The sequence below is a fragment of the Bradyrhizobium sp. genome (genome assembly GCF_049519115.1).
GTDB lineage: Bacteria > Pseudomonadota > Alphaproteobacteria > Rhizobiales > Xanthobacteraceae > Bradyrhizobium.
Map to the genome: position 1 here is coordinate 113,399 of NZ_JBEKRB010000006.1, position 41,368 is coordinate 154,766.

The 41,368-nt window shown below is 59.2% G+C and carries 36 protein-coding genes and 7 pseudogenes; 30 read left to right on the top strand and 13 right to left on the bottom strand.

Going from position 1 to position 41,368, the window contains the following annotated elements; translation table 11 throughout:
- Positions 1 to 85: 85 nt before the first annotated feature.
- On the bottom strand, positions 86 to 448 hold the full coding sequence (locus ABSE61_RS07250; protein ID WP_423870408.1) for a VanZ family protein: 363 nt from the start codon (positions 446 to 448) through the stop codon (positions 86 to 88).
- Between the two features lie 244 nt (positions 449 to 692).
- Between ABSE61_RS07250 and ABSE61_RS07255 the strand changes: the two genes are divergently transcribed.
- From ABSE61_RS07255 to ABSE61_RS07300, 10 genes are all read left to right on the top strand, one after another.
- Positions 693 to 1,364, top strand: a complete 672-nt coding sequence (locus ABSE61_RS07255; protein ID WP_423870409.1) for a metallophosphoesterase — start codon at positions 693 to 695, stop codon at positions 1,362 to 1,364.
- A 155-nt stretch (positions 1,365 to 1,519) separates the two neighbouring features.
- Complete coding sequence (locus tag ABSE61_RS07260) at positions 1,520 to 2,191, top strand: response regulator transcription factor (RefSeq protein ID WP_423870410.1); 672 nt, start codon at positions 1,520 to 1,522, stop codon at positions 2,189 to 2,191.
- 90 nt (positions 2,192 to 2,281) lie between these two features.
- Complete coding sequence (locus tag ABSE61_RS07265; protein ID WP_423870411.1) at positions 2,282 to 3,658, top strand: ATP-binding protein; 1,377 nt, start codon at positions 2,282 to 2,284, stop codon at positions 3,656 to 3,658.
- Between the two features lie 164 nt (positions 3,659 to 3,822).
- Positions 3,823 to 5,217 carry a hypothetical protein gene (locus ABSE61_RS07270; protein WP_423870412.1) on the top strand — a complete coding sequence of 465 codons (1,395 nt, stop codon included), beginning with the start codon at positions 3,823 to 3,825 and terminating at the stop codon, positions 5,215 to 5,217.
- Positions 5,218 to 5,411: 194 nt separating this feature from the next.
- Positions 5,412 to 6,515 carry a c-type cytochrome biogenesis protein CcmI gene (gene ccmI, locus ABSE61_RS07275; protein WP_423870413.1) on the top strand — a complete coding sequence of 368 codons (1,104 nt, stop codon included), beginning with the start codon at positions 5,412 to 5,414 and terminating at the stop codon, positions 6,513 to 6,515.
- Positions 6,516 to 6,558: 43 nt separating this feature from the next.
- The gene (ccmE, locus tag ABSE61_RS07280) at positions 6,559 to 7,062 is read left to right on the top strand and encodes a cytochrome c maturation protein CcmE (RefSeq protein ID WP_423870414.1); all 504 of its coding nucleotides are present in this window, start codon (positions 6,559 to 6,561) and stop codon (positions 7,060 to 7,062) included.
- Positions 7,059 to 9,044, top strand: a complete 1,986-nt coding sequence (locus ABSE61_RS07285) for a heme lyase CcmF/NrfE family subunit (RefSeq protein ID WP_423870415.1) — start codon at positions 7,059 to 7,061, stop codon at positions 9,042 to 9,044. The genes ccmE and ABSE61_RS07285 overlap by 4 nt, the downstream gene beginning before the upstream one ends.
- 5 nt (positions 9,045 to 9,049) lie before the next feature.
- Positions 9,050 to 9,538 (top strand): cytochrome c-type biogenesis protein, encoded by a 489-nt coding sequence (locus ABSE61_RS07290; protein WP_423870444.1) that lies wholly within the window; start codon positions 9,050 to 9,052, stop codon positions 9,536 to 9,538.
- Positions 9,539 to 9,714: 176 nt separating this feature from the next.
- A complete protein-coding gene (locus ABSE61_RS07295) occupies positions 9,715 to 11,307 on the top strand; it encodes a Do family serine endopeptidase (protein ID WP_423870416.1) in 1,593 nt (530 codons plus the stop codon).
- 288 nt (positions 11,308 to 11,595) lie between these two features.
- On the top strand, positions 11,596 to 12,276 hold the full coding sequence (locus ABSE61_RS07300; RefSeq protein WP_325016638.1) for a response regulator transcription factor: 681 nt from the start codon (positions 11,596 to 11,598) through the stop codon (positions 12,274 to 12,276).
- 723 nt (positions 12,277 to 12,999) lie between these two features.
- Here ABSE61_RS07300 and ABSE61_RS07305 read toward each other — a convergent pair.
- The 3 genes from ABSE61_RS07305 to ABSE61_RS07315 all read right to left on the bottom strand — a co-directional run bounded on the left by ABSE61_RS07305 (position 13,000) and on the right by ABSE61_RS07315 (position 14,276).
- A complete protein-coding gene (locus ABSE61_RS07305) occupies positions 13,000 to 13,221 on the bottom strand; it encodes a helix-turn-helix domain-containing protein (RefSeq protein ID WP_423870417.1) in 222 nt (73 codons plus the stop codon).
- A gap of 450 nt (positions 13,222 to 13,671) precedes the next feature.
- Positions 13,672 to 13,974 carry an addiction module antidote protein gene (locus ABSE61_RS07310; RefSeq protein WP_423870418.1) on the bottom strand — a complete coding sequence of 101 codons (303 nt, stop codon included), beginning with the start codon at positions 13,972 to 13,974 and terminating at the stop codon, positions 13,672 to 13,674.
- Positions 13,975 to 13,985: 11 nt separating this feature from the next.
- Entirely contained in the window at positions 13,986 to 14,276 is a 291-nt protein-coding gene (locus ABSE61_RS07315; protein WP_423870419.1) for a type II toxin-antitoxin system RelE/ParE family toxin, read from the bottom strand.
- Positions 14,277 to 15,343: 1,067 nt separating this feature from the next.
- Between ABSE61_RS07315 and ABSE61_RS07320 the strand changes: the two are divergent.
- The 8 genes and pseudogenes from ABSE61_RS07320 to ABSE61_RS07355 all read left to right on the top strand — a co-directional run.
- Positions 15,344 to 15,457: pseudogene (locus tag ABSE61_RS07320) on the top strand (antibiotic biosynthesis monooxygenase); the annotation flags it as partial.
- Positions 15,458 to 16,118: 661 nt separating this feature from the next.
- A pseudogene (locus ABSE61_RS07325) lies at positions 16,119 to 16,505 on the top strand (DUF932 domain-containing protein); the annotation flags it as partial.
- A 307-nt stretch (positions 16,506 to 16,812) separates the two neighbouring features.
- Complete coding sequence (hspD, locus tag ABSE61_RS07330) at positions 16,813 to 17,268, top strand: small heat shock protein HspD (RefSeq protein WP_423870420.1); 456 nt, start codon at positions 16,813 to 16,815, stop codon at positions 17,266 to 17,268.
- A 102-nt stretch (positions 17,269 to 17,370) separates the two neighbouring features.
- The gene (locus ABSE61_RS07335; RefSeq protein WP_423870421.1) at positions 17,371 to 17,688 is read left to right on the top strand and encodes a hypothetical protein; all 318 of its coding nucleotides are present in this window, start codon (positions 17,371 to 17,373) and stop codon (positions 17,686 to 17,688) included.
- Positions 17,689 to 17,707: 19 nt separating this feature from the next.
- A complete protein-coding gene (locus ABSE61_RS07340; RefSeq protein ID WP_423870422.1) occupies positions 17,708 to 17,935 on the top strand; it encodes a hypothetical protein in 228 nt (75 codons plus the stop codon).
- A gap of 411 nt (positions 17,936 to 18,346) precedes the next feature.
- The gene (locus ABSE61_RS07345) at positions 18,347 to 18,541 is read left to right on the top strand and encodes a hypothetical protein (RefSeq protein ID WP_423870423.1); all 195 of its coding nucleotides are present in this window, start codon (positions 18,347 to 18,349) and stop codon (positions 18,539 to 18,541) included.
- A 205-nt stretch (positions 18,542 to 18,746) separates the two neighbouring features.
- Positions 18,747 to 20,366 carry an ATP-binding protein gene (locus ABSE61_RS07350; protein WP_423870424.1) on the top strand — a complete coding sequence of 540 codons (1,620 nt, stop codon included), beginning with the start codon at positions 18,747 to 18,749 and terminating at the stop codon, positions 20,364 to 20,366.
- A 174-nt stretch (positions 20,367 to 20,540) separates the two neighbouring features.
- Positions 20,541 to 21,749 carry a sensor histidine kinase gene (locus tag ABSE61_RS07355; protein ID WP_423870425.1) on the top strand — a complete coding sequence of 403 codons (1,209 nt, stop codon included), beginning with the start codon at positions 20,541 to 20,543 and terminating at the stop codon, positions 21,747 to 21,749.
- 42 nt (positions 21,750 to 21,791) lie between these two features.
- On the opposite strand, the pseudogene ABSE61_RS07360 reads toward ABSE61_RS07355, so the two are convergent.
- From ABSE61_RS07360 to ABSE61_RS07375, 4 genes and pseudogenes are all read right to left on the bottom strand, one after another.
- Positions 21,792 to 21,992 (bottom strand): annotated as a pseudogene (locus tag ABSE61_RS07360) (IS110 family transposase); the annotation flags it as partial.
- Positions 21,993 to 22,798: 806 nt separating this feature from the next.
- Complete coding sequence (locus tag ABSE61_RS07365; protein WP_423870426.1) at positions 22,799 to 24,502, bottom strand: recombinase family protein; 1,704 nt, start codon at positions 24,500 to 24,502, stop codon at positions 22,799 to 22,801.
- Positions 24,503 to 24,530: 28 nt separating this feature from the next.
- A complete protein-coding gene (locus ABSE61_RS07370) occupies positions 24,531 to 24,956 on the bottom strand; it encodes a hypothetical protein (RefSeq protein WP_423870427.1) in 426 nt (141 codons plus the stop codon).
- Between the two features lie 9 nt (positions 24,957 to 24,965).
- Positions 24,966 to 25,220: a type II toxin-antitoxin system prevent-host-death family antitoxin gene (locus ABSE61_RS07375; protein WP_315837614.1), complete on the bottom strand. Its 255-nt coding sequence runs from the start codon at positions 25,218 to 25,220 to the stop codon at positions 24,966 to 24,968.
- Between the two features lie 660 nt (positions 25,221 to 25,880).
- Here ABSE61_RS07375 and ABSE61_RS07380 point away from each other — a divergent pair.
- Positions 25,881 to 26,462: pseudogene (locus ABSE61_RS07380) on the top strand (ATP-binding protein); the annotation flags it as partial.
- A gap of 198 nt (positions 26,463 to 26,660) precedes the next feature.
- Here the strand turns inward: ABSE61_RS07380 and ABSE61_RS07385 are convergent.
- From ABSE61_RS07385 to ABSE61_RS07405, 5 genes and pseudogenes are all read right to left on the bottom strand, one after another.
- A pseudogene (locus tag ABSE61_RS07385) lies at positions 26,661 to 26,780 on the bottom strand (histidine kinase); the annotation flags it as partial.
- A 101-nt stretch (positions 26,781 to 26,881) separates the two neighbouring features.
- Positions 26,882 to 27,247, bottom strand: coding sequence for a lysylphosphatidylglycerol synthase domain-containing protein (locus ABSE61_RS07390; RefSeq protein WP_423870445.1), 366 nt, complete (start codon positions 27,245 to 27,247; stop codon positions 26,882 to 26,884).
- Positions 27,192 to 27,854, bottom strand: a complete 663-nt coding sequence (locus ABSE61_RS07395; protein ID WP_423870428.1) for a lysylphosphatidylglycerol synthase domain-containing protein — start codon at positions 27,852 to 27,854, stop codon at positions 27,192 to 27,194. Before ABSE61_RS07395 ends, ABSE61_RS07390 begins: the two co-directional genes overlap by 56 nt.
- A gap of 122 nt (positions 27,855 to 27,976) precedes the next feature.
- The gene (locus ABSE61_RS07400) at positions 27,977 to 28,195 is read right to left on the bottom strand and encodes a hypothetical protein (protein ID WP_423870429.1); all 219 of its coding nucleotides are present in this window, start codon (positions 28,193 to 28,195) and stop codon (positions 27,977 to 27,979) included.
- A gap of 127 nt (positions 28,196 to 28,322) precedes the next feature.
- A complete protein-coding gene (locus tag ABSE61_RS07405) occupies positions 28,323 to 29,162 on the bottom strand; it encodes a slipin family protein (RefSeq protein WP_423870430.1) in 840 nt (279 codons plus the stop codon).
- 354 nt (positions 29,163 to 29,516) lie between these two features.
- Between ABSE61_RS07405 and ABSE61_RS07410 the strand changes: the two genes are divergently transcribed.
- From ABSE61_RS07410 to ABSE61_RS07460, 11 genes and pseudogenes are all read left to right on the top strand, one after another.
- A complete protein-coding gene (locus ABSE61_RS07410; RefSeq protein WP_423870431.1) occupies positions 29,517 to 30,011 on the top strand; it encodes a hypothetical protein in 495 nt (164 codons plus the stop codon).
- Between the two features lie 433 nt (positions 30,012 to 30,444).
- The gene (locus tag ABSE61_RS07415) at positions 30,445 to 31,482 is read left to right on the top strand and encodes a zinc-dependent alcohol dehydrogenase family protein (protein WP_423870432.1); all 1,038 of its coding nucleotides are present in this window, start codon (positions 30,445 to 30,447) and stop codon (positions 31,480 to 31,482) included.
- Between the two features lie 60 nt (positions 31,483 to 31,542).
- Positions 31,543 to 32,925 (top strand): NAD-dependent succinate-semialdehyde dehydrogenase, encoded by a 1,383-nt coding sequence (locus ABSE61_RS07420; protein ID WP_423870433.1) that lies wholly within the window; start codon positions 31,543 to 31,545, stop codon positions 32,923 to 32,925.
- A 62-nt stretch (positions 32,926 to 32,987) separates the two neighbouring features.
- Positions 32,988 to 34,577 carry an oleate hydratase gene (locus tag ABSE61_RS07425; RefSeq protein WP_423870434.1) on the top strand — a complete coding sequence of 530 codons (1,590 nt, stop codon included), beginning with the start codon at positions 32,988 to 32,990 and terminating at the stop codon, positions 34,575 to 34,577.
- A 179-nt stretch (positions 34,578 to 34,756) separates the two neighbouring features.
- Complete coding sequence (locus tag ABSE61_RS07430; protein WP_423870435.1) at positions 34,757 to 35,818, top strand: NAD(P) transhydrogenase subunit alpha; 1,062 nt, start codon at positions 34,757 to 34,759, stop codon at positions 35,816 to 35,818.
- Between the two features lie 62 nt (positions 35,819 to 35,880).
- Positions 35,881 to 35,931 (top strand): annotated as a pseudogene (locus ABSE61_RS07435) (NAD(P) transhydrogenase subunit alpha); the annotation flags it as partial.
- 118 nt (positions 35,932 to 36,049) lie between these two features.
- On the top strand, positions 36,050 to 36,166 hold the full coding sequence (locus tag ABSE61_RS07440; protein WP_423870446.1) for a hypothetical protein: 117 nt from the start codon (positions 36,050 to 36,052) through the stop codon (positions 36,164 to 36,166).
- 89 nt (positions 36,167 to 36,255) lie between these two features.
- A pseudogene (locus ABSE61_RS07445) lies at positions 36,256 to 37,625 on the top strand (NAD(P)(+) transhydrogenase (Re/Si-specific) subunit beta).
- 51 nt (positions 37,626 to 37,676) lie between these two features.
- Complete coding sequence (locus ABSE61_RS07450) at positions 37,677 to 38,774, top strand: zinc-dependent alcohol dehydrogenase (RefSeq protein WP_423870436.1); 1,098 nt, start codon at positions 37,677 to 37,679, stop codon at positions 38,772 to 38,774.
- A gap of 73 nt (positions 38,775 to 38,847) precedes the next feature.
- Positions 38,848 to 40,287: an NAD(P)H-hydrate dehydratase gene (locus tag ABSE61_RS07455; RefSeq protein WP_423870447.1), complete on the top strand. Its 1,440-nt coding sequence runs from the start codon at positions 38,848 to 38,850 to the stop codon at positions 40,285 to 40,287.
- 91 nt (positions 40,288 to 40,378) lie between these two features.
- On the top strand, positions 40,379 to 41,362 hold the full coding sequence (locus ABSE61_RS07460; protein ID WP_423870437.1) for a zinc-dependent alcohol dehydrogenase family protein: 984 nt from the start codon (positions 40,379 to 40,381) through the stop codon (positions 41,360 to 41,362).
- The last annotated feature ends 6 nt before the right edge of the window (positions 41,363 to 41,368 follow it).

Consider the following 41,368-nt stretch of genomic DNA (forward strand, 5'->3'; position numbering starts at 1 on the left):
GAGTTTTATGCCGACGATGGCTTTGCAGGTCCCCTGTTGATCGGGGGATTCTGAGAGACCGACGGCCGTCGCCGGAATCGGCGGCTCAGACCGAATGATCGGATGGAACCGGCTTGAGGCGGAGCAGGAAAGACGCCATTTGCCCGATACAGATTCCGCTGATGCCGCCCAGCGCCTTCATCAGGGCATCCGCGGCGCGGCCATGGCGATCCAGGGTCAATAGCTGAAGCGCCTCCAGGCCGAGTGCCGCCCCTACCACGATCGCGAAAGCCAGCACGACGCGGTTGGGGTAAGCCAGTGCAAAGGCGAAACCGATCAGGGCAAAAGCGGCGAAATGCTCCAGATGCGCGCTCGTAAGCGATGGGCGGGCTTCTATCGGCGACAGCGTTACGAGCGCGATCAGTCCGAGCGCCAGCCAGGCCGCGATGACGGATATTCTGTGAATCATGCCTTTAGGTAAGCCACAAGAGGTCTGAGCTCAACCTGTTCGAAGGCGGCACGGTTCGGTTTCAAAAAATATCGGCATCATGCTTTACTGGCGAAAAGCCTGCGGCAATGTCACGCAATTTCAATCAAAGCCATATCGGAATCTTGTGTTTGGGAGGAGTTCCTCATTCTAAGGTTTGGGCGGATGTCCACGTGAAACGGACCTTGCAGATGTTGATATTGGACCGGTGGGCGCGGCGCGAACCGTGACCCAGACCTTCGTCATCCCCGATATTCACGGGCGCCTCGATTTGCTGAGCGAGGCGCTCGCCGAAATTGCCGCACGATCCAAAGGCGAGACCGGCACCATTGTCACGATCGGCGACTACGTCGACAAAGGACCTGACAGCAAGGGTGTGATCGACCGGTTGCTATCGGGCGTCAGCGGCGGTTTTGAACTTGTGAGCTTAAAGGGCAACCACGATGCCATGATGATCGGTGCATTGCGGGACCACTCGACAATGGCGGCCTGGCTGTCGAAAGGCGGCGATACGGCTCTGGCTTCTTACGGAGGTGAGCCGACCAGCTTGCCGCAGTCCCACATCGACTGGCTCGATCGGCTGCGGCTGCTTTACGTCGATGCCCATCGCCTCTACGTGCACGCGGGTGTCGATCCCGGAACTCCGCTGGATCTTCAGAGCGTGGAGACCTTGTTGTGGAAGCGCTATCCCAAGGGATATTCGGAAGGCTTCGGCAATCTCCACGTTGTCCACGGTCATGATAATCATCCCGACGGCCCGTTGCTTTACGAAGGCCGAACCAATCTCGACACGCTGGCTTGGCGAACGGGGCGGCTGACGATCGGCGTTTTCGACGACGAGCGTCCGGGCGGCCCGGTCGATCTCATCACCATCAAGGGCGCTCCGGCCGGACGTTAACGAATTAACGGTCCGCTCGGCCGGTTTGCGGCCGGAATGTCGTTGAAAGCCGTTGTGAAGAAAAAGTAATCTTGCGGGTCGCCGTCGTTCATAACCCATTCACGACGGTCACGCTCATCATTGCGCCTAAGGTGATAACAGCATTGGAGACCCGCGTGCGCTTACTTGTCGTCGAGGATGATCCGGATCTCAATCGCCAGCTGACCACGGCGCTGACCGACGCCGGATATGTGGTCGATCGCGCGTTCGACGGCGAAGAAGGGCACTTCCTCGGCGATAGCGAGCCGTACGATGCGGTCGTGCTCGATATCGGCCTGCCGAAGATGGATGGCATTTCGGTGCTGGAAGCCTGGCGCCGCAACGGGCGTTCGATGCCGGTCCTCATTCTGACCGCGCGCGATCGCTGGAGCGACAAGGTTCAAGGCTTTGACGCCGGCGCTGACGATTATGTGGCAAAGCCGTTTCATCTCGAGGAAGTCCTGGCGCGAATTCGCGCGCTGCTCCGCCGCTCGACCGGTCATGCGCAATCGGAGTTGACCTGCGGTCCGGTGTCGCTCGACACCCGCACCGGCCGCGTCAGCGTATCCGGCAATCCGATCAAGATGACGTCGCACGAATACCGGCTGCTCGCCTACCTCATGCATCACACCGGCCGTGTGGTATCGCGAACCGAACTGGTCGAGCATCTCTACGATCAGGATTTTGACCGCGACTCGAACACGATCGAGGTTTTCGTCGGCCGCATCCGCAAGAAGCTCGATGTCGACATCATCCAGACGGTGAGGGGACTTGGCTATTTGCTGACGCCGCCGGCAACGGGCGGTTGATCGGGCCTCTCGTGTTGTGCTCTGCTCGGACATGAGCCGTTTTTCAGCCATGTCGACGCCGCGCGGAAGTTCGCTTGGGATGACACCCTGATGCGCCGCAGCTCGCTTGCGACCAGGTTGTTTTTGTCCGCGACCGCCTGGGTGGTGGTCATTCTGCTGATCACCGGCGTGATCCTTTCGTCCGTCTACCGTGACGCCACCGAGAGGGCGTTCGACCGACGTCTCAACCTCTATCTGCGCACGCTGGTCGCCGAGGTGGCAACGCCCGACGAGCCGCCCGATCGTCAGTTCCAGTCGTTAGGCGAGCCGCTGTTCGAGCTGCCGCTGTCGGGATGGTACTGGCAGATCATCCGCACTGATTCCGACAAGGAGGAGGTGCGCGCATCTCGTTCGCTGTGGGACAAGAAGCTGCCGAAGCTTGAGGATCACGGTGCCGAACTGAGCGCGGCAGGCATCCGCCTCGGCTACGTCGAGGGCCCCGAGGGACAGACGCTGCGGATGGTGGAACGGCCGGTCGATCTGGGCGCGGACGGCAAGTTCCTCGTCGATGTCGCCGGCGATGCATCGGAGATTTTCGACGAGACCCGCAACTTCGACTACTATCTGGGCGGGACGTTTATGGCCCTTTCGATCGTCCTGGTGCTGACCACGATCTTCCAGGTTCGCTTTGGACTGGCCCCGCTCAAGCGCATTTCCGATTCAATTGCCGATATCAGGTCCGGCCGCGCCGAAAGGCTCGAGGGCGAATTCCCCGTCGAGATCGCGCCGCTGGCGCGTGAAACCAATGCCCTGATCGACGCCAACAGGGAAATCGTCGAGCGTGCCCGCACCCATGTCGGCAATCTGGCCCATGCAATCAAGACGCCGCTGTCGGTGATCGTCAACGAGGCGGCTAGCCATTCTTCCGATCTGTTTGCCGCCAAGGTTCTCGAACAGGCAGATGTGATGCGTGATCAGGTCGCCCATCATCTGGAGCGCGCGCGTATCGCAGCGCGCCTCACCATCGTCGGCACCATCACGGAGGTCGGTCCGGTGGTTGATGCCTTGCGCCGCACCATGGAAAAAATCCATCGCGACCGCGGCGTCGCCATCGAAGTGGCCTCCGGATCCAAGGCCAGGTTTCGCGGCGAACGGCAGGACCTCGAGGAGATGGTCGGCAATCTCGTCGACAATGCCTGCAAATGGGCGGCCTCGCGTGTCTTCATCGAGGTTCTGGTTGATGAGCCCACCGAGCCCGGCGCGACGCCGATGCTGCGAATTATCGTCGATGATGACGGGCGCGGCCTCTCGGAGATGGAGCGGGCCCAGGTATCCCGCAGGGGCCAGCGGCTCGACGAATCCAAGCCGGGATCTGGGCTCGGGCTATCGATCGTGGTCGACCTCGCCGCGCTCTATGGCGGCAGTCTGACCCTTGGCCCTGCCCCGACCGGCGGGTTGCGGGCCGAACTCCTGCTGCCGGCCGCATAAAGCCGCATAAATACAGGCTAGAAGCACAACTTTTGATGGAGTGATGTAGAAAATCATCCTCTGGGGTTGATCATCCTAAACGACTTCTTAACGCCGCGGCTTTTACAATGCCCTGTGGACGTATTTTTTGCCGTCCACGCCACACAAGCTTGTAGTCCGGGCGTATGAGCCAGACACCAACCGAACGGCTGAGAGACTATCTCGCCCAGCTGCCGCCCCGGTCGCAGGCGCTGCTGATGCGGGAGTTCGAGCGCGCCATCGATCGCGGCGAGGAGACCACGATCGCCACCTTTGTGCTTGAACAACTGCGCAAGATTGTGCGCGGCGCCGATGCCGATGACGAAGCGCGGCCGCGCACGGACAACCCGACCCGGTCGCTGTTCCGCCCGCTGGAACCGTTTCTGGTCGAAGGCAATGTCGCGGTTCGCGAAGGCCAGATTCGCCGTGCCTCCCTGTTGCCGGTCTGGCAGTGGCTGGCTCGCGAGGCCGCGCCGGACCTGGCCCGCCAATTTGAAACAGCACTCTCCCGCGGTCCGGAGAGCGGCAGCTCGCCCGAGATCGAGGCCGCCGCGCGGAAACTTCAGCTGGCCACGGCCGAGGGGTTGCTGGCCATCGTGGCATCCGACGACCGCCGCGCACTGGCCCGCATTGGTCCGCCTGACGTGATCGAAGACCTGCCATCGATTGCCGCCCTGTTGCAGGTGCGCGAAGCGGTCGACACGTTCAACAGCCGCGTTCCCAGCTACATGCGTGTCTTCAACGAGACGCAGATCGACGCGGTGATTGCCGCGCTCAATGTTCCCGCCTTGCAGACGCCGCAATTGCTGTCGTTCGCGCTGTCGCTGGTGATGCAGCGACTAGCGGCGCCGTGGCAGATCATTCGTCTGGCGATACGGATGGCTGCTTCCGACGACGAGATGCGCGTCGCCTCGACGCCCTACGGCGTCGCCGTCACCATTGCCTTGCATGATTTGTATTGTCTGGCGGCAACCCTGCGGGTCGATATCAAGCGCGGCCGCTTCGGCGAAGTCACCGAGCACTTGAAAACCCTTCACGACGGCGTACGCGGGTTGCGAACCGAACTCGACCTGCGCAACGATTCAGCCTGGGGCAGGCAACTGGCATCGATCCGCGCGGATATTTCGAGCGCGCTGCAATCGGAAATCGACAGCGTTCCCGGCCGCGTCAGACGGATCTTGCGCCAGCGCGCCGACAAGGACGTTGCGGCCGCGCCCCAGATCAACTCGGGCGATGTCGACGAAACCATCGCGCTGATCGAGTTCGTCGCGGTCTGCCGCACCTATGCCGGCGAGTTGGCGATCAACGAAGTCACGATGCGGACCTATTCCGATCTCCAGCACTATGTCGAGCAATCGACCGAAGCGTTGGTGCAATCGCTCCGCGGCAGCGAAGGCAAAGCGCGGGCCTATCGCCAGACGCAGGTGGCTGCAGCCATCCGTTTTTGTGACGTGCTGTTCGGCGCCGATTATGCGTCGCTGATGAGCAGGGCCGCCGAAAACGCTCTCACGGGCGAGCGCAAATCGTCGCGGACTGGCTGAGCCGGTCCGGGGCGGATTGCCCTTACAAAGCCTCACATTAGAAGGTTTTGAGAACGAATTTTCGTGAAGTATCTCAATGTTTTACGTTTGGCTCATCAAATTGATAATTGTCAATTGCTCACTCTTTACGCCTATGGTGTAAAGCGACCGCAAGGCGCTGTGCTGGTTCGCGCCGTTCCACCGGAACCCATTCGATGATGCTGTGGCTTGTGTTCGCGCTGATGACGGCCGCGGCGATCTTTGCCGTGCTCTGGCCGCTCAGTCGCGCCGGTCACCCGCCGCGGGACGGCAACGAAGCCGCCGTCTATCGGGACCAACTCACTGAAATCGACCGCGATGTCGCCACGGGTCTCATCAACCCGCCGGAAGCCGCGGCCGCGCGCGTCGAGATCAGCCGCAGGCTGCTGGCAGCGGTCGACAATCAGCCAGAGACCACCTCAAGATCGAACGTCAAGTTGCGTCGAGTGGCGGCCGTTATCGCTCTCATCGGATTGCCGCTCGTCACAGTCGGGCTTTATTACCCGCTAGGCTCGCCTGAACTGCCCGATTCTCCGCTGGCACAGCGCAGCCGGACTCCCGCTGCGACGCAATCGCTCGACAAGCTCGTCGCACAAGTCGAACAGCATCTCGAGGCTGAGCCTACAGATGGCCGGGGCTGGACCATTCTGGCGCCAGTGCTCGCAAGATTGGGGCGCATGGACGATGCGGTCCACGCCTTCCGGAATTCAATCACCTATAACGGCGAAAACGCGACCCGGCGGGCCGATCTCGGCGAAGCCTTGGTGGCTGCGGCGGGCGGCATCGTTACCGGCGAAGCCAAGACCGAGTTCGAGCGCGCGGTCGCGCTCAACGCCGACGAGGTGAAGGCAAATTATTTTCTGGGACTGGCGGCCGAGCAGGATGGCCATGCTGCGGAAGCGGCCGAGATTTGGCGGGCGATGCTGGCGAAGGCGCCACCGGACGCGCCGTGGCGTCCGTTGATTCAATCTGCGCTGGTCAGGGTCGGCGGAACACCGGCGCCTGCGCTGTCGAATGACGCGATGACGGCGGCGAAAGACATGAGCGAGACCGATCGCAGCGCCATGATCCGTAGCATGGTTGAGCGTCTCGCAACCCGGTTGCACCAGAACGGCGACGACGTCGAGGGATGGCTGCGGCTCGTCAGAGCCTATATGGTCATGGGTGACGCTGACAAAGCCAAAGCGGCCTCGTCCGATGCCCGGCAAGCGCTTGCCAAGGATCCCGGGCGTTTGCAGCAACTCAACGATGGCCTGAAAAATCTCGGACTCGACGGATGAGTAAGATGAGCGGAATGGCGCGGCGACGCAAAAGAGGCAATCAATGACGCGCAAGCAGCGGCGCTTGACTGTGATCGGCGGCTCACTCTTTGTGCTCGCGGTGGCCGCGGCGCTGGTGCTCAATGCAATGCGCGATTCGATCGTGTTTTTTTCGACGCCGAAAATGGTTGCGGAGAAGCATATTCAACCGGGCGAACGGTTTCGGCTCGGCGGCCTGGTGCAGCCTGGATCGCTCGTACGCGGTGACAATCTGATGGTCAGGTTCGAGGTCGGTGACGGCAGCGCAGCCTTGCCGGTTTCCTACCAGGGAATTTTGCCTGACCTTTTTCGGGAAGGGCAGGGCATCGTCGCGGAAGGCGCGCTTGATGCTTCGGGCGTGTTCAAGGCCGACACCGTGCTTGCCAAGCATGACGAGAACTACATGCCCAAGGACGTTGCCGATGCCCTGAAGAAGCAGGGGCTCTGGAAAGAAGAATACGGCGCGGCGTCCAAAGGCGGCAATACGGCCGCCCGTGCGGCGCAAGGCGAGCAGGGAGCCGTGCGGTGATTGCCGAATGTGGACATTATGCGCTGGTGCTGGCCTTTGCGCTCGCGCTGATTCAATCGACCGTGCCGATTCTTGGGGCGCGCTGGCGCGATTTTTCGCTGATGAATGTCGCGCGCTCGACGGCGGTGGCGCAGCTGATCTTTGTGGCCGCATCGTTTGCGGCGCTGATCGCGCTACATGTTTCCTCGGATTTTTCCGTCGTCAACGTCGTCGAGAATTCGCACTCGATGAAGCCGTTGATCTACAAGATCACCGGCGTGTGGGGTAACCACGAAGGCTCGATGCTGCTCTGGGTGTCGATCCTGGCGTTGTTCGGCGGCCTGGTTGCAATCTTCGGCAACAACCTGCCGATATCGCTTCGCGCGCATGCGCTGGCGGTGCAGGCCTGGATCGCCAGCGCCTTCTACCTCTTCATCCTGATGACCTCCAATCCGTTCCTTCGCATCGCCAACCCGCCGATCGAGGGTCAGGATCTCAATCCGGTGTTGCAGGATATCGGTCTCGCCGTGCATCCGCCGATGCTCTATCTCGGTTATGTCGGCTTCTCGATTTCGTTTTCCTTTGCGATCGCGGCGCTGATCGAAGGCCGGATCGACGCGGCCTGGGCGCGCTGGGTGCGGCCGTGGACGCTGGTCGCCTGGATATTCCTGACGCTCGGCATCGCGATGGGGTCTTACTGGGCCTATTACGAACTCGGCTGGGGCGGGTGGTGGTTCTGGGATCCGGTGGAGAATGCCTCGCTGATGCCATGGCTCGCCGGCACCGCGTTGTTGCATTCGCTGGTCGTGATGGAGAAGCGCAACGCGCTCAAGGTCTGGACCATCCTGCTGTCGATCCTGGCTTTCTCGCTGTCGTTGCTCGGTACTTTCCTGGTGCGCTCGGGCGTCCTTACCTCGGTCCATGCGTTCGCCAATGATCCCCGGCGCGGCGTATTCATCCTGCTGATCCTGTGCATCTTTATCGGCGGAAGCCTCACGCTCTATGCTTTCCGCGCGTCCTCCCTCAAGCAGGGCGGTCTGTTCGCACCGATCTCGCGGGAAGGCGCGCTGGTTCTCAATAACCTGCTGCTGACGACGGCGTGTGCGACGGTTTTTGTCGGAACGCTTTATCCCTTGGCGCTGGAAGTGATGACAGGGGACAAGATTTCGGTCGGCGCGCCGTTCTTCAATCTCACCTTCGGGCCGCTGTTCGTTCCGTTGTTGGTCGCTGTGCCCTTTGGACCTTTGCTGGCCTGGAAACGCGGCGACTTGCTTGGCGCCGCCCAGCGTCTGATCGTGCCCGGCATCGCGGCACTGTTTGTGATGGCGGTGGTATGGGCCTGGACGGTTGGCGGCAGCACCTTCGCGCCGCTCGCGATCGGCCTTGCGCTGTTTGTGATCGTGGGCGCCGTGATCGATACCGCCGAGCGCATCGGCTTGTTCCGGCTGCCGCTCGGCCTCGCTCTACGGCGCGCGCGCGGGCTGCCGCGCTCGGCCTGGGGCACCATGTTCGCCCACGCCGGCGTCGGGATCGCGCTGATCGGTATCGTCTGCGAGACGTCGTGGAATAGCGAAAATATCAGGTCGATGAAGCCAGGCGATGTCACCAACATCGCCGGCTACGGCCTCAAGCTCGAAAGCCTGACACCACATCAGGGGTCGAACTACCGCGAAATGGCCGCGAACTTCAGCGTCCTGGTCGACGGTCGCGTGATTGACACCATGTCGCCGTCAAAGCGCAATTTCACCACCCGCAGCGGCGCCTCCACGACCGAAGCCGCTTTGCTGTCGCGGGGCGCGAGCCAGCTTTACATCTCGCTGGGCGATATCGCGACCGACGGTTCGATCGCGGTGCGGATCTATCACAAGCCTCTCGTGCTCTTCATCTGGTTTGGTCCGGTGCTCATGGCATTCGGCGGCCTGTTGTCGCTGTCGGATCGGCGCCTGCGCGTGGGTGCGCCAAAACCTGCGAAATCCATGCGCGGATTGCAGGCGGCGGAGTGATGTCTTTGAAACGGGCTGTTCTCGCATTGGCGTTTGTTGCCGCGATGGCGACAGCAGCCCATGCCGTGCAGCCGGACGAGATCATGTCGGATCCGGTCAAGGAGGCGCGGGCGCGGGATTTGTCGCGCGAGTTGCGCTGCATGGTGTGTCAGAACCAGTCGATCGACGATTCCGAGGCGCCGCTGGCTCGAGACCTGCGGTTAATCGTTCGCGAGCGGATCGCTGCCGGCGACAGCGATGCCCAGGTGATCGATTTTCTGGTGGCGCGCTACGGCGAGTTCGTATTGCTGAAGCCGAGGCTCAACTCGCACACCTGGTTGCTCTGGTTCTTGACGCCATTGGCATTAGGGGTTGGCGGTATTGCGCTGTGGGCGCATGGCCGCCGTCGCGCTCGATCAGGCGGCGAGCAGGACGACGCGCAGTTGAGTTTGACGCCCGACGAAGAGGCGCGAATCAACCAATTGATCGCGGCCGAACGGATTGCCGAAAAATAACGCGGCAAGTGCAGGCGTAAATTTGTGCCTGCGATAATCCGCCGCATTCCATAGCGGGTTCATTACCAAAGTTTAACTCCTTCGCCAGCGCGTTGTAAGGCTGAAATCCCCATGTTCGGGGTCTGCCGGTGCACGCCCCCCGCACCATTTCTAATTCAGGCTCTGGAGAAGCTTTTATGACCGACCGCCCCATCGATCTTTCCTCACTCCCGTCCTATCGGACCCCGCGCCGCTCATTGTTGTCGGCACGCAAGTTCGCGCTCATGGCGTCGGTCGTAGCCGGCCTTGGTGTCGCGGTTTACGGCTTCGGCCCGTCGGCCGGCCCCGTCGATATCTTCACCACCAGCGCCCATGCGCAGGTCAATAACGAGGTCCGCAAGGTCGCTCAGCCGATCGGCTTTGCCGACATCGTCGAGCGCGTCAAACCGTCCGTGATTTCGGTGAAGGTCAATATCAACGAGAAGGTCGCCAAGAACGACAGCGGCGACAACAACGACGACGCCTCACCGTTCCAGCCGGGATCGCCGATGGAACGCTTCTTCCGTCGCTTCGGCGGAGGGGACCTGCCGCCGGGCTTGCGTGCCGTTCCGCGCGGCCGCGGCGCGGTGACGGGCCAGGGTTCCGGCTTCTTCATCTCGGCTGACGGCTTTGCCGTGACCAACAATCATGTGGTGGATGGTGCCGATAAGGTCGAAGTGACGACCGACGACGGCAAGACCTTCAGCGCCAAGGTGATTGGAACCGACGCCCGGACCGATCTTGCGCTGATCAAGGTCGAGGGCGGCTCGAACTTCCCGTTCGCCAAATTATCCGACGGCAAGCCGCGGATCGGCGATTGGGTGCTCGCGGTCGGCAATCCCTTCGGGCTGGGCGGCACGGTGACCGCCGGTATCGTTTCGGCCTCTGGCCGCGACATCGGTAACGGCCCCTATGACGATTTCATCCAGATCGACGCGCCCGTGAACAAGGGCAACTCGGGTGGTCCGGCCTTCAATACCGAAGGCGAAGTGATGGGCGTCAATACCGCGATCTACTCGCCGTCCGGCGGTAGCGTCGGCATTGCGTTCTCGATCCCGGCTTCGACCGTGAGAAGCGTCATTGCCCAGCTCAAGGACAAGGGCTCGGTGAGCCGGGGCTGGATCGGTGTCCAGATTCAGCCGGTCACTCCCGATATCGCCGACAGCCTCGGTCTGAAGAAAGCGGAAGGCGCGCTGGTCGCGGAACCGCAGGCGAATGGTCCGGCGGCCAAGGCCGGTATCGAATCCGGCGACGTGATCACCGCGGTGAACGGCGAAACGGTCAAGGATGCGCGCGAACTCGCCCGCACCATTGGCAGCCTGTCGCCCGGCGCCGCCGTCAAGCTCAACGTGCTGCACAAGGGCCAAGACAAGGTGGTCAGCCTTAATCTCGGTCAATTGCCCAACACGCTCGAAGCCAAGGCCGATACCGATAATGGCGAAAAGGGCGGTGCGAGCCGTGGAACCGATGTGCCCCGGCTTGGCTTGACTCTGGCGCCGGCCAATAGCGTTGCCGGTGCCGGCAAGGAAGGCGTGGTGGTCACCGACGTCGATCCGAAGAGCGCGGCTGCCGAACGCGGGTTCAAGGAAGGCGACGTTATTCTCGAAGTCGCCGGAAAGAGTGTTGCCAATGTCGGAGACGTGCGCGAGGCGATTACAGCGGCGCGTAACGACAACAAGAATAGCGTCCTGATGCGGGTCAAGAGCGGCGGGTCTTCGCGCTTTGTCGCGATCCCGCTTGCCAAAGGCTAAAGCGTCAGGTGCGTGACGAAATGGAGGGTAGCGTCGGCATTATCGCCCCCCGCCGACGTTGCTTTCCTTGGGGGCGGGTCACGAACCCGCTCCCGTGACTACCTTCCGGTGGAAAACGCCCCCCTCCGTCGGAAGGTTAAAGGGCGGTGAAGTCCCCCCAGCTTCACCGCCCGCTTTTTTTAACTTTAATGGGCTCAAAAGGGCGCGTCCGATCGCCTTGCATGAGGGCCCCGGTCGCGCCATGGTGATGGAAATTCTCACGTGACCGCGCTCGCAACCGAAACCCAGATGCGACTTTTGATTATCGAAGACGACCGCGAATCCGCCGACTATCTGGTCAAGGCGTTCCGTGAAGTCGGATATGTCGCCGATCTGGCAGGCGATGGCGAGGAGGGGCTGGCGCTCGCCGAAGGCGGCGACTACGACGTGCTCGTGGTCGATCGCATGCTCCCCAAACGCGACGGCCTGTCCCTGATCGGCGCACTGCGCGAAAAAGGCAACCGCACGCCGGTCCTGATTCTTTCGGCGCTCGGACAAGTCGACGACCGCATCAAGGGCTTGCGGGCCGGCGGCGACGACTATCTGCCCAAACCGTATTCGTTTGCCGAACTTTTGGCGCGGATCGAGGTGCTGTCGCGCCGCCGTGGCGGGCCGGCGGAAGACACCACCTACCGCGTCGGTGACCTCGAACTCGACCGCCTCTCGCACCGGGTGATGCGCGGCAAGGAAGAACTGACGCTGCAACCGCGCGAGTTCCGGCTTCTGGAATATTTGATGAAGCACGCGGGCCAAGTGGTGACGCGGACCATGCTTCTGGAAAACGTCTGGGACTATCACTTCGATCCGCAGACCAATGTCATCGACGTGCATATTTCACGGCTGCGCTCCAAGATCGATAAAGGGTTTGAGCGGCCGTTGCTTCATACCATTCGCGGCGCGGGATACATGATCCGTGACGGGATACGTTGAAAGCCTTTATATAACGGACTTTCGCGATTCGCGTCTGTTCCGTCTTACCGATTTTTTACCAGTTTCGCTTCCCCCAAAAGTTCCGTGACGGCAAGTGGTAAGCGCTGTGATTTGCCTATGGTTTGGCGCCTGACGACCGACGAGCGCGATCCCGCACGCCGCCCGTCAAATCCCCGGCTACGGTTTGCCACCGGCATCGGGCCAACTCACGGGCGGGGCGCCGCGTTTGTACTGCTTGGTCCTTGACGCTGCCCGCTAATCCGCGCAACGCGGGGGCAGGCATCCCAACAGAAGAGCAAGCCGAGTATGACCGAACTCACCACCGACAACAGCGGCCGCTGTGAGGCGATGACGATCTCCGAGATGCCGCCGTATCGATGAGCGTCGCCAGCGTTGACCGAAATGGTCACGCCGTCTGCGCAGCTAATCCCCGCGCGCTCCCCATCCGCTATTTCGAATCCGGCCGATGAGTGAGCCAGCCTTTCGACGCGTTAATTGATATTGCTCCTTACAAGCCAGGAAGCCAGGCCGTCTGCCGTGACACGCGGCGCTCGTGCAGAACACCAAGTGAGGAAGGTGAAAACAAAAATGAAAATATCCTCGACAATCGCACGGCTACAATTTCAGCCCCTGGTTCCGGAAATTTTTGCGCGTCCTACTACTGATCTTCGGTCAGCCCCCCGCGCCGCCGCGCCTCGCACCCCCGCCTGAGCGGGGCTTTCTTCAATCTGCTTGCGGAGCGTCCGGCAGCATTTTGAGCCATACTCTCAAATCTTCCGGTAGGACGATCGTACGCCTCCCGTGCTTCTTGGCCTTGAGATTACCGCTGCTGATCGCCTCGCGAATGGCGGTCAGGCCGATCCCGGTGAGGGCGCTCGCCTCCTCAGACGACACCGAGAGCCGTTCCGAGAGCGGTACCGTTCCTTTCTGCCCGAACTTGTTCATCACATAAGCCCCATCTCGTTTGCGGCCACGACGGTGTCGTTAGTCTCGCCACCGTTGTCCTCGACCTGCGATCCCGGCACAGGCGACAACCTCACACGCCTCCTTGGCGTAGCTTGGTACAGCCGCAAATACAGGGCGCATTGGAAAACGTGACTATCCCTCACACGATGCAATGGATCTTGCCGAAGCAAAATGGCTTTCAAAAATGCATGGTACAATTGGATACCAAAGCGAATGAAAGGAGAGGTTGCCGCTTCTAAATTTCTTCGTTCAACTCAGGGCAATAGCTGCGACGAATTTTATGGAGCCCGGGGTGAAGCCCCGCACCACTGTGAAGTTGATCAGCTATTGGTATCGTAAATGGTTCGCCCGGAAATTAGCAGCCGTTGAACGCCGAAAAGGCGCCGGCAAGCCAGGCACGGTGCAGCCCAAAAAGGGGGCGCTGCGTGTTCAAGCCACCTTTTTCTCTTCTTCAATTGGCTCAGCAACTAGCTTTACACCGAAAGAGCTCATGACCTTTCGAACGGTGTCGAACTCTGGTTTCGCCGTTTCTTTGAAGGTCTTATAAAGGCTCTCGCGAGACAAACCGGTAGCCTTTGCCACGTCACTCATTCCCTTTGCGCGTGCGACTGTATCGAACGCAGTGCAAATGTAAGCAGAATCGTTCGTCTCAAAAGCTTCAGTAAGATAGGCCGCGATCGCGACAGGAGTTTTGAGATAATCGGCTGCGTCAAATTTTGAAACTTTTACCATTTTCTTTCCTTTTAGAGCTGCGCTGCTATTTCTTTGGCTCGCTTAATGTCTTTGTCTTGAGTTGATTTATCGCCGCCGCACAAAATCAGCGTAGTCGTCTTGCCGGTACGTTTGTAGTAAACGCGATATCCTGGACCATAATCGATCTTCATCTCGCTAATGCCTTCGCCAACTGGTTCGACGTTCCCCGGATTGCCCATTCCAAGTCGCTCAATCCGTGAGGCGATCTTCGCAAGGGCTTTTTGATCCTTGAGGCCAGAAAGGCAGCTATCGAATTCATCGGTTTTTTGGACCTCGTACATTCTGTATCCTATAGGATACAGAATGCCAATGTCAACGGTTAGTGGATAGGCTAGTTCCGAGCAAACCAGCGGCCCGGATCAAAAAATTGTAGCCTTCCGATTAGGTATATTTCTGACACTGGAGTTTCGCCATGACCGCCATCATGGCGACACTGCACGGATTTATCAAACTGTGCTGGTCGATTCTCGTCAGGCGCATCAGTATTTGCAACGAGTTGATTGGAATCGTGGCCGCAATGCGAAAACCGTGGCGATCAAATAGCTCCGCGAGATCTAAAAAGCTAAAATGCGTCACCCATCCGGATGACTTTCTGTCTATGGGATCAGACAAGTCGGTCGGGCAATAGCTCAGGACGATATCCCGGTTGCTCGATCGCAGACGTGCGAAAACGTCTCTGCGTCCGTCATATATTCCAACACGCCGAGCACTGCGATGATGTCAGCGTTGTTAGCGGGATCGGTTGCCAATCTACACTTCTGGAAGTCATCGTCGATCGGTTGCGCGTTGTACACGGCCGGATCGCAGCGCTGATAATCACATCCGGGTGGCACGCTGGAGTGATACGTCGTGAGAGGAGAGATCCAGCACGCGCGAACCGGACGGGATAAATTGTGCGGCGAGTTCGTTTCGTCGGTCACGCGCCGACGGGCTAGTGGGTCCGGGCTGGAACGGATCGTCCTGGTCTGTAGGGACCATCATCAAATCCTTTTTGGGCGACTGCCGTTACACCGGAGCGACAAAACGCCCTCCCGAATCTGAGCCCTTGTGCGATTTTTGTGACATCCCCGGTGGGGACCGGGAGGACCGCTTTGGAATTGCCGATCATTCTCGTCGTCGAGGACGACGAACTAGTGCAGAGCCTCCTTGAAGACACCCTTAAGGAAGGCGGTTTCGAAATCGCCGTAGCACTGCCGTTGCTAACCTTCTTAATGGTGGCACGCCGACAACGTAGGGCTCGGTACGCGATAGGCTGTAGCGCCGAGACGGTTTTCCACTCCACATCTAGGGCGATTGCGCGAAGCAGCCTTCACGCTTTGATGCGACATGGCTCCGAAGTAACACCACAGAGGTGTTCCGGGCAGCGCATAGTCGGGCAGGCGACAACAAGCCTCTGTATTTAGATCACCCTCAGTTTGAGGGTTTCGAGGTTCGCCAGACGGTGGGACGCGGCAAGGCCTGAAAAGCTCGGCGCCAATGGACCACTCTCGATAATCGTTGCCTGTCCTCGGCGGCGTTGATGATCGCGAGCATGCATCACCTTCGGTGTTGGTCGCGATTGTAGGGGATGCTGGCCTTTTTCGGGTTGACGCCTAATTTGATTTTGGCAGTGGCCTATTTTTAAGGAAACTCCATAGCCATATGATGAACATCACCGCCCCCCTCTTGGTAGCTATCGGTGACTGAGAGTGTTGTGCTCCCACCAAGCGGAGCAGAGCTCGTGAACCTCTCTGAAAAATATCGATTGAAGGCGTTGGCATGCGAGAAGGCCGCCAGAGACGCGATTGAGCCAGTCCTGAAGGTAGGTTGGGCAGAAATTGCAATTGAATGGCACGCCCTAGCCAATCGGGCTTCTCAGCTATCGGACGATAACGAACTAGAGATGAAGTAAGGCCGCCTCAGTTTGATAATGATCAACATCTCGGGTCGAGCGCTGGCCTAGGCTTGCGCTGTGACATGGATGAAGATTGACGGGCCGCCCCGTTTGGCCGTTGTTGAAGACAATAGGACAATTTATCCGGTCATTTTTCCCTGCCGCCGTGTTCTTGGCGGGTGGACCAAGGCGGCCACTGGCGGCCACGTAGAGCTCGCCGGAGAAATGAGCCACCGCGTTCAGAACCTGTTTGCGATTTTCGGTGGAATGGTCCGGGTCGGCGCCCGAAGCGCTTTCACTCCTCAGGAAATGTCTGAAATTCTCTCGGGCCGCGGTGCGCGGCCGCGCCGAGCGAAGCAGGACCCGGACTGTCGAGAGCGCGGCGATCCGAGTTGAGGCCAACCGCGATGACGCGGAGCGGCTATTGCCGGGCGAGGAGGCTCCGCTCGTGCCAACCCACTGGAGCTTCGGTCAGCTCACAACGATGATTGGCGCGCCGTCCACCTATTTGCGTCAGCTCCCGGCGCCACTCGCTGCCATCAATCTTCAATAGGGGCTGACCTCGCAACGCGCCGAATTGATCAAGAGCCTTGAGGTCGAGGACGGACGCGTTGAATTGCGGGCGGTCACCGGCCCGGCGCGCCGCTGACGTTTGGACCGGCTTGACGTAGACGTGCGAAGGGCTTTCGCCAGTCAGAACCAGAGTGCCCATCAACTGGCCGAGCCCATGGTCCCGAAATTTCCTGTTAACTTTCCTTTGAGGTCAGGGCGGTAGGTCCTGAAAATTTTTAGCGGCCCCCCTTGAAACCAAAACCGGTCTTTTTTATTTTCCCGTCGCCATCGAGAGGTGGCGTCCCTGATGCCTTATGGGTCAGGGACTTGAGACGGGCACCGGTCGTGTCCGGTGCCGCTCGTACCCATTTTGCTCTTTGGAGGATCTGGCTATGCGCACTTACGACTTCTCTCCCCTTTGGCGTTCGACCATTGGTTTCGACCGCCTCTTCGACCTCGTTGAAACCGCACAGCGTGCCGGCGAGGACAACTATCCCCCCTACAACATCGAACGGCTGGCTGAGGACCGCTACCAGATTTCGCTCGCGGTTGCCGGCTTTTCGCCCGACGAAATCTCGGTGACCGCCGAGCAGAACGTGGTCACGATCGAGGGCAGCAAGGCCGATAAGGCCGAGCGCGAATATCTCTATCGGGGTATTTCGGCCCGGCCCTTCAAGCGACAATTCAACCTCTCCGATTACGTGCAGGTAAAGGGTGCCGCTTTCGAGAATGGTTTGCTGAAAATCGAGCTGGTCCGGGAAATCCCCGAGGCGATGAAGCCGCGGCGCATCGCCATCAATGGCGCGCCCGCCAGCAACGTGCATCAGCTCGAGGGCAAGGCCGCCTAGTTTAACTTCGAAGAGGAATGCATTCCCGCTCGAGTAAGGGCGGGGATGCAATCCCTGTCGAATCGACCCAAAAACAACAGCGGTATCGGAAAGGAGGAATCCATGATCGAACATGCCGACAACGTTTTTGATCTGAACGCAATTCTGCATCCCGATTCTGTCTTCGACCATCCGCGCGACGTCTTGGCGGACCAGACGATATCACCCGGCGAGAAACGAGCGATCCTTGCATCCTGGGCGTCAGATGCTGCTGCCGTGCTGTCCAACCCGGCATTGAGGGAGCTGCCGGGCTCACACCGCACGGTGACGATAGACGAGGTCCTTGAGGCGCTGTCGGTTCTAGACCATGGACCGAAAGAGCCACCGGGTGGCAAACCTGCCCGCACGAAATCGGCCGCCCGGGTTGGCTTGGCAGCATGAACCGTCAAGAGGTTGAACAATGATCGACGAAAAGCTTGCGCGTTTGCGAACGCACCGTAACAACATCGCCCGCTACCGCCGCCTGCCCAAGACCCAACTGACGGACTGCGAGCGCCAGTTCATCGAAAAGCGGCTGTCGGAGGAGCGGTGCGCGATGGAAAGTCTTGCTGGCTCCACGTTCCCCCTCACGTTCCAGATGCCGAAGCGGGCGATGCATGGGAACGCAACAGCCGAAGCGGTGGCGTGATCTGCTGGCTCGCAGCTCCGTGGTGGCGATGTCGAGCCAATATGCGACTTTCGACATGGTCGTGAGGAAAGGCCGTCGAACGACATGGCGGTGGTGCATATGCACAAGCGAAGGCAGTATCGTCATGCGCGGTTTAGAAAGCACTCGGTCTGCTGCCAGATACAGGGCCGAAAGGGCGCTCTTTCTGCTGCTGCTGTCAGCACCGTATCGAACGTCCCGGCTTACGACAGGGCTGATTACGCACCGCTCGATTGGTCGTCCATCCGCCCTGTAGGCTTACTGCCCATAACCACCGCAATCGGTGTGATCGACTGATCTTGGATTTGAGTCCGCTACCGGACAGGCCGACGAGTGAGGGCATTTCAAGTCAGCAACAGCAGACGGTTAGTATCCGTAGGAACGAAGTTGTTCATGCAGCGTCGCCGTTTCAAACAGACTCAATCGCTTGAGGAAAGACTTTTCGCGGAATCGAAGCGCCTACGCGCTGATGCCAGATCACTTCCACCTGGTGCAGTACGGGATAGGCTGCTTCGCAAGGCTCGGCAGGCCGAAACGGGCTCCCACATGAGCAAATGGCTAACCTCGCCATTGCATCCTTCGAAGTAAGGCGTGACATATTGGGGCTGATCTTGGAATAGATTTCATGGCTGAATCGTTCGGCAGCGAAATTACCTTTGTCGAGGTGACGACAGACCATAGGTCGGCGCCCCGGCGATCGTCCAGAGGCGGAACCCTATCGAAACCTTGCTAATTTGGCTTCCGTCCAAACACGCACAAAATTGGTCTGCATGAAGCAGATGGGGGGATGAGCATGTGGGCCCATTTGAAGTTATTTTTCGACACGACCATGTTCTCACCTCACGGCATTTGCCTGTTGTGGGAACCGGAACTTTTGGTAGTCCATGTTGTCTCGGACGCGATCATCGCTCTCTCCTATTTTTCGATCCCGTTCGCACTGGCCTATTTCGTTTTTAATCGACGAGACGTGGAATTTGGCTGGATCTTCTGGGCTTTCGCTATCTTCATCATGGCCTGCGGCGTCACTCACCTTTTTTCCATCTACACGCTTTGGGTTCCAGCCTACGGCGTCGAAGGTCTCGCGAAGGCGGTTACGGCGATCGCTTCTTTGACTACAGCAGGTCTGCTCTGGCTACTCATACCCAAGCTGCTGGCCATTCCATCGCCCGGGCAACTCAGACTGGCCCACTCAATGCTTGAGGCCGAAGCACGGCAGCGGCAGGAGGCCGAGGCCATGCTCGGCCACGCGCAGAAGTTGGAAGCCATCGGTCAACTGACCGGCGGCGTCGCGCACGACTTCAACAATCTGCTCACGGTTATCGCCGGCAATTTGGAAATGGCGCAACGAGCGCTGGACAAATGGAATGAAAGCTCTCGCGAGCGGATCGGACGAGCAGTTGAACGTGCCTACAATGGAGCCCAGCGCGCTGCCACCCTGACGAACCGTCTTCTCGCATTTGCGCGAAAACAACCATTCGATCCGAAAGTTGTGAACCCGGATCAGCTGATCTCTGGAATGTCTGATTTCTTCCAGCGGACGTTAGGCGAAACGATTGAGCTCGAAATCGTAGGCGGACAAGGACTTTGGAACACAGAGACCGATCCCAACCAGTTGGAGGCAGCACTCCTCAACCTTGTCGTGAACGCACGGGATGCAATGCCGGACGGTGGCAAGCTGACCATCGAAACGAGAAATTCTTATATCGATGAACAATACGCGAAACAAAATGCGGATGTCGCTCCCGGACCTTACGTTATGATAAGCGTCAGCGACACCGGCGTGGGAATGGACCAGACGACCCTTCAGCGGGCGTTTGAGCCGTTCTTTTCGACAAAGGAGCCCGGGCAGGGTACCGGATTAGGTCTCAGTCAGGTGTATGGATTTGCAAAGCAGTCGGGAGGATTTGCGGCAATCGATAGCAACGTCGGTCAAGGCACGTCGGTCAAAATCTATTTGCCTCTAACCCGGTTGCCATTAACTGCGCAAGTTGTTGCTCCTGACACAGCAGGCGTTCCGACGGGAGCAGGTGAAACCATCCTTGTCGTGGAGGACGATGAACAAGTCCGCCGATACGTAGTTGAGACACTGACGGAGCTGAACTATCAGGTCATTGAAGCTCGCGATGCAATCGAGGCCGACGAGGTGTTCAACCGCTTAGGGCGAACCGTCGACCTTTTGCTGACCGACGTGGTGATGCCCGGCAAGAACGGGCGTATTCTCAGCGAAGAACTCGTTCGACTGAACCCCGAACTCAAGGTCCTGTTTATGACCGGCTATTCGCGGGATGCGATCGTGCATGATGGGCGCTTGGATGCAGGGATTTCGATGTTGCAAAAGCCAGTCTCTCAAAGAGATCTAGCCGGGAGGATTTACTCATTGCTAAGTGGCTCGGCCGGGCGCCAGCCCCCATAGCAAGACATAGCTTAATACGTTGCGACCCAGGATCTGAGAAAACGGACGCGCCGAGCCCAACTCCGGCCATAGGTCACTCACCGGCCTTTCAGCGAAATCTCTGCCATCCCGGCGGGGCCGTGCTAACGTTTCCGGGCGGCCTCTGCCGTGACCCCTATTAAACGGACCAATTCCATGCCCGCCCCTCCTGGGAAGGAGTCGATATCGGCCCCGACCGTGGCGACTGATGTCACCCGGGAAGAGCTTCCGTACCGCCTGCGGCAACAGTCGTTGCTGGGCGAGTTCGGCCGCTCGGCGTTGCAGACCCGCGACATCGCACAAATCCTGCAGCGTGCCACCGAGCTTTGCGCCCAAGGCCTCGAAACCAGGTTTTCCAAAGTCCTGGAGTATATGCCTGACGACAAACGCCTGCTGGTGCGTGCCGGCATCGGTTGGGGACCAGGGACGATCGGCCAAGTGTCGCTCGGCGTCGACCTGGAGTCTCCTGCCGGCTACGCTTTCCAGACCGGACAAATGGTCATTTCCAACCACCTTCAGGAGGAAACGCGATTTCGAACGCCCAAGCTCCTCTCGGATCACGGCATCAGGCGCGCCATCAACGTCCTGATCGCCCGCGGCGGTGACGGCCATCTGCCGTTCGGCGTGCTCGAAGTCGACAGTCCTGAGTCCGGCCAATTCGATGTTGCGGATGCCGACTTCCTTGCCGGCTTCGCCGGACTGCTTGGCATCGCCATCGAGCGCCAACATGCCGATGCCGATCTCCAGGAAGCCCTCGACCATCAGGCCATGCTGACACGAGAGATGAGTCATCGCGTCAAGAACAGCCTCGCATCGGTCGTGGGGCTGCTGCGCGTGCAGAGCCGTAGCGCGCAGTCGGAGGATGTCCGCAACGCCCTCAAGGATGCCGCTTCACGCATTACCACGATTGCCCAGGTCCACGACCATTTATGGCGCAGCACCAGGATCGGGTTCGTTGACATCGCCGACTTCGCGGGCGAGCTTTGCAAAAAGCTGCAGGAGACGGTTGCGCACAACGTAAGCTGCACCTTTGGTCATTTGATGATTTCGGCCGACAAGGCAATTCCGCTCGGACTTCTGATCAACGAGCTTGTGACGAACTCCTCCAAGCATGCCTACCCCGATGGGGCCGGCGAAATCATGGTGTCTGGCGAAAGGCGCGGGGCCGACCTGCATGTGGAGGTGTCGGACCTGGGAATCGGTCTTCCGAAGGATTTCGATATCGATCAGCCACGGGCGAGCCTGGGCTTCAAGGTGATCAAGAGCCTGCTCGCTCAACTCAATGGGCGCATTGCAGTGGCCTCCAACACGCCAAACGGCGTAACCGTCCAGCTTGATGTACCATTGGAGGCCAACGAGGTGTGACGGCGGATCCCTCGCACCTGCACAGATCAACCCTCGGCTCAACAGCTTGATAAGCTCGCGCGCCCAGTGGTGCGACGTGCTGCACGCCTCGATGCCGACCAGGCAAGGAGGCAACTTCGTAAAAAATGGCAGCATCTGCGACCGACGAAGCGACTTGCGAACCACAACCTGACCGGTCGCATTAATGCCGTGGACTTGAAAAACGCTCTTGGCCAAGTCGAGGCCGATCGTGGTAATCTGCATAGCGGATGGCTCCCATTTTGCTCGTGAACGCCTGACGGCGTTCACACCTTGGCACCTGGATGCCGTGAGCGGGAGCCATCCACCTCATCTGCTTTCGGGGTCAGAACAGACAAGGGCGGAGTGCTTCTCGATTTTCGCAAATGACCCCGAAGGGACATTCGGGCAGGCATCTAGTGAGTTTGGCAAGCGTTCTTGGCTTGCCAATCCGTTCTCATGCGGTTGGCGGTACTGTCCGTATTTAACCCCCGGTGTCCTAAGTAGGAATCCGAAGTGCCCTAATTAGCCCGCTACCGTACATCCGTTTTACGGGCTATAACTTACGTATCCAACCGGAAGCGACCGACTTGCCGCGTCGTGATATTGGCTGCCGATGACCGGTCGCGCAAAAAACCTCATATTCACCTGCCCGGTAACCGGCGAGAACGTCCAGCACAGGCTGGAGTGCGAGCATGATAATGGCTATGAGGCCGTCCCGTGCTTTGCCTGCTCCCGCATCCATTTCATGAATAGGCAAACCGGCAAGCTGTTTGATGGTGAGCTCCCAAACAACCGATGACAGACGTATTGCGCTCGATCAGAGAACAATGCGCGGGCCAACAAGGCCGTAGAAATACGTAGCCGGAATCTAACCCGCTCTTAATCGTGCGGCTGATATTATTTGCACATGGGCCTCTATGACGCAGACGAAAGTCTTTCGACGGGACGCGAAGCTGTCTCTCGAAATGATGAGATACGTCCGCGGCGAACGGCAATTGCAGGGATACAACATCCAAGCTGAATACCATCTGTCAGCACAAGGAGGTTGCTCAAGCAGCTGCTTCGAATAGCAATTTGAGATGGTTGCGTGTCCCCGCAACCACCGATACCGACACTCCCGTAGCGAAAGCTGCGGGAGTTTCGCGTTTCCGAGCCTTTCCAACGGCTTGTGCTTCGATCCATCCGAGGATCGTGCCCAATTCGCCGTGTAGGGTGGCGTCGATTTCGCCGCGGTTTGGACCAGGGCGGAGCGTAATCTTCTCAACCAGCGCCCGGATCGCTTCCGCCGCCTCATTGCGATCCTCGGGGGTGTTGAGCGCTTCCGTCAGCCGCTCGACCTTCTTCCGATAGATACCCGACACGTTCGGATGGACGTCCGGAAAATCCGTTGGTTCCTGGGCCAGAAGTCCCTTGAGCACGTCCTCGCGGGCCTCCAATTCGCGCATACGTTCGGTCATGCCGCGGGTGTGTCCGCCGTCTTCAATCGCACTCAGCATTTGCTTTAAGGTGCGGTGGATCTTCGCCAACTCCGAGCGGTGGCCTTCGCCGCTGGCGCGGCGTTCGCGGTTGAGCCGGTTCGTTTCCTCGGCGAAAGCGCGCATCGCCTCGGCGGCCATCTCCGGCGCCATCATCCGATCCTTGAGCCCGGCAAGTACGCGCTGCTCAAGGTCACTCCGTGTGATCGTGCGGGTGTTCGCGCAGGAGCCATTGGTAACACGGGCCGAACAAGCATAACGGTCCTGGCCGCGCAGTGAGCACGGACCACCGCAAACGCCGCAATGAATCAACCCGGAAAACAGCGCCTTCGGCCGGCGCAAGCCGTTCAGTCGGTTCGATTGCGCCTCCCGTATAGCCTCGGTGACATTGACATACTTGTCGGCAATTTCGCTCTGACGCGCTTTTACCGCCTGCCAGAGTTCATCGTCGATAATCCTCAGTTCCGGAACCTCGGCGACGATCCACTCTGTTTCCGCGTTCATGCGCGACACCCGCCTTCCAGTGCTCGGGTCTTTAATGTAACGCTGCCGGTTCCAGACCAGCCGGCCGACATACAGCTCATTGTTGATGAGGCCGGTGCCGCGCTTTACGTGTCCGCGGATCGTCGAGTCATTCCATAAATTGCCATCGGGGCCGACGATACCCTCAGCATTTAGCGCTCTGGCGATCGCGCGCGGGCTGATGCCAGACGCAAAATCCCTAAAAATGCGACGCGCAACAATTGCCTGCGCTTCATCGATCTCGCGATCGCCGCGGATTAGATCGCCACGCTCATCTAGCTTTTTGACGACGCGGTAGCCGTAGCAGAGGCCACCGCCGGACTTGCCGTCCTCGACGCGACCACGCAGGCCGCGATGCGTTTTCGCTGCAAGGTCCTTCAGGAATAGGGCGTTCATGGTGCCCTTGAGCCCAACGTGCAACTCGCTGATTTCGCCCTCGGCGAGCGTGATGATCGGCACACCTGCAAAGCGGAGATGCTTGAATAGCGTTGCGACATCCGCCTGATCGCGACTGATGCGATCTCGCGCTTCCGCCAACACGACGTCGAATTGTTGGCGCTGAGCATCCTGCAAGAGCGTCTGGATGCCCGGCCGCAAAATCATGCTGGCTCCGGAAATTCCCGCATCCTTGTAAGTGCTGACGATTGTCCAATTCTCGCGCTCCGCCTTTTCTCGACAGATGCGCAATTGGTCTTCGATCGACGCATCGCGCTGATTGTCGGAGGAATAGCGGGCATAGAGGGCAACGCGGGTCATCGGAGCCTTCCCTTACATCCCTACGCAATCAACGGCGCACCGCACCGCTCTTGTTCTGTTGAGCCAGTTCGAGGAACCTGGCCTTGATCTGCGCGAACAGGCCGGGCGGAATAAAGCCATAACCGAACACGCCCGGCTTTCCGGGTACCGGTGAAAGACCGGCGTTCGGCCATTCGTCGATGTTGTGCTCGGATACGATGACCCAGCTCCGCGCATCGTCGAGACCGATTGCCTGTTTGACCTTTGCCGGAATCTCAATCCCGATCGTATCGCCATCGGGCGGTGTATGGGTGATCGGCAACAGGACCACAAAACGTGGCCTTGTCTGGCTGTCGCTCGCGGCGACGAGACAGGCAGGACGGTCCTTTCCTTGATCACGTCCCGCTGCCGCTTCATGGGTCCAAAGATAATCATAGCGAACGACGAAGCCCGGCTTAGGCTCAGGAAAGGCCACTTGGCCGGCTCACTTGAGCAGTTCGTTGAGCGTGGCATGTTCAGGGTCCATCTCGGCCCGTTCAACAGCGTCGATCACCACCTGGGTCGCATCGACCGTTCGGTAGGTGCGCTTGGCGGCCGCCGTTAGCCAGTCATAGTGTTCGGCCGACATCAGCACGAACTCCCGCCGGCCGTGGCGAGTAATCTCTACGGGCTCTCGCTGAGCCTGGTGCTGAAACTCGCCGAATTTGCGTTGGAATTCCAAGGCACTAGTTTGGACCATGACGGGTTTTCCGGCTAGGGTAGTTGATTATGTCCGCATTATACGTATGATGTGGACTCGCGTCAACTTCTGTCGTTTGTCATGGCGACTATCCCCGCTTCTTAATATCAGCTGCTCCCTTCGTCTTTTGGCGTTGGTGTCGCCGCTCGAACTCCTCGCGGGCCATCTGGCGGCCAATCAGGTGGGCTAGGCGCCAGGGTCGCCTTGTCGAACCGAGCGCTGACCGTCGGGTCTGGTCCTTCCGGTGCCGCGGCAGCGAACAGCTCGATTTGAGCCCTTTCGTTCTTTGCCGCCATATTCTCATGCCTCTGGCCAAATCGGACTTTCGACATGGAAACGGACGCGGCTGATGCGGGAAAGGGGGATCCAACGTGCGTGCGGGATTGGACAGCTATGGCGTGGAAATCGGACGGCCGATGCAATCCACCGCAGAATGACCACGAAAATCATGATTGCGGTTTGCTGGGAGACTGGACGAGACGGAATTGCGTAACGGTTGGCCACCAAGGTATGAAGAGTGATGATATTTGATCTCCCTTGTTCCGATCCCGCAGACCATTTCAGTGAACTTCTCCATTGCCGCAGATCGCAAAGGCCGATTTCACACGCTAGTTTGACGACAATCAGTATGGAGACAACGATGGTTGTTGGAATCGGTTGATGGATAATTCCAAGGTCGAACTCAGGGTCGGCGCCCACGTCCTTGTACAACTGGGCAGTGAATTAGTTACCGATGTCGAACAGGCAATCCTTGAATGCGTCAAGAATTCCTATGATGCGGATTCGCCAGGCTGTCGAATAGACATCGACACCCGTGAAGTCGGCGTTCAAATCGAATCCGGCACCGCCGCAAAGCTGAGACCATTCGGCAAGTCGTCGGAAACCGTCGAAGTTGCTCTGTTGGATGTTGACGAGCGCCCCCTACCGCCCGCGAGCGTCGTTGAGGACGATCAGCTTATTAAGCGGCGACTCAGCTACACCGGTCGTATCACCATCGAAGACAATGGCGATGGTCTGACCCCGGCCCAACTTCAAGATTCATGGTTGGTAATTAGCCGATCGAGCAAGCGCGGCGAACGCGGAAGTCAAAAGGCGAAAACAGCCAAGGGGCGGACGCCCCTGGGCGACAAGGGACTAGGCCGCCTCGGGTCAATGAAGCTGGGTGACATTCTTCGTATAGAAACCGCCACTGCTTCGACCTCGCCACTAGCAACAGCTCAGTTTCGATGGGCGGACTGCGAGTCCGCGCGAACAATCGATGAGATACCCGTCTTTGTCGACGAACTCCCAAATGCTAAGAAGTTTAAGGGCACCCGTGTGTCAGTGCTGGGCCTGCGTGATCTGTCGGAGTGGCGGCGAAAGGACAGGATCAACGAGATCACCCGAAGCCTTGCAAGGTTGATTTCTCCTTTTGAAGCCACGTCGACATTCCCTGTCGGTATCAGCCTTGATCCTGACATACCCGCCGGATTGTTTGACGAACCCATAAACCTGGGAGAGCCCGAGTCCAGTGCCCTTGCCGACTGCTTTTGTCGTAAAGAAAGGATCAAGAGCATGCGCAGGACACTGATGGAGTTGCGTCATGCAATTCGGGTTACGTCCGAACAGGGGTGAACTTGACCAGCGCTACCGGCCATTTTTCGTGCTCAGCTGCGGGGTGCCTAACTCGCCCGGACTGCAATGCTCCGGATCGTCGTGGGCTTCATGACTTCCTGGCGTATCATCACCAGACCCGGGAGCATGGGCAGCCAAAGGGTAAGGCCGCGCAGAATAGGCGTTGCAGCAAGGCTCGCTTCAAGGCCGCCGCCCATAAGGTGAAGAAGTCCGGTACAGGTGCCCTCGAAGGAGCCAAGACCGAGGGGGATCGGCGAGAGGGTCGCGACCACGGAGGCAAGTATGAAGCTCATAAAAGTGCTTCCGACATCAACATTCAGGCCAACTGCCCGGCCGGTGCACCAGAGCGTTGCCGCATCAAGAAGGAAGGTACCGGACTGGAGAGCGATGACCTCGATGATGAGCTGAGGGATTGTGCAACATGTCGACGCGAACCTGGTTCAGCATTCTATCCAATTGAGCGAATGGCCGCCAATGCAGGATTGCAGCGGGAATAAGATCGTCTCGGGACCGCGACAAGAATAAAAGCGCCATCCCCAATGTCGCGACGACGATGGCGAAGGCAATCAACAGCGCTTCCCAAGCAGTGCTCAGGTCACCGCTGTTCCAGAGCAGGACGAACGCGAGCAGGACAACCAGGAAATAGGCAGCGTAGTACGACAGCGCAGCAACGAGGAGCGCCGTTACGGCGATCGCAGGAGCGACGCCGCGGCGCGTGAGGCCGCGCACCACCATAAGGCTGCCACTAAGCCCGCCGGTAGGGATCGCCTGATTAGCAAAAAGCTCCACCACGGAAAGTCTGAGCAAACTCAGGAACGGCAGAGGCGATCCGGCCCGCTGGAGCACCCGGAACCAGACAGCGGCTGCGCAGACATAGGTCGCCAATTGACAACTTACGGCCGCTGCAAGCCAACTCGGATTGGCGTGACGGACCGTCGCCACAAAGACTTCGATGGCGCCGAAATGCATAATGAAAACGATCAGGCCCGCGAGAACTGCCGCTCCAAAAAGCCACGCCATGATCAAGTGAGACCAATTGCCGGTCCAGGGGGGTGCGTCAGGAACAAGAAAGGGAGCGGATTCCGCAGGAGCCTGCGAAGCCGAAACGAAGCCTCTGTTCTCGCTAAAGTGCATAACCCCGTCTACGACCGCTCGATTCTTAGTCCGGATTGTTTTAGATTGTCGAGTATCCGCAATTCTCCCGCTAATGGACTGGCCGGCGGTTTGACAACAAACACCATTTCCCTGTTCTGCTTTATCTTCCGTTCGACTTCGGAAAATTCGTCGAATCTGTCGGTGGTGATAAGCGAATCCTCGGCGTCGCCGGGGTGGTGCATTTCAAGTGTCCATTGCTTTTGCATTGCGAGTTCCATTTTGGTAACGGAGCTGGGCGCGGCGAAGCAGCGGCGTAGCGGCGCTACGCAAATGTTCAGGAGGGTGCTGACCGCAATCGTCCCGGATGGCCTTGATGCACGAGGCCGGTGCGTATCACGCGTTCAGCGGGGTTTCTTTCGCTATTGATCCAGTAGCGGCGCCATTTGTGCCTGTCGCCTTGCCGGGCCTTTCGATCAGCTCAAGGAACGGTTTGATGATGTCGATCGGCATCGGAAAGACTACGGTCGAATTCTGCTCGGCGCCGATCTCTGCCAATGTCTGGAGATAGCGAAGTTGCATCGCGGCCGGAACGCTCGAAAGTATCTTGGCGGCGTTGACGAGGGTCTGTGAAGCCTGGAATTCGGCTTCGGCGTGGATGATCTTGGCACGTCGGTCACGTTCCGCTTCCGCCTGTTTGGCGATGGCGCGTACCATATTTTCTGTGAGTTCGACGGTTCTGATCTCTACGTTGCTTACCTTGATCCCCCAAGTCTCGGTTTGGCTATCGATAATGCTTTGCACATCGGTGCTCAGCTTTTTTCGCTCGGACAGCATCTCATCGAGCTCATGTTGCCCCAGCACAGCGCGCAAGGTCGTCTGCGCCAGCATGTTTGTCGCGGGGAGGTAGTGCTGAACCTGAATGATGGCCCGTTCTGGATTGACAACGTTGAAGTAGAGCACCGCGTCAACCTTCATTGAAACGTTGTCGTGAGAGATCACGTCCTGGGTGGGTATTTCGATAACCTGGATACGTAAATCCACTCTCACCATTTCCTGAAAGAATGGAATAAGCAGCACGAGGCCCGGCCCCTTGACCCTCTGAAACCGACCCAACGTAAAGACGACCGCTCGCTCGTATTCGCGTAAAATCCTCACGCTTGCCCCGATCAAGATGAAGGCGACGAGCAGCAGGGCCGGGGTGAGATACAGGAGATAAGAATCCGAGAGAAACATGAAGCTTTGCCTTTCAGAGAGCGGGAAGAAACAAAATCGACGTCGCCGCTGGCAAAGCATTGCGCGTTAGGAAGTGTTGATCGGTGAGACGGTCGGTACGGCAAGCTTCTGCGCACCCTACGCTTGAACCAGGGTGTCTCGTAGGTTCGGAAAGTACCTAGTGGAAAATCTGACGCTTGTTATCCAACTCAAGCCGTCGCTCACCGGTTCCGAGCGATACGCGCGTCGCTACTTGGGCAACTTGGATAGGGCTGAGCTTAGGTATTTTCCGACCCTGTCGCGGTTATCCGTCCTCCGGTATTGTTCGGTTCCAGTGTTTATTCGAGATCGCCGGACGACATATCGCTTAACCAAATGACGAACTCACCAATTCCTCTCCCTGGATCGGAATTCAATGACTTTCTGTTCGCGTCGATTGTCGAGGACAGAAACGGGATGCTGGTCAGCGTCCTCTCCGGATTGGCGCGGTCAGATGTGGATCCGTGGCAGGAGGCGGCCAGACTGGCCGAATTGCCGGGGGAAACCGCGACTCGGAGGTTGGCCTCATTGATTGGGGCTCTCCCTGACAGGGTGTCGTCGTATCCAGAGTCTCGCACAATTGCCGCTCGCCTGGTTGCACTGCTGCCGCGCCCGCTGGGATCCAGCGGCGTGTCCCAAGGTGCGTCAGGCAGCGCTTGGGCGGCGATGATTTCCCGTCCGTGGTGGATATACGTGGTCGTTATGGCGTTTGTTCTGGGTTCGCAGTTCCTGATAGCAAGCCATCAAGTGCTGGTGAAGCCGGTCGACGCGAACGCGAAAGCGGCCAGCGCTGTTCCGCCGGCGCCGCCGCAGGTTGGTGCCGGCCAGTAGATCGTCGGTGGGTTTTCCCGCATCGCTGACATCGGACTTGGCCGAGCCCGCGGATGAATGTGTAGTCTCCATCCGTCCAAGGCGATGGGTTCGAGTTCGTTTGCGCGCAATAACTGTTGCGACAGAAATGAACTGTAAAATTTGAAGCAGCGCCGGCGTGCTTTGCGAGCGTGCCGAAATATCACGCGATCGTGACGGTTCGACCTACGGTGTCGTGGCGTGACCGTTTCGCTGGTCGGGCGGTCCGCGCGCGTGTCGATCCATCCGCATTCACATGCGGCAAGCCTGAGTAGTTTCCGAGTCTGCCAAATCCCACCGACGACAATTAGTCATGGGCGCCTGAGCCAACCGTTTAGCCAAAAGTTTACAGACCATGACCGACACGACGATCGTAGACAGAAAAGATCGTGCTCGATTAGCGACGGCAGAAACGATGAAGGCGTTGGTCTATCGAGGCCCAGGCAAGAAAGCTCTGGAAGATCACCCCAAGCCGGACATCAACGCGCCAACGGACGCGATCGTCAAGATCACGAAGACCACCATTTGCGGTACCGACCTGCACATCCTCAAGGGTGATCTTCCTTCTTGCAAGCCCGGACGCATTTTGGGTCACGAAGGCGTCGGCGTCGTTGAAAAGGTCGGCCCAGCCGTGACGGCGTTCAAACCGGGTGATCGGGTTCTGATTTCCTGCGTCAGCGCATGCGGTAAATGCGATTATTGCCGCAAGCAGATGTACTCACACTGCACGGTTGGCGGCTGGATCCTTGGCAACACGATAGACGGCACACAGGCCGAGTTCGTCCGCACGCCCTATGCCGATACCAGCCTTTACCACATTCCCGCCGATGCCGATGAAGAAGCGCTGGTGATGCTCAGCGATATTCTGCCGACTGGCTTCGAGTGCGGCGTACTTAACGGCAAAGTCCAGCCGGGAAGCATCGTTGCAATCGTTGGTGCCGGACCGGTCGGGATGGCCGCGCTTCTTACCGCGCAGTTTTTCTCGCCCGCTGAGATCATCATGATCGACCTCGACGACAATCGCCTTGAAGTGGCCAAGCGCTTTGGAGCCACGACCATCGTCAACAGCGCCGACGGCAAGGCGGTGGAGACGATCATGAAGATGACCGGCAAGCGCGGTGTCGATACCGCAATCGAGGCGGTCGGAATTCCCGCGACCTTCGAGCTTTGCGAGAAGATTATCGCGCCGGGCGGTACCATCGCGAATATCGGTGTGCACGGTGTGAAGGTCGATCTCCATTTGGAAAGTCTGTGGGATCGCAATATTTCCATCACCACGCGGTTGGTCGATACGGTGACCATTCCGATGCTGTTCAAGACAGTTCGATCGCGCAAGATCGACCCCAAGCGTCTGATTACGCATCGCTTCAAGCTCGACCACATTCTCGACGCTTACGAGACCTTCGCAAACGCCGCCAAAACAAAAGCGCTCAAGGTGATCATCGAGGCGTAGCGAACAGAATAGCAGGTTCATTCGACAAGTCTTACGGCGACATTGAAAGAGAATCAGATCATGGCCTATCAAAGCCTCAATCCCGCGACCGGCAAGCTTCTCAAGAAGTTCGACGAACTCTCTGACAAGCAGCTTGAAGACAAGCTGGCGACCGCCGAGAAGTGCTTCAAGACCTGGAAAACGAAAAGCTATGCCGAACGGGCAGTGATCGTCGCCAAGGCCGCCGCGCTCATGCACGACAGGGTCGATGAGCTGGCGCACACCATGACGCTGGAGATGGGCAAACGGATCAGCGAAGCGAAGGGGGAAGTGGAGTTCAGTTCGACCATTCTTGCCTACTACGCCAAGAACGGCGAACGCTTCCTTGCCAACGTCGAACTGCATCCGACCCTCGGCGTCGGTCATATGGAAAGCAGCCCCATCGGCGTGATTTTCGGGGTCGAGCCGTGGAATTTCCCCTATTACCAGCTCGCTCGGGTCGCCGGTCCGCATCTGATGGCCGGCAACGTCCTGCTGGTAAAGCACGCTGGCTGCGTGCCGCAGTGTGCGATCGCTTTCGAGAAGCTCTGGACGGATGCCGGTGCGCCCATCGGGCTGTATACCAACCTCCTTATTTCGCACGGTCAATCGGATGACCTCATCGACGATCCGCGCATCAAAGGCGTGGCGCTGACGGGCAGCGTTGCCGCCGGCAGGAGCATCGCGGCGCGCGCAGGACAGAACCTCAAGCCATCCTCGATGGAGCTTGGCGGCAGCGATGCGTTCATCGTCCTCGAAGACGCCGATCTCGAACACACCGTCAAGTGGGCGGTCTGGGGACGTATGTACAACACCGGACAGACCTGCTGCGCGGCGAAGCGGTTCATCGTCGTGGAGAAGCTCGCCGACAAATTCCTGGAGAAGTTTCAGGCGGCGCTCGGAGCCCTCAGGGCTGGCGACCCCCTGGACGAGAAGACCACGCTGGGTCCTCTGTCCACGGAATCGGCCTTGGTAGATCTTCTGAAACAGATCGATGCGGCAGTCTCGCACGGGGCGAAGGTGCTGATGGGCGGCAAGCGGGTCGATCGTCCGGGATCGTTCATGCAGCCCACGATACTGACGGACGTCAAACCGGACAATCCGGCCTTCAGAGATGAATTTTTTGGCCCGGTCGCGATGTTCTTCCGGGTCAAGGACGAAGATGCGGCAATAGCGCTTGCCAACGACTCCGATTTCGGGTTGGGCGGCTCCGTATTCACCAAGGATCTGGCGCGAGGCAAACGGGTCGCAAGCCGCGTCGATACCGGCATGATGTTCATCAACAACATCAGCTGGTCGGATGCCGAACTGCCGTTCGGTGGCATCAAGAACTCCGGTTACGGCCGCGAACTCGGCGACATGGGTATCCAGGAGTTCGTGAACAAGAAGTTGGTTCGCTACGTATCGGCGGAAGCGCCGGTCTAAACGTCACGACCGGTACTCATGCACGTCAAGCTCCCTCCAGCACCACCGACGGAACCATCGATATGTCAGGAAAAGCGGTGAACGCGGCGACCGTTAAAGCCCATTTTGTCGGCGGCGGCATCGGGTCACTCGCAGCGGCCGCGTTCATGATCCGCGACGGAAAGGTTCCAGGCGACAATATCTCGATTTACGAGGCTATGAGTGTCCTGGGAGGCGCCCTCGACGGTGCCGGTAACGCCATCGACGGCTACCGGCTCCGCGGCGGGCGGATGCTGACGTCCGACAACTACGAATGCGTCTGGGATCTGTTCAAGACCATTCCATCCCTAGAGAACCCGCACGTATCGGTCTTCGATGAGACAATGGCATTCAACAAGCAACATGTGCCGCACGCGCAAGCGCGGTTGGTCGATCGAAATTGTCACAAAACCGACGTGACGACGATGGGCTTTAGCATGGCCGATCGGCTCGAGCTTGTTAAAATTACCGAAGCCGGCGAGAAAGAGCTTGGCTCCGACCGTATTTCCGACTGGCTGTCGCCGCCGTTTTTCAGCACCAATTTTTGGTTCATGTGGCAAACAACGTTTGCCTTCCAGCCGTGGCACAGCGCCGTTGAATTCAAACGCTATCTGCACCGTTTCATGCTTGAGTTCACGCGGATCGAAACCCTCGCGGGCGTGAAGCGGACAAAATACAATCAGTATGATTCCCTGGTTAGGCCGCTGCTGACATGGCTTGAGGCCAAGGGCGTCCATTTTATCAAGGATTGTACGGTCACGGATTTCGCACTCGATCCAGAGGGCGGAGCGTTTCTGGTCAAAAGTTTCGACTGCATCCGCAATGGAAAGGCTGAAAACGTACCTGTCGCTGCCGGTGATCTGGTGTTTTTCCAAAACGGCTCGATGGTTGACGCCTCAAGTTTCGGAACGATGTCGAGCCCGCCGAAGGCGTTAACGAAAGCCGACAGTGGTGGCTGGAGGTTGTGGGAAAAGCTCGCCGAGGACCGTCCCGAATTCGGTAAACCGGCCGTGTTCAATTCGCACATACCCGAATCCTACTGGCATTCGTTCACCGTGACCCTGAAAGACGCTGCATTTTTCGACTACATGGCAACGTTCAGCGGCAATAAGGCTGGCATCGGCGGATTGGTGACGTTGTTCGAATCGAACTGGCTGATGTCGATCGTTCTTTACCATCAGCCTCACTTTCCTGATCAACCCGCGGAGGTCCAGGTGTTCTGGGGCTACGCATTGCACCCCGATCGCATTGGCAATTTCGTCGCCAAGCCCATGTCTCAGTGTTCCGGCAAGGAAATCCTCGCTGAACTGTGCGGACATCTCAATCTCGACGCCTCCATGGTCGAATCCGCGATCTGTATTCCATGCCGGATGCCGTACATCACAAGCATGTTCATGCCACGCGCCTCAGGGGATCGCCCTTATCCTATTCCTGCAAACACCAAAAACTTCGCCATGATTAGCCAGTTCGTGGAGATACCTGTCGATGTCGTCTTCACCGTCGAATACTCCGTCAGGGTCGCACAAACGGTTGTCTATCAGCTGCTCGGCATCGATCGCCAGGTAACGCCGATCACAGCCAATGACAAATCAATCAAGGTCAAGATCAACTCGGTGATCAAGGCGTTTGCATAAACGTTTTGCGGGCTAAAGCGAAATGATCACGATTGGCGTGAACCAATCGTTTCGTAAAACTGGAGAGACTGATGTACGTCAACATCGCTATTTTGAAGGAAACACAACCGCACGAACGGCGTGTGGCTCTGGTGCCGTCGGTCGTACCCTAACTGATCAAGCTCGGCGCGAAGCTGCACATGCAGGCGGGTGCCGGAAACGCCGTCAAATTAACGGACGCTGCATTCAAGGATGTCACGTTCATCGCCGACTGCAAGGAGTTGGTCGCTAACGCCGATGTGGTGCTGGCGGTCCAGCCACCCGCGGTCGATGTCGTCAGCCAAATGCAAGAGGGCGCGATCCTGGTGTCGTTTATCTTTGTAAACCGCGAGCCGGCGCTGGTGCAAATGCTTCTCGATAGGAAAATCACCTGCTTCGCGATGGAACGCGTGCCGCGCATTACGCGTGCCCAGTCGATGGACGCTCTCTGCAGTCAGTCCGCGCTCGCGGGCTACTATTCCGTGCAACTTGGTGCAACCACTCTTGGCCGTGTCTTGCCGGAGATCACGACCGCGGCAGGTGCGATCGGACCGGCCAAAGTGCTGGTTATGGGCCTTGGCGTCGCCGGTCTTGAGGCGCTTGCGACAGCGCATCGGCTGGGAGCCGTTACGGAAGGCTATGATGTCCGTCCGGAAACCAAGGAGCAGGCGCTTTCGCTCGCTGCCACTTTTGTTGAGACCGGCGTCGACGCGCGCGGCAAGGGCGGCTATGCCCGCGAGCTTACCGCGGAAGAAAAAGCCAAGGTCGCCAGTGTCCTCACAAAGCACATCCAGTCCGCGGACCTGATCATTACGACGGCTGCCATTCCAGGCCGTGCATCTTCGAAACTGATCGACAAGGCGCAGGTAGCCGGGATGAAAGCGGGCGCCGTGATCGTCGATCTCACGGCCGATGGTGGAGGCAATTGCGAGGATACGGTTCCCGGAGAAACCACGCAGATCGGCCAGGTGACGATTGTAGCGCCCCTGAACGTTCCCTCCCTGCTCGGCGAGGATGCAAGCGAACTCTATTCGAAGAATCAATACAATCTGCTCGCCTTGTTCGTGAAGGACAATATCGTCGAAATCGACTGGGATGACGAGGTTCTGGCCAAGACCGTCCTCACCCATGCCGGCGAATTGAAGAGCAATGCGGCCAAAGCAACGGCCCCTTCCGGCGGCGGTAAAGCCGAAGCAATCAAACCAGCGGCCAAGGTGGCTTAAAGCAGGAAATCAATATGCAATTCTCAATGGCGATCAGCGGATTTGTCGCACTTTATATCTTCATGCTCGCCGCCTTTGCCGGCTGGGTCATCATCGGGCACGTCCCAGCGATCCTGCACACGCCGCTGATGTCCGGTTCGAACTTCGTGCACGGCATCGTCGTGGTCGGCGGGAATCTTTGCGCTGCTCAACGCCAGCACGCTGCGGGAGCAAACGATCGGCTTCTTTGCGGTGCTGCTCGGCGCGGGCAACGCGGCCGGGGGATTTGCCGTCACCGACCGTATGCTCGCGATGTTCCAGCCGAGCGAACAGGTTCTGGTCCATGCCAGTCACATCGAAAAAGCATGAGCACCGATATGTTGACGATCATTTCACAGCTCATTATCGGCATAATCGATCTCGGCGCGGCGTTTCTCTTCATGTACGGCCTCAAGCGCATGTCCTCGCCGGTGACCGCTCCTTCCGGGATCAAGCTCGCCGGGATAGGTATGGCGGTCGCCGTGATCGCGAGCTTCCTCTACGCGCTGAATATCGATGCCGCCGCCAAGCCGCAGCTAATGGTCAATATCGCTCTGTCCATCATTGCCCTCGTTCTGGGCGGCGGGATCGCCTGGTGGGCCGGCAGGAAGGTGGCGATGACCGCCATGCCGCAGATGGTCGCCATCTATAACGGTATGGGTGGCGGCGCTGCCGCCGCGATCGCCGCGGTCGAACTGTTCGGCAACAAGGCTGACGGCATTACCCAATTGGTTGTTACCCTGTTCGGCGCGCTGATCGGCGCCGTGTCGTTGTCCGGCTCATTGATCGCCTGGGCCAAGCTGGATGAGATCCTCAAGACGCCTTTGCGGTTCCATGGTCAGCAGATCTTCAATGGCCTGGTTGCCCTGGTGACGCTGGCGATTGGCGGGTACATCGTGGCCGTGACGCACGGCCTCATCACCTCGTCGGTCGCGACGCCCCAGCTGATCTACATCTTCTTTGGCGCGGCACTGCTCTTCGGGGTCCTGCTGACGATGCCGATCGGCGGCGCGGACATGCCGGTCGTGATTTCGATCTACAACGCGTTCACCGGGCTTGCGGTCGGCCTCGAGGGGTTCGTGCTGCAGAACCCGGCGCTGATGATCGCCGGCATGGTGGTCGGTGCCGCCGGCACGCTGCTGACGCTGCTGATGGCAAAGGCGATGAATCGTTCGATCAGCAATATCCTGTTCACGAACTTCGGTACGGTCGTTCAGCAGGAGCAGGGCGAGATCAAGGGCAGCCTGAAGCCGGTCGAGGCGAGCGATGCCGGGATTTTCATGCGCTATGCCGCGTCGGTCATTATCGTGCCCGGTTATGGTCTTGCCGTCGCGCAAGCACAGCAGAAGCTCTACGAATTCGTCAAGCTGCTGCAGGCCGCGGGGGTCTCGGTCAAGTTCGCGGTCCATCCGGTGGCGGGGCGAATGCCCGGCCAGATGGACGTCCTGCTGGCCGAGGCCGGGGTTCCCTATGACATGATTTTCCAGCTTGAGGACATCAACGACGAATTTTCCAATACTGATGTGGCACTCGTGATCGGCGCCAATGACGTGGTGAACCCGGCCGCGCGAACCGAAAAATCTTCGCCGATCTTCGGCATGCCGATCCTGAACGCCGACAAAGCCAAGAAGGCTATGTCGTGAAGCGCGGCCAGGGCAAAGGCTATGCCGGCATCGTCAATGCGCTGTTCTACGGCGACAATTGCGACATGGTCTACGGCGATGCCGCTGCCGTGCTGACAAAGATGATCGAGGCAGTCCGTGCCTTGGGAACCAAAGCCGCCGCTTAAGCCGGCGGCCAGCTAGTTCAATCGATTTAACCACAAAAAAGGAGTCACCCAATGGCCGGTAAAATGCAGGTCGCCGTCGTCGAGCACTTCGGTAAGCCGCTGGTGCAGCAGGAGTGGGAGATTCCTTCACCTGGCCCGGGCCAGATCCTGGTCAGGACCGAAGCCTGCGGCGTCTGTCACACCGACCTCCATGCCGCGACCGGCGATTGGCCGCTGAAGCCGAAGCTGCCGTTCATTCCCGGTCACGAGGCTATCGGCCGCGTCGCTGCGGTCGGGACCGGGGTCAAGCTTGTCAGGGAGGGCGACCGGGTCGGAGTGCCGTGGCTTTACTCGGCCTGCGGCCATTGCGAGCATTGCCTGTCCGCTTGGGAGACGGTCTGTGCCGACGCCGAATTCGGTGGCTACACCAGGAACGGCGGTTTCGCCGAGTATCTCATCGCCGATCCGAATTACGTCGCTCGTATCCCTGATGGACTCGATCCAAAGCTGGCTGCGCCGCTGATCTGCGCAGGTATCACCACCTACAAAGGAATCAAGGAAACAAAAGCGAGGGCGGGCGAGTGGATCGTCATCTCCGGCGCCGGGGGCCTCGGGCACCTTGCGATTCAATATGCCAAGGTGATGGGTCTTCGGGTCTGCGCTGTCGATATCGATGACGGCAAGCTTGCACTGGCCAAGAAAATGGGCGCCGATTTCGTTGTCAATGCCAAGCACGGCGAACCGGAGGAGGCGGTCAAGAAGGCCACTAGTGGCGGAGCGCACGGGGTCCTGATCACGGCACCCTCGCTCGGCGCGTTCAAGCAGGGCGTCGGGATGACGCGCAAGCGTGGCACCTGTGTTCTGGTCGGACTGCCGCCGGGTGATTTTCCTGTTCCCTTATTTGATGTGGTCGCGAACTGCATCACCATTCGTGGCTCCTTCGTCGGTAATCGCGAGGATATGGCCGAGACCCTGGCGTTCGCCGCCGAAGGCAAGATCAAGGCCGACATCGAGCCGCAGCCACTGTCGGCGATCAACGAAATCTTCGGCAGACTCGAGCACGGAAAGATCGCGGGTCGCGTGGTTCTGGACTTTGTCGGAAACAAGCCGGACGGCAAACAAACGAAAGCCCCCACGGCAAAGAAGGTGGAAGCAGCCAACGTTGGTTAGGTGCAAGGTGAGCGACGTGACCGCGGACAAGAGATTCCAAGAGGGCGAACTCGCCCTCTTGACGCCCATACAAATGGGTGACGCCGACCGGGCGGCCGCGGCGAGCGGCGTTGGGTTTGGCCTGATGGAGGCGGCTGGCGGTGCGGTCGCGGTGGCGGTCGGAGCACGATGGCCTATGCGGCCGGTGACCGTGCTGTGCGGGCCTGGAAATAACGGCGGAGACGGCTTTGTCGCTGCGCGTCACCTCGCGGCCGCGGGTTGGCCCGTGAAATTGGCTCTGCTCGGTTCTCGCGAAAAGCTCACCGGTGAGGCCGCCCACGCCGCCAGCCTCTGGAAAGATCCTCTGGCGCCGTTCTCGTCCGAGAGCCTGGAAGGCGCCGGTATCGTGATCGACGCGATTTTTGGCGCGGGTCTTTCGCGACCCTTGGACGGCAAGGCCCGCGAGCTTGTGGAGTCGCTAAAAGTGCGCCGAATACCCATCTGCGCGGTTGATGTTCCCAGCGGCCTTGATGGAGCGTCCGGGATGATTCTTGGCGCCGCTGCGAGGGCCGACCTTACGGTGACTTTCTTTCGCAAGAAGCCTGGCCATTTGCTGTATCCGGGCCGCGGACTTTGCGGCGATATACTGGTGGCCGACATCGGCTTACCGGCCACTGTGCTCGACGACATCGCACCGAACACTTGGGAGAACGGTCCCGACCTTTGGCTCGCCGGTTACCCCTGGCCGCAGCCTGAAAGCTACAAGTACAAGCGCGGCGAGGTACTGATCCTTGGTGGCGAGACGATAACGGGCGCCAGTCGAATGACCGTCCAGGCCGCATCGCGCGCGGGGGCCGGTATGGTAACGCTCGCTGCGCCCGCCAAGGTATGGAGCATTTATGCGACGTCTCTGATCAACGCGATCGTTCGCAGCTTTGACGGCTTGCGGGATTTCGAGGCATTGCTGGCTGACGAGCGCCGCAACGTCATTGCGATCGGGCCCGGCTCTGGTGTTGGCACTTCGACCAGGCAATTCGTCCTCGCCGCGCTCGCGACCAAGCGCGCGGCGGTGCTTGACGCTGACGCTCTAACCTCATTCGCCGAGGCGCCGGATGATCTGTTTCAAGCGATCGTTGGCCCGTGTGTACTGACCCCACACGCTGGCGAATTCATGCGGCTGTTTCATTTCGAAGGCGACAAGCTGCAACGTACACGAAGTGCAGCGAAAGAATCCAAGGCCGTGGTAGTGCTCAAAGGCCCCGACACCGTCATCGCCGCTCCTGATGGACGCGCGATCATCAATTCCAACGCCCCGGCGCAACTCGCAACTGGAGGAAGTGGGGATGTTCTGACAGGCTTTGTCGCTGCGCTACTCGCCCAGGGAATGGCGCCCTTCGAGGCCGCGGCAGCCGCGGTTTGGCTGCATGGTGCAGCAGCCACAGAATACGGATTGGGCTTGGTCGCGGAAGACTTGCCGAACGCCCTCCCGCGCGTGCTTCAGAAGCTCAAACCGCTGTTGAACGGTCAGAATTAAGGAACGCTTTCGCCCCTGTTCCAGATCCGTCACCCCGAACCCGTCCTGCCCACCGGAAGGCGGGGCTTTCAATGCGAACAAGGATACGACTATGAAGGCGATGGTGCTCAGGAAACTCAAAACGGCGCTGGAATGGACCGATCTGCCCGATCGACATCCTGGGCCGGGCGAGATTCGCGTGAAGGTCTCAGCCTGCGGCGTCTGTCGTACCGACCTGCATGTCGTCGATGGCGAACTGCCTGATCCCCATCTGCCCATCATCCCGGGTCACGAGATCGTCGGTCGGATCGATGCGGTCGGTACTGGCGTCGAGGGCTTGCGGATGGGTGAACGCGTCGGCATTCCCTGGCTCGGTCACACCTGCGGCATCTGCCCCTATTGCGTCGAGCACCGCGAAAATCTTTGCGATCATCCACTGTTCACCGGCTTTACGCGCGATGGCGGCTTTGCGACCGCAACCATCGCTGACGCGCGCTTTGCCTTTCCTCTTGGAGAGAAGGGCGAAGATGTCGCACTCGCCCCCTTGCTCTGCGCCGGCTTGATCGGCTGGCGCTCGCTGGTGATTGCCGGCGACGGCAGGCGACTAGGCCTATACGGATTTGGTGCGGCGGCGCACATCCTGGCACAGGTCGCGGTCTGGCAGGGGCGATCGATATTCGCCTTTACGCGGCCGGGAGATGTCGCCGCGCAAGATTTTGCGCGGAGCCTCGGCGCCAAATGGGCCGGCGGATCCGACGAGTTGCCGCCCGAGCCGCTTGATGCCGCGATCATCTTTGCGACCGTTGGTGGTCTCGTGCCTCTGGCCCTGAAGGCGGTGCGCAAGGGCGGCCGTGTCGTTTGTGCCGGCATTCACATGAGCGACATTCCAAGCTTCCCCTATGGACTACTGTGGGAGGAGCGGCAACTCGTGTCGGTCGCCAATCTCACACGGCAGGACGGTATCGATTTCCTGCGCCTGGTGCCCGACATCGGTGTCGTCACCAAGACTACGAGCTACCCCCTCGAGCAAGCCAACAAGGCCCTTGCCGATCTCCGCGCGGGCCGCTTCGAAGGCGCCGCGGTTCTGGTTCCCTGAGGATCT

What these genes read in the sequence shown, in the direction of transcription:
- ABSE61_RS07365 (WP_423870426.1), bottom strand. Translation starts at nt 24,502, where the DNA reads ATGACCCGCGTTGCCCTCTATGCCCGCTATTCCTCCGACAATCAGCGC.
- ABSE61_RS07405 (WP_423870430.1), bottom strand. Translation starts at nt 29,162, where the DNA reads ATGTTTCTCTCGGATTCTTATCTCCTGTATCTCACCCCGGCCCTGCTG.
- ABSE61_RS07420 (WP_423870433.1), top strand. Translation starts at nt 31,543, where the DNA reads ATGGCCTATCAAAGCCTCAATCCCGCGACCGGCAAGCTTCTCAAGAAG.
- ABSE61_RS07410 (WP_423870431.1), top strand. Translation starts at nt 29,517, where the DNA reads ATGACGAACTCACCAATTCCTCTCCCTGGATCGGAATTCAATGACTTT.
- ABSE61_RS07335 (WP_423870421.1), top strand. Translation starts at nt 17,371, where the DNA reads ATGATCGAACATGCCGACAACGTTTTTGATCTGAACGCAATTCTGCAT.
- ABSE61_RS07340 (WP_423870422.1), top strand. Translation starts at nt 17,708, where the DNA reads ATGATCGACGAAAAGCTTGCGCGTTTGCGAACGCACCGTAACAACATC.
- ABSE61_RS07395 (WP_423870428.1), bottom strand. Translation starts at nt 27,854, where the DNA reads ATGGCGTGGCTTTTTGGAGCGGCAGTTCTCGCGGGCCTGATCGTTTTC.
- ABSE61_RS07265 (WP_423870411.1), top strand. Translation starts at nt 2,282, where the DNA reads ATGCGCCGCAGCTCGCTTGCGACCAGGTTGTTTTTGTCCGCGACCGCC.
- ABSE61_RS07375 (WP_315837614.1), bottom strand. Translation starts at nt 25,220, where the DNA reads ATGGTCCAAACTAGTGCCTTGGAATTCCAACGCAAATTCGGCGAGTTT.
- ABSE61_RS07250 (WP_423870408.1), bottom strand. Translation starts at nt 448, where the DNA reads ATGATTCACAGAATATCCGTCATCGCGGCCTGGCTGGCGCTCGGACTG.
- ABSE61_RS07460 (WP_423870437.1), top strand. Translation starts at nt 40,379, where the DNA reads ATGAAGGCGATGGTGCTCAGGAAACTCAAAACGGCGCTGGAATGGACC.
- ABSE61_RS07315 (WP_423870419.1), bottom strand. Translation starts at nt 14,276, where the DNA reads ATGTACGAGGTCCAAAAAACCGATGAATTCGATAGCTGCCTTTCTGGC.
- ABSE61_RS07305 (WP_423870417.1), bottom strand. Translation starts at nt 13,221, where the DNA reads ATGAACAAGTTCGGGCAGAAAGGAACGGTACCGCTCTCGGAACGGCTC.
- ABSE61_RS07270 (WP_423870412.1), top strand. Translation starts at nt 3,823, where the DNA reads ATGAGCCAGACACCAACCGAACGGCTGAGAGACTATCTCGCCCAGCTG.
- ABSE61_RS07400 (WP_423870429.1), bottom strand. Translation starts at nt 28,195, where the DNA reads ATGCAAAAGCAATGGACACTTGAAATGCACCACCCCGGCGACGCCGAG.
- ABSE61_RS07355 (WP_423870425.1), top strand. Translation starts at nt 20,541, where the DNA reads ATGCCCGCCCCTCCTGGGAAGGAGTCGATATCGGCCCCGACCGTGGCG.
- ABSE61_RS07350 (WP_423870424.1), top strand. Translation starts at nt 18,747, where the DNA reads ATGTGGGCCCATTTGAAGTTATTTTTCGACACGACCATGTTCTCACCT.
- ABSE61_RS07455 (WP_423870447.1), top strand. Translation starts at nt 38,848, where the DNA reads ATGGGTGACGCCGACCGGGCGGCCGCGGCGAGCGGCGTTGGGTTTGGC.
- hspD (WP_423870420.1), top strand. Translation starts at nt 16,813, where the DNA reads ATGCGCACTTACGACTTCTCTCCCCTTTGGCGTTCGACCATTGGTTTC.
- ABSE61_RS07450 (WP_423870436.1), top strand. Translation starts at nt 37,677, where the DNA reads ATGGCCGGTAAAATGCAGGTCGCCGTCGTCGAGCACTTCGGTAAGCCG.
- ccmE (WP_423870414.1), top strand. Translation starts at nt 6,559, where the DNA reads ATGACGCGCAAGCAGCGGCGCTTGACTGTGATCGGCGGCTCACTCTTT.
- ABSE61_RS07310 (WP_423870418.1), bottom strand. Translation starts at nt 13,974, where the DNA reads ATGGTAAAAGTTTCAAAATTTGACGCAGCCGATTATCTCAAAACTCCT.
- ABSE61_RS07415 (WP_423870432.1), top strand. Translation starts at nt 30,445, where the DNA reads ATGAAGGCGTTGGTCTATCGAGGCCCAGGCAAGAAAGCTCTGGAAGAT.
- ABSE61_RS07295 (WP_423870416.1), top strand. Translation starts at nt 9,715, where the DNA reads ATGACCGACCGCCCCATCGATCTTTCCTCACTCCCGTCCTATCGGACC.
- ABSE61_RS07430 (WP_423870435.1), top strand. Translation starts at nt 34,757, where the DNA reads ATGCAGGCGGGTGCCGGAAACGCCGTCAAATTAACGGACGCTGCATTC.
- ABSE61_RS07300 (WP_325016638.1), top strand. Translation starts at nt 11,596, where the DNA reads ATGCGACTTTTGATTATCGAAGACGACCGCGAATCCGCCGACTATCTG.
- ABSE61_RS07345 (WP_423870423.1), top strand. Translation starts at nt 18,347, where the DNA reads ATGCAGCGTCGCCGTTTCAAACAGACTCAATCGCTTGAGGAAAGACTT.
- ccmI (WP_423870413.1), top strand. Translation starts at nt 5,412, where the DNA reads ATGATGCTGTGGCTTGTGTTCGCGCTGATGACGGCCGCGGCGATCTTT.
- ABSE61_RS07425 (WP_423870434.1), top strand. Translation starts at nt 32,988, where the DNA reads ATGTCAGGAAAAGCGGTGAACGCGGCGACCGTTAAAGCCCATTTTGTC.